41 protein-coding genes are annotated in these 44,279 nt (G+C 71.2%); 26 read left to right on the top strand and 15 right to left on the bottom strand.

Translation table 11 applies throughout. The annotated features are described in order from the left end of the window. The 4 genes from E0D90_RS02405 to E0D90_RS27585 all read left to right on the top strand — a co-directional run. A partial coding sequence (locus E0D90_RS02405; RefSeq protein ID WP_157996797.1) for an IS3 family transposase occupies positions 1-578 on the top strand: 578 nt, incomplete at its 5' end. A gap of 137 nt (positions 579-715) precedes the next feature. Beyond that, a complete protein-coding gene (locus E0D90_RS02400) occupies positions 716-1,075 on the top strand; it encodes an SPDY domain-containing protein (RefSeq protein ID WP_103528880.1) in 360 nt (119 codons plus the stop codon). A gap of 35 nt (positions 1,076-1,110) precedes the next feature. Continuing rightward, a complete protein-coding gene (locus E0D90_RS02395) occupies positions 1,111-1,338 on the top strand; it encodes a hypothetical protein (RefSeq protein WP_130796413.1) in 228 nt (75 codons plus the stop codon). A 207-nt stretch (positions 1,339-1,545) separates the two neighbouring features. Then, a complete protein-coding gene (locus E0D90_RS27585) occupies positions 1,546-1,701 on the top strand; it encodes a hypothetical protein (protein ID WP_227869938.1) in 156 nt (51 codons plus the stop codon). A 100-nt stretch (positions 1,702-1,801) separates the two neighbouring features. Here the strand turns inward: E0D90_RS27585 and E0D90_RS02385 are convergent, their stop codons facing one another. The 3 genes from E0D90_RS02385 to E0D90_RS02375 all read right to left on the bottom strand — a co-directional run bounded on the left by E0D90_RS02385 (position 1,802) and on the right by E0D90_RS02375 (position 6,125). Continuing rightward, entirely contained in the window at positions 1,802-2,005 is a 204-nt protein-coding gene (locus E0D90_RS02385; protein WP_130796412.1) for a hypothetical protein, read from the bottom strand. Between the two features lie 117 nt (positions 2,006-2,122). Beyond that, a complete protein-coding gene (locus E0D90_RS02380) occupies positions 2,123-2,533 on the bottom strand; it encodes a hypothetical protein (RefSeq protein ID WP_130796411.1) in 411 nt (136 codons plus the stop codon). Positions 2,534-2,543: 10 nt separating this feature from the next. Next, entirely contained in the window at positions 2,544-6,125 is a 3,582-nt protein-coding gene (locus tag E0D90_RS02375) for a polymorphic toxin-type HINT domain-containing protein (RefSeq protein WP_170214911.1), read from the bottom strand. Positions 6,126-6,823: 698 nt separating this feature from the next. On the opposite strand from E0D90_RS02375, the gene E0D90_RS02370 reads away from it, so the two are divergent. Beyond that, positions 6,824-7,456 (top strand): SMI1/KNR4 family protein, encoded by a 633-nt coding sequence (locus tag E0D90_RS02370; protein ID WP_103503438.1) that lies wholly within the window; start codon positions 6,824-6,826, stop codon positions 7,454-7,456. A 629-nt stretch (positions 7,457-8,085) separates the two neighbouring features. Continuing rightward, a complete protein-coding gene (locus E0D90_RS02365; protein ID WP_103529250.1) occupies positions 8,086-8,676 on the top strand; it encodes a phosphotransferase-like protein in 591 nt (196 codons plus the stop codon). Between the two features lie 165 nt (positions 8,677-8,841). Here the strand turns inward: E0D90_RS02365 and E0D90_RS02360 are convergent, their stop codons facing one another. From E0D90_RS02360 to E0D90_RS02340, 5 genes are all read right to left on the bottom strand, one after another. Beyond that, positions 8,842-9,681: a metal ABC transporter solute-binding protein, Zn/Mn family gene (locus E0D90_RS02360; RefSeq protein WP_103503440.1), complete on the bottom strand. Its 840-nt coding sequence runs from the start codon at positions 9,679-9,681 to the stop codon at positions 8,842-8,844. Continuing rightward, positions 9,639-10,463, bottom strand: coding sequence for a metal ABC transporter permease (locus E0D90_RS02355; protein WP_103503466.1), 825 nt, complete (start codon positions 10,461-10,463; stop codon positions 9,639-9,641). Before E0D90_RS02355 ends, E0D90_RS02360 begins: the two co-directional genes overlap by 43 nt. A gap of 38 nt (positions 10,464-10,501) precedes the next feature. Next, positions 10,502-11,137, bottom strand: coding sequence for a metal ABC transporter ATP-binding protein (locus tag E0D90_RS02350; protein ID WP_103503441.1), 636 nt, complete (start codon positions 11,135-11,137; stop codon positions 10,502-10,504). 180 nt (positions 11,138-11,317) lie between these two features. Further along, a complete protein-coding gene (locus E0D90_RS02345) occupies positions 11,318-11,977 on the bottom strand; it encodes a sigma-70 family RNA polymerase sigma factor (RefSeq protein ID WP_130796409.1) in 660 nt (219 codons plus the stop codon). A gap of 132 nt (positions 11,978-12,109) precedes the next feature. Next, complete coding sequence (locus E0D90_RS02340) at positions 12,110-12,814, bottom strand: hypothetical protein (RefSeq protein ID WP_438827361.1); 705 nt, start codon at positions 12,812-12,814, stop codon at positions 12,110-12,112. A 195-nt stretch (positions 12,815-13,009) separates the two neighbouring features. Here E0D90_RS02340 and E0D90_RS02335 point away from each other — a divergent pair, with 195 nt between their 5' ends. Both E0D90_RS02335 and E0D90_RS02330 read left to right on the top strand, forming a co-directional pair. Beyond that, entirely contained in the window at positions 13,010-14,212 is a 1,203-nt protein-coding gene (locus E0D90_RS02335) for an MFS transporter (protein ID WP_227869936.1), read from the top strand. Further along, a complete protein-coding gene (locus tag E0D90_RS02330) occupies positions 14,209-15,315 on the top strand; it encodes a sugar ABC transporter permease (RefSeq protein WP_103503443.1) in 1,107 nt (368 codons plus the stop codon). The genes E0D90_RS02335 and E0D90_RS02330 overlap by 4 nt, the downstream gene beginning before the upstream one ends. Here the strand turns inward: E0D90_RS02330 and E0D90_RS02325 are convergent. Beyond that, complete coding sequence (locus E0D90_RS02325; protein ID WP_227869935.1) at positions 15,302-16,504, bottom strand: acyl-CoA dehydrogenase family protein; 1,203 nt, start codon at positions 16,502-16,504, stop codon at positions 15,302-15,304. The two genes, E0D90_RS02330 and E0D90_RS02325, sit on opposite strands and share 14 nt — an antisense overlap. A 146-nt stretch (positions 16,505-16,650) precedes the next feature. On the opposite strand from E0D90_RS02325, the gene E0D90_RS02320 reads away from it, so the two are divergent. From E0D90_RS02320 to E0D90_RS02300, 5 genes are all read left to right on the top strand, one after another. After that, on the top strand, positions 16,651-18,426 hold the full coding sequence (locus E0D90_RS02320; RefSeq protein WP_130796408.1) for a CoA transferase: 1,776 nt from the start codon (positions 16,651-16,653) through the stop codon (positions 18,424-18,426). After that, a complete protein-coding gene (locus tag E0D90_RS02315; RefSeq protein WP_130796407.1) occupies positions 18,423-20,069 on the top strand; it encodes a class I adenylate-forming enzyme family protein in 1,647 nt (548 codons plus the stop codon). Before E0D90_RS02320 ends, E0D90_RS02315 begins: the two co-directional genes overlap by 4 nt. A gap of 303 nt (positions 20,070-20,372) precedes the next feature. Continuing rightward, the gene (locus E0D90_RS02310) at positions 20,373-20,582 is read left to right on the top strand and encodes a hypothetical protein (protein WP_130796406.1); all 210 of its coding nucleotides are present in this window, start codon (positions 20,373-20,375) and stop codon (positions 20,580-20,582) included. Beyond that, on the top strand, positions 20,579-22,837 hold the full coding sequence (locus tag E0D90_RS02305) for a heavy metal translocating P-type ATPase (protein ID WP_438827360.1): 2,259 nt from the start codon (positions 20,579-20,581) through the stop codon (positions 22,835-22,837). Before E0D90_RS02310 ends, E0D90_RS02305 begins: the two co-directional genes overlap by 4 nt. Further along, a complete protein-coding gene (locus E0D90_RS02300) occupies positions 22,834-23,376 on the top strand; it encodes a copper chaperone PCu(A)C (protein ID WP_130796404.1) in 543 nt (180 codons plus the stop codon). Before E0D90_RS02305 ends, E0D90_RS02300 begins: the two co-directional genes overlap by 4 nt. A gap of 104 nt (positions 23,377-23,480) precedes the next feature. On the opposite strand, the gene E0D90_RS02295 is transcribed toward E0D90_RS02300, so the two are convergent. Further along, positions 23,481-24,053 (bottom strand): sigma-70 family RNA polymerase sigma factor, encoded by a 573-nt coding sequence (locus E0D90_RS02295; protein ID WP_227869934.1) that lies wholly within the window; start codon positions 24,051-24,053, stop codon positions 23,481-23,483. Between the two features lie 249 nt (positions 24,054-24,302). Then, the gene (locus E0D90_RS02290) at positions 24,303-25,055 is read right to left on the bottom strand and encodes a hypothetical protein (RefSeq protein WP_130796402.1); all 753 of its coding nucleotides are present in this window, start codon (positions 25,053-25,055) and stop codon (positions 24,303-24,305) included. Between the two features lie 419 nt (positions 25,056-25,474). Between E0D90_RS02290 and E0D90_RS02285 the strand changes: the two genes are divergently transcribed. After that, positions 25,475-26,377, top strand: coding sequence for a sialidase family protein (locus tag E0D90_RS02285; protein ID WP_130796401.1), 903 nt, complete (start codon positions 25,475-25,477; stop codon positions 26,375-26,377). A gap of 339 nt (positions 26,378-26,716) precedes the next feature. Then, positions 26,717-27,754, top strand: a complete 1,038-nt coding sequence (locus tag E0D90_RS02280) for an alcohol dehydrogenase catalytic domain-containing protein (protein ID WP_103503469.1) — start codon at positions 26,717-26,719, stop codon at positions 27,752-27,754. A gap of 63 nt (positions 27,755-27,817) precedes the next feature. Here E0D90_RS02280 and E0D90_RS02275 read toward each other — a convergent pair whose 3' ends face one another. Beyond that, entirely contained in the window at positions 27,818-28,501 is a 684-nt protein-coding gene (locus tag E0D90_RS02275) for a helix-turn-helix domain-containing protein (RefSeq protein WP_103503452.1), read from the bottom strand. A gap of 252 nt (positions 28,502-28,753) precedes the next feature. Between E0D90_RS02275 and E0D90_RS02270 the strand changes: the two genes are divergently transcribed. Beyond that, positions 28,754-29,422, top strand: coding sequence for a CBS domain-containing protein (locus E0D90_RS02270; RefSeq protein WP_103503453.1), 669 nt, complete (start codon positions 28,754-28,756; stop codon positions 29,420-29,422). Positions 29,423-29,545: 123 nt separating this feature from the next. Here E0D90_RS02270 and E0D90_RS02265 read toward each other — a convergent pair whose 3' ends face one another. Both E0D90_RS02265 and E0D90_RS02260 read right to left on the bottom strand, forming a co-directional pair. Next, entirely contained in the window at positions 29,546-31,978 is a 2,433-nt protein-coding gene (locus E0D90_RS02265; protein WP_130796400.1) for a glycoside hydrolase family 65 protein, read from the bottom strand. Positions 31,979-31,980: 2 nt separating this feature from the next. Then, positions 31,981-32,709: an HAD family hydrolase gene (locus tag E0D90_RS02260; RefSeq protein ID WP_227869933.1), complete on the bottom strand. Its 729-nt coding sequence runs from the start codon at positions 32,707-32,709 to the stop codon at positions 31,981-31,983. Positions 32,710-33,206: 497 nt separating this feature from the next. On the opposite strand from E0D90_RS02260, the gene E0D90_RS02255 reads away from it, so the two are divergent. Both E0D90_RS02255 and E0D90_RS27580 read left to right on the top strand, forming a co-directional pair. Beyond that, complete coding sequence (locus tag E0D90_RS02255; RefSeq protein ID WP_265415931.1) at positions 33,207-34,076, top strand: universal stress protein; 870 nt, start codon at positions 33,207-33,209, stop codon at positions 34,074-34,076. A 409-nt stretch (positions 34,077-34,485) separates the two neighbouring features. Next, complete coding sequence (locus E0D90_RS27580; RefSeq protein WP_227869932.1) at positions 34,486-34,737, top strand: hypothetical protein; 252 nt, start codon at positions 34,486-34,488, stop codon at positions 34,735-34,737. A gap of 368 nt (positions 34,738-35,105) precedes the next feature. Here the strand turns inward: E0D90_RS27580 and E0D90_RS02245 are convergent, their stop codons facing one another. After that, entirely contained in the window at positions 35,106-35,723 is a 618-nt protein-coding gene (locus E0D90_RS02245) for a TetR/AcrR family transcriptional regulator (RefSeq protein ID WP_130796398.1), read from the bottom strand. Positions 35,724-35,788: 65 nt separating this feature from the next. Between E0D90_RS02245 and E0D90_RS02240 the strand changes: the two genes are divergently transcribed. From E0D90_RS02240 to E0D90_RS02205, 8 genes are all read left to right on the top strand, one after another. Further along, entirely contained in the window at positions 35,789-36,694 is a 906-nt protein-coding gene (locus E0D90_RS02240) for an oxidoreductase (RefSeq protein WP_130796397.1), read from the top strand. Positions 36,695-36,750: 56 nt separating this feature from the next. Beyond that, positions 36,751-37,641: an SDR family NAD(P)-dependent oxidoreductase gene (locus E0D90_RS02235; RefSeq protein ID WP_227869931.1), complete on the top strand. Its 891-nt coding sequence runs from the start codon at positions 36,751-36,753 to the stop codon at positions 37,639-37,641. Positions 37,642-38,003: 362 nt separating this feature from the next. Next, a complete protein-coding gene (locus E0D90_RS02230; protein ID WP_103503459.1) occupies positions 38,004-38,681 on the top strand; it encodes a HemK2/MTQ2 family protein methyltransferase in 678 nt (225 codons plus the stop codon). Then, positions 38,665-38,916, top strand: a complete 252-nt coding sequence (locus E0D90_RS02225) for a CDGSH iron-sulfur domain-containing protein (RefSeq protein WP_227869930.1) — start codon at positions 38,665-38,667, stop codon at positions 38,914-38,916. The genes E0D90_RS02230 and E0D90_RS02225 overlap by 17 nt, the downstream gene beginning before the upstream one ends. Beyond that, entirely contained in the window at positions 38,913-39,971 is a 1,059-nt protein-coding gene (locus E0D90_RS02220; RefSeq protein ID WP_130796395.1) for an iron-containing redox enzyme family protein, read from the top strand. Before E0D90_RS02225 ends, E0D90_RS02220 begins: the two co-directional genes overlap by 4 nt. Positions 39,972-40,071: 100 nt before the next feature. Beyond that, on the top strand, positions 40,072-41,346 hold the full coding sequence (locus tag E0D90_RS02215) for a preATP grasp domain-containing protein (protein ID WP_130796394.1): 1,275 nt from the start codon (positions 40,072-40,074) through the stop codon (positions 41,344-41,346). A gap of 805 nt (positions 41,347-42,151) precedes the next feature. Next, complete coding sequence (locus E0D90_RS02210; RefSeq protein WP_130796393.1) at positions 42,152-43,123, top strand: ACP S-malonyltransferase; 972 nt, start codon at positions 42,152-42,154, stop codon at positions 43,121-43,123. A gap of 1 nt (position 43,124) precedes the next feature. Continuing rightward, positions 43,125-44,240 carry an arylcarboxylate reductase gene (locus E0D90_RS02205; RefSeq protein ID WP_130796392.1) on the top strand — a complete coding sequence of 372 codons (1,116 nt, stop codon included), beginning with the start codon at positions 43,125-43,127 and terminating at the stop codon, positions 44,238-44,240. Positions 44,241-44,279: the final 39 nt, after the last annotated feature.

The raw sequence follows: 44,279 nt of genomic DNA, 5'->3' as shown, positions 1-44,279 counted from the left end.
GGGTCGATCCCGTCTGTCGGGTGCTGGAGCTGTCGCCGTCGACGTACTTCGCGCGCAGGACGCGGCCGAAGTCGGCCCGCCGGCTCCGCGACGAAGAACTGATCCCGATGGTCACAGCCGCGTGGGAGGACTCCGGCCGCACCTACGGCGTCCGCCGCGTCACCCGCGCCCTCGTCCGCGCCGGACACGCGGTGGCCCGCTGCACGGTCGAGCGGCTGATGCGCGAGCTCGGCATCGAGGGCGTCATCCGCGGACAGCGCCGCCGCACCACGGTCCCCGAGCCGACCGCCCCGCGCCCGCCAGACCTGGTCAACCGGCGCTTCACCGCCGAGGCTCGCCCCGGCACAAGGCCGTCCCGTAGCCGACTCCGCCGTGCCCACTCCGCTCGACGTACGGCAGGCCGCCGTCAACGCCGCCCTCCACGGCGCCGCCCGCAACCCGGGGACACCACCGCGCGGGTTGCCGTCGCCCGCACCCGGACCGCCGCACCCCTGCCCCGCCAGCCCAACATCGCCACCACCCAGCCGGCGGCCTCCTTGTACTCCGCCGAGCGTTCATCGGCTGGCCGGCGCCGTTGACCGACCGCCCGGCGAGAGAAGTCGCGGCAGTTCGCCTGCGGCAGAACACGATCTCGGGCAAATGACTGGAACCACGCTGCGACTCCAAGCAAACGTACGGACACATCGAGAACCGCAGGCCACCGAAGGGAACGCCCATGTCCGACGCTTCCGCCCCCGCCGCGTGCCCCACCACCACGGAGCGTGAGTGGCTCGTCATGTGCCACTGTGCGGGCCCGGTGCTCCGCCTCGTTGCCGACCAGGGGTGGAGCATCGTTGACGACTCGCTCGCCAACGTGTTCTGCACCAGCCCCGACGGCAAGGTTCGTATCGGCTTTCTGCCCGAAACCGTCGATGCCGCCGTTCACGACGTGCTGTGGCGCATCGAAGTCGACGGCGGTACCAAGGGTGGCGGTTGGAGCCAGACCTTCCACTCCGGAACCCCCGCTCTCGCGGTCGCCGGGTTCGTGGCCGCGCTCATCGCGGCCCCGTTCTCCGCATGCACCACATGCGGTTGAGGTCCCCGTCATCGCCCCGACCACCAGGAGTCCCGTTGCACCGCACCCTCACCGTGGGCCAGCTCATCCACCAACTCCAAACCCTCTCCCCAGACCTGCCGGTCCACCTCGCCATCAACCCCGACTGGCCGTACGCCCACGCCATCGGCCGTGTCATCGATAGCACCGGCCCGACCGGACCCGGCGCCTACATCGCCGAGAACGGCCAGACCGACATCCTCCCCCCGGCTGTACGGGCCGCGCTCGACTGGGACAACGGATGAGCCCTTCACCCGACCTCCGCTCCCTGACCCAGGCCCCATGCCCGCCGGAGTGCGCCGTGCCCTCCTCCGCGACGTCCGCACGCCCGCTCGCGGAATCCTCCGCACTTCCTGAGTGCCGACCGGCCCCTCGCATCGCCTCGCCCCGGGGCAGCTGCTCCTAACTGATCACCGGCGAACACCGGCACTGACGTCCCCGCCCACCTCGGGATGGTCACCACCGAGCCACAGCTCGCGACATGGCCGGGGCTCCACGGGGACTGGACGGCCACCGTTCACCCCACCCTCTACGAAACCCACTGCCCGCACTCGGCGCTGCGCCTCACCACCGCAGCGCTGGACCTCTCCCACCACCCAGCCAGCTGAGCGTCTCAGCCCGACCGGGGGGCCGCCCAATGGGCGGCCCCCCGGCAGTCGTGCTCCCGGATCTCCGCGAACGGCTCCGCGTTCTCCTGGGCCGCGTCGCTCAGGAGGCCCCGGGGGTTTCCAGATACGTTCCAGCGAGGGTGCCGTCGTAGCCGATGGCATGGGCGGCGGCTTCGAGGGTGGGGTAGTCACTGCCGCCAGTGGCAATCATGGCTTCGAAGTCGCGGCGGGCAAGTTCGGGCTCGTGCCACTGGCGAGTGCAGCGGCAGCGAATGCGGACCTGGGCGCGGTAGCAGATCACCATCCAGTCCCTGCGTGCACATGATGGGGATGCCGGTGATGGTGAGGCGCTGGGAATGGGTGGTGCAGCGGAGGAGGTCTTACGTCGTCTGCCGGGTCCATCTGCTGCTGGAGTTCAACTTCAGTAATGTGAGCTCTTGTGTTTGATCTCCAGGGTGATAGATTCACCCGAGCTGACAGTAACCCATGCCGTGGAGAACTCCAGTAGAATTCCGAAATTCTCACCCGTCGAGTCAAGAAGACTTGATGTTGAGGTGATGACGTCAATTCCAGGGTTTCCGATTTCTTCGATCTTGCGGAAAGCCCACGATTCGGCCGGCCAGCACCAAGCAGGCAGTTCTGGCCAGTTGCCTTCGTTCACCTTGAGGGTCCAGTCCGTGTCACAAGACAATACGACAGAGGATTCCGCGTCGCGTAGAAGCTCCAGAGCTTCAAACGTGGCATCCTCGGTTTCGCCTGCAACGTATGTAATGCCAAGCGCGGCTCGGATGCGATGCCCCGTCAGTAGATTCCCAGAGGTGCGCTCGGTCATTTTCAGGGCCTCACGGATTGGGGGTGGCTTGCTGGAACCATTTATTCGGACTCTCCATGGGGAACATGGTGACGAACTGGCCGTCGCTCTTGGTGACGAGAAGATCGTCTCCTTGGCGATAGAAGAAGTAGCCTTCTCCGCCACCTCTCGTGGGATTCCAAGGGCCTTGTCGGACCTCGTCAGGTGACGTTCGAACCTCAGCGATCCTGTCGCGGAACCACTTTCGAGAAGATGCGTCGCCGGGGTTCAGGTTATAGTCTTGGGCGTGCTTACCCCATTTCTTTCCGAACTGACCCTCGTTGATGGAAAGGTCGGGGCCGCAAGTGCTGTTGTGTACGAGGACGGGGATTTCGCCGACTAGCACATAGTACGTGTGGATGCCCTCGATGGTGAGGTTGTGGACGGTCGTGGCCGTGGTGTTGGTGGTGACGGCGGTGACGTCGACGAGGGTGCCGTCGTTGGCGTAGAGCTGGGTGCCTGGTTCGAGCTCGGCGGCGTCGATCCACTGCTGGATGGCCGGCAGCCAGAGTGGGTGGTTGTCGGTGGCTATGAGCTGCTGAGGGTTTCCGTTGCCGTCCAGGACGCTCACGGTGACGAGAAGCTTGTCGCCGTGGCTGGTCAACTCGGCGGTGACCGTGCGGGCACTGGTTTCGCCGGTTTCGGGGTCGGTGGCGAGCACTTCGTCGCCGACCCTGACATCCTCAATGGCCTTAGTTGTCCCATTAGCCATAAGGACGTGGGTGCCAGGGACGAAGCTGCTGCATGCTTTTGAGAGGCGGGCAACGCCCGGTACTGCGCTACCCATGAGGTCAAGTATTCGTCCAGCGGGAAAAATTCCGGCTAGCGTCCAGCCGCATGCTGAAGTAAGGCCCGGGTCGTTTGCGCAGGTAATTGCGTCGTCAATTCCAGCCGCCGCCGCTGCGATCTCTTCTGCTTTTCTCCCGCCTTTCCCTATCCAGTTGAGAGTCCTCTTTGTGCTTTCCTCGATGGCGGGGCCAAGCCAGCTCATGCAGAGTCGTGAATTTGGGCAGGATGTGTTAGTGGACGCCTGGGAGATGCCGCCGCCCGAACTGTACGAAGCTCTTGTTGCGGTGCGTTGCTGGGTGCTACTTCTCTGAATAGGTCGGGGCTTTGATGAGAAGCGGCTGATGACAGGGCGGCGGGGAGGTGCGACCTTGTGTTTCGCGGTCCGCATGGCCGATGAGGCGTGTTTGATGACCTTCTTGATGATGGTCTGAACGATGCGGTGCACCCGGTTGATCACCCCGTTGAGGAAGAGCCCTGTGGGGTCGCTGTAGGCGAGCGGGTTGTTGTTCGCGTAGGCGTAGCCGTGGATCTGCTGGGGGTCGGTCAGGTCCATGACGGGGTCGGCGGAGATGAAGCGGCCGATGGCGGCGTCGTACTCGCGGGCGCCGATGTTGTAGAGCCCCGTGGAGACGTCGTCGGTCCCTCCGACGAAGGTGCGAGTGCCCGGCCACTGTTCCTCCGGCACGTCGTCGCGGTACGCCCCGAAGGGGAGGGTGCGTCGATGAGTCGTCTCCAGGCTCTCCGCGTCGATCGCGAGATTGCCCGTGCCGTGGTGGTCCGCCATGACGAAGCTGGTGGTGCCGTCGGAATCGATGACCGCGGTGTGGCCGCCGCCCATCGGAAGGTAGCGCTCGGCGGTGGGCGTGGTGCCGCCGTTGGCGACGGTGACCTCGGTGTGGCCCAGGTAGAGAGTCGTCTCCGTGCCGGTTCGGCCGATCAGCCGCGAGCCGTCCGCGTCGTAGAGGTACTCGACTGTCGTGCCGTCCGCGTCCTCCACTGAAGCGACGCGGCCCTCGGGGTTCCACTCCAGGGTCTGGGTCTTGCCCCCGACCTGCCGGGAGACGGTGTTGCCGGACTCGTCGTAGCCGTACTCCTCCAGCGACCGGACGCCCGGCGCCTCCTGGACGACCTCGGTGAGGGTGTGCGGCTGGTCCTCGTCGTAGCTGTAGGTGCGGGTGATGTCCTGCTCGTGCAGGGTCTCCGTCGTGCGGTTCCCGGCCTCGTCGTAGGTGTAGGCGTGGTGGTAGGGGGACGGCCCACCGATGTCAGCCGCACCGCCGTCCGTCGCGCAGCCGGTGCGCGACTGCGCCCATGCCCCGGTCAGCCGGCGCAGGTGGTCGTAGGTGAAGCACTGCACGTCGGCGCCGGTGCGGGACGTGTCCGCAATGGAGAGGACGTTGCCGGCGCCGTCGTACGAGTAGGTCTCGCGCCGGTCGACCCCGGGTTGGTCGCGGCGGTCGACTCGGGTGGTCTGAAGCCGCTGGGTGCCCCACTCGTAGGTGTTGGTGGCCCACACGGTGTCCGCTGCGTCGCGGTGCATCGCGAACTGCAACGGCTTACCGGTGTGGCTGTAGGCCGTGGTCGCGGTGAGCCCTCCCTGCTCGAACGCTCTGATCGGCCGCAGTGTGCCGTTCTCGTACGTGTAGGAGACCCCGTGGGCCGGCAGGCCGCCTGCAGCTGGGTACGACACGCCGCGGACAAGGCCGGCAGGCGAGTAGTCCTGCCGCGTCTCGTAGGTACCGGCGAGCGCCCCTTCAGCTCCCGGGATGATGGTCCTGCTGCGCACGGCCCGGTATCGGGGGTCGTAGGCGACGACCTCGTTGACGTACGCCTCGCCGTCCTCCCAGCGAGTCGCTCTGCTGAGCTGCCCCTTGCCTCTCTGGGCGGTGTCGTACTCCCACTGCGCGCGCAGCCGTCCTTCGGCGTTCTCCTCGCGCAGTTCGGTCTGCCGCCCCAGGCCGTCGTAGGACCGGTGGAGGGTGATGCCGCGGGCGTTGGTGGTGGTCACCAGCTCGCCGCGGTCGGAGTACGTGCTGGTGGTGGTTCCGGTGTCCGGGTCTATCGAGGCGGTCCGCTGTCCCTGCTGGTCGTACCGGTACTCCCACGTCGCGCCCGACGGGGTGGTGACCCCGGCGATCTGGTCAGTCGGGGTGTAGGTGTAGCTCGTCGTGTCGTACTCGCTGGCGGCGTTGCGACCGTGGTGCTGGCGGAGCTCGGTCAGGCGGCCCCGCGCGTCGCTGAGCGACGTCGTGACGGTCGCGCCGTCAGGGGGGACCACCGTGACACGGTCGCCGAAGTGCGTCGTCTCCGTGGTGGCGAGGACCTTCGCGCCGTCGCTGTTCCCACCCAGGACCTGGGTCCGGATGTCGCGACCCACGCCGTCGTAGGTGTGGCGCGTCTGGGTCTCCACGCTGTCGGCGTCGTCCGGGAGGAACAGCGTGCTGCTCGGAGCCCCGGTCGTGTAGTAGGTGCCGAACGTTCGGGAGACGAGACCGCGTTCGTCGTGGAAGGTGTCGGTGAGCAGGCGGCCCCCGTCCGGCCCGGGTTCCTGTGTCTGCCGTGGGCGCAGCAGTCCGTCGTAGAGCGTGTAGCCGGTGTCCCGGAGGTTGCCGTTGTTGTTGCCGAGGCGCGTCGTGCCGACGGCGACGGGCTGGCCTTCGACGACGCGATAGGAGAACTGGAGGCTGGGGGAGAGGCTCGTCAGGCGGTCCGCGTACCAGACCCGGTCGGTGCGGCCGAGCGCGTCGTACCGGACCGTCGTCGGATGGTTGTTGGCGTCCACCACACGGGTCGGCAGTCCGCGCAAGGGGTCGAGGGTGGTCGTCTCGCGCTGCGAGGTGGCCTGCTGGCCGGACCGTGCCGGGGGCGAGTCCGTGCGGATCGTGGTCGGTACCCCGCTCGCGGGCGTGTAGGTGGAGGTCGTGGTGCGGCCGTCGTCCCGCGGCCGGCGTGACAGCGACCCACCGTCGACGGAGGTCAGGTCTGCGGTGATATCGGTGAGGGTTCGGTCAAGGGCGGCAGCTATCCTCGGGGTTGCCTTAACGGAGTTTGGCGGACACCAACGTTGACAACCCGGACCGTCAGGTGCGGCTGTCATTCCTCGGATAGGCCCGTGCCATCCCTGACGGTAGGAGTGATCTCCGGGCGGGGTGTGCTGAGGCGCAGCTGGCGCTCTGTCGTCACAACGAGCAGCTGGCGCTGCTGGTGTGGAAGCTGGCCTGTGCCGGCGAGCGCGCGTGAGTCCGCGTTGACTTCCCGCTCTCGCCGAGCGGGGTAGAGGTTGGAGATGACGGGAGTATTCGCGTGCGCTCGCGCAGGGCCCCCTCGCCTCTCGTTGGCTACGCAGCCCCGGGTGTCGCCGCTGAGTCTCTCGTGCCCCGGCGGCCGGTCATCTGCCGGCCGATAGTCGGCGCCGGCGAGGAGACACCTACGGGGAGCCTGTTCGCAGACCGCGTTGGTGTGCGGGTATCGACGCCATCAGGAATGGAGTTCAACATGTCCCAAGGTGCAAGCCGCTATCACTGCCTTGCGGATTTGCTGGCGATGCTCGGGGAGCCGCGGGGGCATGGTGAGGATGCTGCGGCGTGGGCGAGGTTGGAGTCCGGGCTGGGGTGCGAGTTGCCTGCTGACTTCAAGCGGGTGAGCGAGCTGCATGCCCCGGTCGAGATCAACGGGCACATGAGTTTGCATCACCCTGCGACGCGGAGGTGGAACCTCGCCGAGTGGATCAGCGGGATGGCCGAGGCGTTCGGGGAGGTGGAATGGGATTGGGAGTTCATGGCGGGGGACCCTCGCCCGGCTCTCGGTGCTTCTGAGCTGACTTTCGGTGCGCCAGGAGGTCTGGTCCCGGTCCTCGGCACGGACCGGGGGGAGATGGTCTTCTTCGCTCCTCAGGTCGTCGACGGGGCAGGGCAGGTGTTCTGTCTCTGGGACGACGATGAGTTCTACCGGCATGACATGTCGCTCTCCGAGTGGCTTTACCGCTATCTCCTCGGTGAGGATCTCTTCGGCCCGAACAGCGCGGCCTTCTATCCCGGACCGGTCAAGCTGAGAAGTCTGCCGATGTTCCACGAGGACACGCCCACCGTCTGGTACGGGCCGGAGCGGGGTATGTGACCGCGACGCGGGCGGAGTTGGCCGGGGTTCCCGGCTGGAGTCCGTGTCGGCAGGTGGCGTCGCGGCGGCACTGGCAGGGAGCGGAGTAGCGGCAACGGGCTGCCAGCAACCTGAACCAGCGAAGCAAGGTGGGTTCGTGACGGTGCCGACTGGTTCTGGTTCGGGCGGTGCTGGCTGTCGCCCGGTACGCAGAGAGCACCGATGGCGGGTACCGCACACCCCGTCCTGTTCGTCCGGACCGTCCCTGCGGATTGCCGAAGTGCTGCTCTCGTGGGTCCGGTCGATCTCACGCACGCCCTCCTGCGAGCACTGATCGGAGACCTTGACGGGTGTCCTGACGGAGGCCGTCGGACACCAACGTCGACAACCCGGACCGTCAGGTGCGGCTCAGCTTCCTGGGGTGATCCGGGGTGGCCACGACTGTGCTGGGCGCTTCCGCCGACTCTCGCGTCGATCGGGACACCACCGGGAAGGTCTGGGCTGCCGGTTCGCCCGGAGGTCAAGTCTTCGTGGGGCTTCCGTTGTGTGCCGACCGTTCCGAACGGTCCTGTCGAGAAACGTCAAAGTGCACCCGCACGGGGCGCACGGGGCTGGGGAACTGGTCGCTCGGCGCTACGCTTCTCGGTGCCATGCGGAAACCAGGCCGGGCGATCGTGCTCACGGGCACCTCCGGCGCGGGCAAGAGCTCGACAGCCACGGAACTCCAGAAGGTCCTCCCGGAGCCATTCCTTGCTCTGGGCCTCGACACTTTCTTCGGAACTCTCCCGCACCGCTGGACCAGTGAGGGGGAGAGCAGCGCAGAGGGGTTCTGCTACATCCGGGACAGCGACCACGAGGGCCGCACCCGTTTACGGATCGGGTACGGGCCCGTGGGCGCGCGTCTGCTGGCCGGCATGCGCCGGGCCGTCGCCTCGCTGCTGAGCGAAGGCAACAACGTCATCGTCGATGAGATGCCGATCGACAGGACGGTCGTACCGGCCTGGCGCACCGCGCTGGTGGGGCACCGTGTGTTGTGGGTGTGCGTGAGCGCTCCGGTGGCAGTACTGGAGAGCCGGGAGGCGGAACGCTTTCCAGAGAGGTTCCGCGGCCTCAGCAGGGGCCACTACGACGTCTGCGATCCGGAGGAGTTCGACCTCGTACTCGACTCCTCGGAGCTGGGGCCGCAACAGCGCGCCGAGCGCGTCGCCGCAGTTCTGGAAGCATGCCACCGCACCCGTTGACGTCACCCACCGAATACGCGCAGGTGGTCATCGGACACAGCCGTTGCCGCCCGGGTCCCTGTGCGGGCGGAAGCGGCTGGAGGACCGGCGGGATCTGAACGGGATCGTGTGGAAAGCACGGTGCGGGACGACGGCGGGCGCCACCCCGCACCGGCTCGGCGGGTGTCAGGACCCTGCCAGCGCCTGCTGGAGCTGTTCCGCCAGGTCGCGGTAGACCGTGAGCAGGTCGAGGTCATCGCCGGGATAGTTGACGACGTCCAGCTGGACGGCGCCCGAGCCCGGCAGCACCTCACCGGTGGACATGTGCGCGTTGTCCAGGACGAGATCCGGCTCCTCGGCCGACAGTTCGGCCAGCTGCGCCGGGGTCACCGCCTCCGGTCCGTACGTGCCCACCGTCGTCGCTCCCGCCAGTTTCGCCGCCCATCCGGTGTAGACCTGCGTGACCACCCGGGGGCTCTCGCCGTCCGGCCAGCTGTCCTCGATCGCGGAGTTCAGCTCGCCCAACTCGCTCTCGAAGGACTCGTTCCACTCCTGCGCCGCCGACTCGGTACCGAACAGGGCACCTAGCCGGGCGACCTCGGCGCTCACGACATCGGGGTCGTTGTCGAGATCGACCTCCACGAGTTCCGCGCCGGAGCCGGCGGCGTCCCTGATCTGCTCCGCGTAGGGCTCGAACGGTGCGTAGAGGACGAAGTCCGCCTCCGCGATCGCCGCGAGGTCGGACGGCTTGGGGTCGTAGTCCGGCGCGTGGTGCACGGACTGCGGAACGATGACCGTGACCTCGTCGATTCCGGCGGCACTGGCGAAGGCCCCCTGCCAGGTGGTGGTCGCGACGATCACCGGCTGGTCGCCGTCGCCGTCGTCGCGGTCCTCGGCAGTCTCCGCCGAGGGTGAGCCGGCGCCGTCCTCCGCCGAGGCACCGGTATCCGAGCCGCAAGCGGCGGTGAAGGTGAGCGCGACGGTCAGTGCGACGAGGGAAGTGAGGGGGAGGCGGGTGCGCGCCATGAACTGAGTCTCCGTTCGGGTATGAGATGGACGGCGAGGACGACAGCCCCCGCCGTGAGCACGAGGACGGGTCCGGGAGGCCAGTCCAGGGATAGGGCCAGCAGGAAGCCGGTCAGGTTCACCAGGACACCGATGCCGATCGCCCAGAGGACGATCGAGCGCAGCGAGTTGCCGAGCCTGCGGGCAGCCAGGGCGGGCAGCAGCGTGAGGGCGTCCACGAGCAGCGCACCGGTGAGTTTGATCGCCCCTGCTACGGCGACGGCGACCAGCACCAGCAACGCCAGGGTCAGAGCACGGACCGGGACACCCGAACACTGCGCGAGCTCCCTGTCGTACAGCAGCAGGCCGATGTCGCGCCGTCGCCACCAGAACAGGCCGGGAACCACGACGGCCAGCGCGCCGAGCACCACCAGGTCCGCGGTTCCGACCGAGAGAATGGAACCCCAGAGCAAGGCGAAGGCGCCGGAGGCGTTGACGCCGGAGACGGCCAGGACGAGAAGGGCGGCCGCGATGGCCAGGCTCATCAACAGCCCCATCGCGCCGGAGAGGCCGTCGGGTGTTCGGGCGAGGGGGGCCACCCCGGCGCCGGCCAGGGCGCAGGCGACCAGCGCGCAGAGCATCGGGTCGAGCCCGGTGAGCAGTCCGACCGCGATGCCGAGCAGCGCCACGTGCATCATCGCGAAGCGCACCGGCATGATGTCGAGGCCGACGATGATCACCCCGATCACGGGCAGCCCGACCGCCGCCAGCAGGAGGGCGAGGGCCGCCCTCTGCACGGGCATCAGCTGGAGCAGGGTGCCGAGGTCCTGGGAGGCGATGTTCACGAGACCTCCCGCACTCTGCCGGCGGCCATCTCCAGGACCCGGTCGCAGCGGCCCGCGAGGGCGCGGTCGTGCGTCACCACGATCAGCGTGACGGGTAGTTCGGTGAGGATGTCGGCGGCCTCGTCCTGCCCGTCGAAGTCCAGTGCCGCGGTGGGTTCGTCGGCGATCAGCACCTCGGCGCCGCCCGCTATGGACCCGATGGCGCGTGCGAGGTACATCCGTTGGAGCTGACCTCCGGAGAGGGTGTGCAGGGGGTGTCTCGCCAGTGAGGCGACCCCGAGGCGATCGGCGGCGTCCGCGGCCTCCTCCGCCGCGCCGCTGCTGGCGAGCAACTCGGAACCGAGGAGGGGGAATCGGCCCGCCGCCGGCTTCTGGGGTATCCAGGCGCAGGCACGGCGGCGCTCCGCCCATTCGGTGGCCGTGCCGGCGGAGCGCCCGCCCACCAGGACAGTGCCGCTGAAGTGCCGGTGGAGGCCGAGAACGGCCCGCATCAGTGTGGTCTTGCCGGAGCCGTTCGTTCCCGTCAGCGCGACCCGCTCGCCCGCGGCGATCTCCAGGTCGACCTCGGAGACGGCCGCTGTCCTTCCGTGCCAGCAGTGGACATCGCGCATCCGGACATCGAGCCCGCCCATCAAACAGCCCTCCAGCCAACTGCGTCACCGGTCCGGGGAGGGGGCGTTCCACCCTCCTCCTCAGCAGTTGGTCGGGCCGTGTGCACGGTGAGTTCCCGGTGCGCGGCGGGCAATTCACAGCGCTGTGAACGCCCACCGCCCACCGCGCACCGTGCGCTCAACACCCTCGCCTGGTACCTCCTACAGGACGGACACCCGCTCGGGTGCTCCCGCCCGCGACGGCGGCGCCGCGCGATCAGTGCCCCGGGGATCGTCCGCGGAGAGGATCCCGATCAGGTCGATCCGTGCACGCGCGACCCGCGACCGCACGGTTCCCACGGGGCAGCCGACGGTGGCCGCCGCCTCGGCATAGGGCAGTCCCATGATCTGCGTGAGGACGAACGCTTCCCGGCGTTCCACGGAGAGGGCGGACAGGAGCTCGGTGAGCGCTATCCCCTCGTCGAAGCCGGGAAGATCGTGGCGCTGCGTCTGCTCCGCCGCGCGCTGCCAGTCCTGGCGGTCCGCGATGCGGGGCCGGGCGGCCGCGCGGCGGTGGCTGTCCACCACGGTTCGGCGCGCGATGGACAGGATCCAGGTCCGGGCGGAGGCCCGCCCGGCGAAACGGTGCAGCGCGCCCAGTGCCCGGAGGAAGACCTCCTGGGTCAGGTCGTCCGCGAGCTGCGGGTCGGCGCTCAGGTAGGTGACGTAGCGGCGTACGTCATGGTGGAGGGCGCGCACCAGGCGGTCGACCCGTGCGGGGTCACCGTCGCGTGCGGCCAGGGCGAGTTGGGTGACGGCCGCGTCGGATGCGGGGGAGCGCCGGGCGGAGGTGCCGACGGCTGGTGTCTGGGCTCGGGTCATCGCCACAGGTCCTTACGGTGAGGGCCGGCACGCGCGGGGCGCGCCGGTCGTGTGCGACGGCCTGCCATGGGGGCAGCACCGGGACCCGGGTGCCCGCGGGACGCCGGGCACTCGGGGAGGATCCCGCTGTCCTCAGGGGACAGCCGTCGCCGCCGGGGGGCCTCGGCTGCTGATGACATGGACCAGAAGGACCAGGCGTGTCGGCCGGTCGTGACGGGGTGCCCGGATGCGTGGCGTAGGCCGGGGCCTGATGGACGGTGAGGCACGGAGGAGGTTCAGCGGCGTGTGCAACAGCCCGGCCAGCGCGCGCAGGAGCTGGAACGCGGCCCGTTCACCGTGCGCCAGCCAGAGACCGCTGAGGGCCGCGGCCGCGAGGTGCGCGAGCAGCATGCCCGCCGGCATCGACCACGGGTCGTGGCCACCCATTCCCGCGGCCATGTCGAGGCCCGCCGCTTCGGGCGTGTGCTGGTGCCCCGCGTCGTGCAGGGGGCAGTCGGACGGCATCGCGCTCCCGTGCTCCGCCGGTGCTCGCTCCCCGTGGTCGGGTGAGGCGTCGTCCGCAGGGACCGGCGCACGCGGTGGAGGGCTGCCGAGGGTGAACGCGCAGTGGAGGAGGGCTTGAGTGGCGAGGGCCGTCGAGGTCACCGCGAGGCGTCCGCGCTCGCGGGCGGCGAGAGTCCAGACCAGACCTGTTGTCACTACGAACGCCGAGGCCAGCACCCACCACGGGATCGCGGTGCCGGAGCTGTGAGTGTGGCCGACCGCCGCGAGCAGCACGCAGACGGCCGCGAACATCGCGGCCCGCGCGCCCCTTGAGCAGTCACCCGGACTTCTCACGGCCGTCATCCTCGCACCGTCGTTCGAGTGGCGCCGGGGAATCGCGGGTTCCGCCACGTGGGTGCCGTTGTGCCACAGCCGCATCATTGAGGGCTCGGCATTCCTCGTGGGCAGGCGCGGGGAACGATCTCGTCCGTCGGGCCGACTCACTGGAGTGTGCGGTGATTCCGTCCGAGTCGAGTGGAGCTGGATGTCATGACGGACCGATTGGCGGTCTCGGCGCCGGGGCGGGCCCCGGCGCGTGAGTGGCCGCTCGCGTCCCTGCTGACGGCGTGCATGGCGTTCTCGATGATCCAGCTGTTCCTGCTGGGCGCGCTGGCCCCACGGCTGGTCGATGAACTCGACGTCTCCCCAGTTGTGTTGGGGCTGACGACCACGGTCGGGTTCGGAACGGCCGCTCTGCTCTCCCCGCTGGGCGGCCGCATCGTGGACCGTGTCGGGCCCCGGCGATCGCTGGTGGTTCTGCTCCTGGCGGCCGGCGGTGCGCTCGCCCTCATCGGAGCGGCACCGGGCCCGGGACTGCTGCTGTGCGCCGTCGCTCTCGGAGGCGTCCCGCAGGCGCTGGCCAACCCGGCGACCAACACCGCCGTGCTCGCCGTCGTCCCGGCCGAGCGAAGAGGCGCGGTGCTGGGAACGAAGCAGTCGGGGGTTCAACTCGGGGCCCTCGTGGCGGGGCTGCCTCTGGCCGCCCTGGCCGGCGGGCTCGGGTGGAGGAGCGCCTTCTGGGCCGCCGCGGGTGGGGCACTGCTGCTGGCGTGGTGGGCGTGGCGGGGTCTGCCCCCGGAGAGCCCACGTCCGGCCACGGCGGGCGTCCGTGCGGGGTACGCGTTCCACGGCATGGTCGCCCGGCTCGCGGTCTTCTCGCTGCTGCTCGGTGCGGCGATCGCCTCGGTCAACACCTATCTCACGCTCTTCGGGGTGCGCGGCCTCTCGATGGGAGCGACGGAAGCCGGCGTGCTCGTGGCCGTACTGGGCGTGGCGGGGGTCGTCGGCCGCGTGGCGTGGTCCCGGGTGGCGCGGCCCGGACGTGGGGAGTGGCTGCCCGGCCTGCTCGCGCTGGGGGCCGTCGGCGCGGTGGCGGTGCTGATCGCCTCCCGGGCCGTACCGGCGCTGGTGTGGGTGGGCGCGGCGGGCGTCGGGCTCCTCGCGGTGTCGGCGAACGCCGTGACCATGGTCCTCGTGGTGCAGCGTGCTCTTCCGGGGCGCGCGGGTCACGACTCGGCTCTCGTCGCCGCCGGCTTCTTCGCGGGATTCGCCCTGGGACCGCCGGCGTTCGGGCTGCTGGCGCAGGCCGAGCGGTACGGCACGGCCTGGCTGCTGGTCGCGTGCGAACTCGCGGCGGCCGGGGCGGTCGCCCTTCTGTGGGCTCACCGTGACCGACGAACGGCGGGGCGGTGACGGCGCCCGGCGCCCCTCGGTGGGCCGGCCACGCGCTGGACGGCGTCCTCGCCCGTGTCGCGGCGACCGAGGCCGACGTGGGAGAGCGCTTCCCGCTGTACGCCGACCCCGCCGACGGCCGCTGGACGTCCACGCGCCGGGGCTCCTGGACCGGAGGGTTCTGGGCGGGGCTGTTGTGGCTGCGCGCCGGCAGAACCGGGGAGCCCGCCCACCAGCGGGCCGCGGCCGACCGCACGCGCCGACTCGGCCCCTGGGCGGATGCCGACACCGTGACCCGGGGGCTGATCCTCTGGTACGGGACCGCCGCGGGACGCCTGCCCGGAGCGGGCCCTGACGCGCGGGCCGCGGCTGAACTCCGCGCCCGCGCCGCCACCGCCTGCCTGGCCGCGGTGGACGCGCGCCTCGGCATCGTGCCGTGGGGTGGGGCACTGGGCGGTCCGCGGCTTCTGGCCCGGGCGGACGGCGTCCCCGGCATGGTGCCCCTCCTGGCCGCCGCGGGACCGGACGGCGCGGCCGCGGCGGCGGCTCACCTCGACGCCCACCTCGCACTGTGCCTGGGCGGTGAGGAGGTGCTTCCCGCCTGGCGCTTCGATGAGGAGACCGCACGCTGGCAGGCGTGCGCGTCGCCCGCACCGGGCTGGAGCCGCGGCCGCGCCTGGCTTCTTCTGGCGGTCGCGGACGCGCTGCTGCGGCCCGAGGTGCTACGGAACCTCGCCACGCCCTTGGACGGCACCGTGGACCGGCTGCTGGTGGGGGAGGGGCTGCTCACCGGTCCGCTGGTGCCCCCGGCCGACCATGCACGCCGCGACGGACCACGTGACACCTCGGCCGCCGCGATCACCGCCGTCGCGCTGCTGAAACTCGCTCAGGCGCCCGGCCGCCCGGAGGGCCGGTACACCGAGCGAGCCACGAGAATCCTGGCCCGCCTGGTGCACCGGCACCTCTCCGGCGGCGGTACCGGTCGTCCGTCGGGCATGTTGCTGGACGGCTGCTACGAGGCCGACCGCGGCCTGGCAGCGCGCCACGAGGTGATCTGGGGCGACTACTTCCTGGCCCTGGGCCTGGCCACGCTCGTGGGCGCCGTCGACCTCACCCGGACGTAGCATCCCCGCCGGGGTACCCGCGCAGGACGGCGCGGGCGACGGTGGTGATGTGCAACTCGTCCGGGCCGTCGAGGAGGCGGGCGGCGCGGCCGGTGCGGAAGAGCGCCGGCAGCGGTGTGTCCGGACCGAGCCCGGCCGCGCCGTGCACCTGGATCGCCGAGTCCGCGACCTGCTGGAGCATCCTGGCGGTGGCGACCTTCGCGAGCCCGACCTCGCCCCGCGCGTCCGCGCCCGAGGCGATCCGCTCCACCGCCTGGTGGACCAGAGCACGCGCGCCGCGCAGCGCGAGCAGGGCGTCGAAGACGTGTTGCTGGATCAACTGGTGGCCGGCGAGGGGACCGCGTGAACCCGCGCGGGTCGCGGCGCGCTCGCACAACAGGTCGAAGGCTCGCTGCGCCTGGCCCAGCCAGCGAAGACAGCGAAGCGTGCGCCCGATCCGCAGCCGTTCACCCGCCACGGCCAGAGCCGCGCCTCGTGCTCCGACAAGATGGTCAGCCGGCACCGACACCCCGTCGAGCTCTATCTCGTACTGGCCACCGACCCCGCAGACCGGCAGTTCGCGCACCACGCGGAACCCCGGGGCGGCGGTCGGGACAACGAGCAGGGACAGGCCCGTGCGGTCCCCGGGGCCGCCGTCGGTGCGGGCGAGGACCGTCACCAGGTCCGCGTCGGCCGCGCCGGAGGTGAACCACTTGCGTCCCGTGAGGCGCCAGCCGCCGTCCGGCCGGTGCTCCGCCCGGGTAGCGGTCAGCAGCGGGTCGGTGCCGGGCAGATCCGGTTCGGTCATCGCGTAGCAGGCACGCAGTTCCCCGGCGACCAGAGGGACCAGGCACTCGCGCCGCACCCGCGGCCCGGCGTGCCGCGCCAGCATGGTGACATCGAGCAGAGACGCCGACCCCAGCGCGGCGGGGCCGTGATCACTCGCGCCCTCCACCTCCGCCCACGTGGCGTAGGAACGGAAATCCGCGCCGCCGCCGCCGAGTTCGGCGGGGAGCGGCAGTGCCCAGAGCCCTTCGCGCCGAGCCTGCCCTCGCAGGTCGCGGAGTGCGGCGGCCGCATGCGCGCCGCCTTCGTCGAGGTCACCCTCGCGTGGCATGACCCGGGTACGGACGAACTCGTCCACCCGAGCCCGTAGCGCGACCCCTTCCTCGTCGTGAGGGTCCGCGCGCGAGGTGTCCGCGTCGTTCACCGGCCTCTCCTCTCCCGGTCTCCGGGAACCCGTGGGAACGGTTGCCCGACTGTCTGTCCGTGGAGCTGGTCGGGTTCACACGCCCACCGGTTCCCGCCACCGCCCGTCCGGTGCGGCGCGGAGCGCCGTCCCGGGAGAGGAGAGACATGGCGTCACCCGTACGAAACCAGACGGACCGGCCCCTGGACACCTTGAGCTTCGAAGCGTCCGGACCGCCGACGATCATGGGCGTCGTAGCCGACCACCTGCGGCGGCTCGGTGCCCGGACGGACACAGCGATGTCCGCGGCGTCCGCCGCGGGCCATCTCTCGCTGGAGGGAGCGGGATTCGTCCCCGTCGACGCCTCGGTGCGCTGGTCGGAGGGGCAGGGAGGCCCCGTCGACGAGGCCACCGCCCAGGCAGCCGGCGGCATCATGGCGGTGCACGGCAGGCGGCACGGTGCCCCGCGGGGAATCGCCGCCGACTTCGTCTCGACCGCCACCGCGGTGCTGACGGTCCAGGGTCTGCTGGCCGCCCTCCTCGGCCAGGCCCGCGGCGGCACCACCCGGCGGGTCACGACGCGCGCGGACCACGCGGCGCTGCTGACGGTCTCCCAGTACCTCGCCGCCGAAGGAGCGGACGACGGCGAGGCAACCGAACTGGCGCCCGGCGGGCCACCGTTCACCTCGGCGGACAACGTCCACTTCGAACTCGAGACGCTCGATCCCGGTGCGTGGGCGGCGTTCTGGCGGGAACTGGGCGCCCCCGCCGAGGCGATTCGCGCGGGCTGGCGTCCCTTCCAGTTCCGCTACGCCACCGCCTGCGCCCCCATCCCGGAGGCGCTGCACCGCACGGCCGGCCGCCGGAGCTGGCCCGCCCTGCGAGCCGCGGCGGACAGCTCCGGTGCCCAGGTGTGCAGACTGCGCACCCTGCGGGAGCGAGCCGCCGAGGACACCGGAGCGCCACCGTGGTCACTCCGGCCCGGCCCCTCCATGTCCCACCGCCCGAGCCCGGCCACCCCTCCGGCCTCCCTGCCGCTCGCCGGGCTCACGGTGCTGGAGGCCGGCAGACGCATCCAGGGCCCCCTCGCGGCGCACATGTTGGGCCTGCTGGGCGCGGACGTCATCCGCGTCGAACCACCCGGCGGGGACCCGCTGCGCGGGATGCCGCCGACCTGTTCCGGTGTCTCCGCTCGCTGGCTCGCCCTGAACCGTGGCAAGCGGGCCGTCGAGATCGACATCAAGGCGGAGTCGGGCCGGCGACAGCTGCTCGACCTGGTGAGCGACGCCGATGTGTTCCTGCACAACTGGGCGCCTGGCAAGGCCGCCGAGCTGGGCCTGGACTCCGAGGACCTCGCGCGGGTTCGACCGTCCCTCGTGTACGCCTACACCAGCGGGTGGGCGGGACGTCTGCGCACACCGCCCATGGGGACCGACTTCATGGTCCAGGCCCGTACCGGTGTCGGCGAGGCGGTCCGTCCCGAGGGAGAGGTGCCCGCACCCTCGCTGATGACGCTGCTGGACGTCCTGGGCGGAATGCTCGGCACCGAGACAGTCCTCGCCGCTCTGCTCCTACGGGAACGGACGGGACGCGGCGTACGTGCGGAATCCTCGCTCCTCGGGGCCGCGGACGTGCTGACCGCTCCGGCCCTGAGCCGGCTGGCCGAGGGGCGGGAGCCCCGGCGCCGCCCCGGGTTCCGTCGCCCTCTGCGGACGGCCGACGGCTGGGTCGCGGTCGCGGACGAACGGGCGGCCGAACCTCCGGCGGGACTCGGCGAGCTGCCGACGGGGGAGGCGCTGGCGAGCCTGACCGGCCGCGGGATACCCGCCGTCGCCGTCACCACCGCTCTCGCGCGGATCGCTGACGACCCGCGCTTCGCGGGCCTGGTCGGCAGCGACGACCACGGCGCACTCGCCCTCACCACCCCCTGGAGCCTGACATGACCGTTGTTCTCCACGATCTCCTGCCGGCCGATCTCCGCCGGGGCTGGGCCGTCGACGGCACCTGCCCCGACCTGGACCTGTACAGCCTCTTCCGGGCGCGGCTGGTGGCCGATCCGCACCGCACCGCCGTCCTCGACGCCAAGGGGGCACTCTGCTACACCGCACTCGACCGCCGAGTGCGATGTCTTGCCGCCGGCCTGCAGAGCCTCGGCGTGGGCCCCGGCGATGTGGTCGGCGTGCAACTCCCCAACAGCCGGGACGCCGTCACAGCGGACCTGGCTCTGGCCGCGCTGGGGGCGGTGGCCCTTCCGTTTCCCGTCGGCCGAGGTCCTCTGGAGAGCGAGTGCCTGCTGCGACGCTCGGAAGCGGTCGCCGTGATCGCCGCTACCCGCCACCGGGACCACCAGCACGCCGCCGACCTTCTCCGGCTGCGCCCGGCGTTGCCCCACCTCCGCCATGTGATCGCCGTGGGCGCCGACGCCCCCGACGGCGCTGTTCCCCTGCGCACCCTCTCCAGGTCCGCCCCCGGACCGTTTCTGCCGGCCCGGCCTCGCGCCGACGATCCGGCCCGCATCCTGGTCTCCTCGGGATCGGAGGCGGAGCCCAAGATGGTGGCCTACTCACACAACGCCCTGGCAGGCGGGCGCGGGAACTTCCTCGCCTCCCTGATCCCCGACGGAACACCGCCGCGCTGCCTCTTCCTCGTGCCCCTCGCGTCAGCGTTCGGCTCCAACGGCACCGCGGTCACCCTGGCCAGACACGGTGGAACGCTGGTCCTGCTGGATCACTTCACGCCCGAAGCCGCTCTGGAAGCCATCCGGAGCCATCAGCCGACCCATGTCTTCGGCGTCCCCACCATGGTGCGGATGATGCTCTCCTGCCTCGGCTCCGATCACGAGCCCCTGCCCGCACCGACGGCCGTCGTCCTGGGCGGCGCTTCGCTCGACGAGACGACCGCCGGCGACGCCGCCCGCGCCTTCGGCTGTTCCGTCGTCAACCTCTACGGATCCGCCGACGGGGTCAACTGCCACACCGGCCTGGCCACAGCGGTACCACCCAACGACGCCTCGGGTGTCGTCGCGGGCCGCCCCGACCCGAAGGTCACCGAGATACGCATCACCGACCCGGCCACGCACGAGCCGCTGGCGGCCGGTGAAGTGGGAGAGATCGTCTCCCGGGGGCCGATGTCCCCGATGTGCTACGTCGGGGCGCCCGAACTCGACGCGCGCTACCGGGCGCCCGACGGCTGGGTCCGCACCGGCGACCTCGGAACCCTCGACGAGGGCGGACTCCTCCGCGTCGTGGGTCGGCTCAAGGACATCGTGATCAGGGGAGGAGTCAACATCAGCCCGGCCGAGGTCGAACGAGGGCTCGCCTCTCATCCCGACATCCGCGACGCCGTCTGCGTGGGCGTGCCCGACGCCCTGATGGGCGAGCGCCTGGCCATCTGCGCCGTGGTCCGCGAGGGGCGAACCGTCGATCTCGACTCCGTGGGCCGGCATCTCGCCGACCTCGGGGTGGAACGCCGCAAACACCCCGAACACCTCCTGCTGCTGGAAGAAATGCCTCTGAACCCGGCCGGGAAGCCGGACCGTGCGGCCCTGCGCGCGCGTGTCGCGGGTTCGCCGGTCGACGCGAGGTAGGAAGCGGACGGGTACCGGCCGCACGGTCAGCGGCGGCCGGCACCCGTCTCGGCAGGCGCCGGGACGCCGGCGCACACAGGGTCGATGTCTCCTGTGGCCGCCGGGAGTGTCCTGCGGTGGGTCGCCCCTCCCCTCCTACCGGACTCGGTGGCCGTCACCGTGGCGCGGCTCGAATCCGCAGGAACCGGATCGGGACGCGGCCCGACCCACGTCACGTCGGGCTGATCACGCCGGGGTGAGCGCCATGACGCGCTTCGCCCCGCCGATTCCCGGCCCGCCCTGACCACGCTCCGAGAGATCCCCATGAACCTGCGAACCACCCGTCGCCAGCCCTCTGCGGCGGCGGTCCCGCGCGCCCCGGCCGCCGGCTTCACCGCGCTGCTGCTCGTCCTCTTCACTCTCGCCTTCGCCACCGGCTCCGTCGTGGGGCCGGTGGCACCCGCCCTGCACCCGGGATCGGGAGCCCCGGCCACCGGTGGCGACAGCGGCCACGGCCACGGGACCGGACGGTGACCGCCCCCGTGGCCGAAGGGCTCACGACAGACCTGTCGGTAACCGGTATGACCTGCGCCGCGTGCGTGAACCGGGTCGAGAAGCGGCTGGCGAGACTTCCCGGCGTCCGGGCGACCGTCAACCTGGCCACCGGCATCGCCCGGGTCACGCACCCGCGCGCCACCACCGCCGAGGACCTCGTCCGCCAGATCGAGAACGCCGGGTACGGCGCCGCCCCGGCGAACGATGACAGTGCCCCGCCCGACGCGCGCCCGAGCCGCGACGAGGAGATCCACCGCCTGGTGGTGACCGCGGCGCTCTCCCTGCCCGTGATCGTGCTCTCGATGGTCCCGGCCTGGCAGTTCTCCAACTGGCAGTGGCTGTGCCTGGCGCTCTCGGCTCCGGTCGTGGTCTGGGGCGCACACCCCTTCCACTCCGCTGCGCTGCGCGGGCTGCGGCATTCGACCGCCACCATGGACACCCTGGTCTCCCTCGGGGTGTCGGCCTCTTTCGGCTGGTCCCTCTACGCGCTCTTCTTCGGCGGCGCGGGGGCGCCCGACATGCGGATGCCCTTCAGCTTCCTGCCGTCCGCCTCCGACGGCATCGCGCACATCTACCTCGAAGCCGCCGTCGCCGTACCGCTGTTCGTCCTGCTGGGCCGGGTGCTGGAGAGCCGCGCCAAGGACGGGACCGGTGCCGCGCTCCGGGCACTGGCCGATCTGGTACCCGGTGAGGTCACGGTCCGGGCCGCGGACGGGACGGAACGCACCGTCCTCACCTCGGCCCTCACCGTGGGTGCGGTCTTCACGGTCCGGCCGGGCGAGAAGATCGCCAGCGACGGAGTCGTCGTCGCCGGCCGGTCCGCCGTGGACGTCTCGCTGATGACGGGGGAGAGCAAGCCCGTCGAGGTCGCTCCCGGAGCCGCGGTGCTGGGCGGCGCGGTGAACAGCGGTGGCGCGCTCCGGGTGCGGGCGACCGCGGTGGGCAACGAGACGCAGATCGCCCGGATCGCCCGGCTGGTCGCCGACGCCCAGGCGGGCAAGGCACGTGTGCAGCGGGTGGCCGACCGCGTGGCCGGCGGGTTCGTGCCCGCTGTCGTCGCCATCGCGGTCACCGTGCTCGGCTTCTGGCTCGGTGCCGGAGCCGACCCGCAGGCCGCGTTGACGGCCGCCGTCGCCGTGCTGGTGGTGGCCTGCCCCTGCGCTCTCGGACTCGCCACCCCCACCGCGCTCATGGCCGCCACCGGCCGCGGCGCGCAGCTGGGCGTGCTGGTCTCCGGGCCCAGGGCGCTCGAAGCACTGCGGCAGGTGGACACCGTCGTGCTGGACAAGACGGGAACGCTGACGACCGGCCGGATGTCCGTCGTCCGCTGCGTGGTGAGCGGTGGGCTCGACGAAGCCGAAGTCCTCGGCGTCGCGGCCGCCGCGGAGCGGGCATCGGAGCATCCGCTGGGCCGCGCGCTGGTGGCCCACGCCGTGCGTACGGGGGCGGAGGTCCCGGAGGCGGACGAGTTCGTGGCCGTACCCGGCCGCGGTGTGCGCGCCCGGGTCGGTGAGCGCCAGGTCGAAGTCCGAGCGCCGGGCGACCGCGGAACCCTGCCGGACACCCTGCGCGACGCGGCCGAGGAGGCCGAGTCCGCCGCGTTCACCGCGGTGCTGGTCGTCCTCGACGGTGAGCCGGCCGCGGTGATCTGTCTGGGCGACGTCGTGCGAAGTGGTGCCTACCAGGCGGTGGATCGCCTGCGGCGGATGGGCGTACGCCCCGTTCTCGCGACGGGCGACTCCGAGGGGCCGGCGCGTGCCGTCGCCGCCGAGCTTCGGATCGACGAGATCCACACTCGCCACAGCCCACAGGAGAAGGCGCGCCTGGTAGCTCGGCTACGCCAGGAGGGACGGCGGGTCGCGGTCGTCGGAGACGGAGTGAACGACACCGTCGCACTGGCGTCCGCGGATCTGGGAATCGCCATGGGCAGCGGTACCGACGCCGCCGTCGGGGCAGCCGACATCACCCTGATCCGGGGGGAACTCGCCGCTCTGGCCGACGCCGCCGCACTGGCGCGCCGGACGCTGTCCACCATCCGCGCCAACCTCCTCTGGGCGTTCGCCTACAACGCCCTGATGCTGCCGCTGGCGGTGACGGGCTGGCTGAACCCCATGGTCGCCGCAGCGGCGATGTCCGTCAGCTCACTGCTGGTGGTCCTGAACAGCCTGCGGCTGCGCACCTGGAGCCCCTCCCCCCGGCGTGGGCGCCGTCCCGACCCGAGGAGCGCCGGATGAGCGTCGCCGAACCCGCGCCCGAGACCGGCGCCCGCCCGTCCGCCGAGGCGGCAGCGGCCGCACCTCCGCCATGGCGGTCGGCAGCCCGAGCCGGGCTGCCGCCGCTCGCCGCCGGACTGCTGACCCTGGCGTGCCTGACCGCCTGGGCGGCGGCCGGTCAGGCCGGCAGCCCCGCCGAGGTGACGGTCGGCCAGGGGACGGTCTTCCTGCCCGTCCTCGACACCCAGCCCACCACCGGCGTCTTCTTCGACATCGGCAACACCGGTGGCTCGGACGACGAACTGCTCGCCGTCCGGACCGAGCGCGGGGAAGCCATGTTCGCGGACCGGGAACTGACCACGGGCGCGGGCAGAATGATCATGATTCCGCGGATCACCGTGGCGGCCGGGACCACATTGGAGATGAGTCCCTTCACGCCCAACGTGATGCTGTCGGTGGACCGTCCTCTGACGAACGGTGAGCGCGTCGATTTCGTGCTGACCTTCCGGCAGGCGGGTGAGGTCCCCGCGACCGCCGTGGTGGTGCCGCCGAGCAGTTGAGCGTGCGCGGGGCGGTGGGCCCGGCTGAGTGTGCGCGGAGCCGTGGGCCGGCTGAGTGTGCGCGGAGCCGTGGGCCGGCCTGAGCCGGCCCACGGCCCTCACCGTCAGAGCGAGGAGGAGACGGCCACGCGGTGGCTCTCCGGCCCCTCGGCGGCTTCCAGCATCCGCGCCAGTTCGGCACGCGCGCGGGACACCCGGGACCGGATCGTGCCCACCGGGCATCCGCACAGCGCGGCACACCGCTCGTAGGAGACGCCCCACATCTGCGTCGCGACGAACGCCTCACGGCGTTCGTCGGGGAGCGCGTTCAGCAGGTCCCGGAGCGCCACGCCCTCCTCGAACCCCGGCAGAGCGTGGGCCGGACGTCCCTCGGCCTCGCGCTCCCAGCTCTCGGAGAGCGACAGGCGTGGCCGGACGGCGGCCCGCCGGACGCTGTCCACCACGGTGCGGCGGGCGATGGACAGCAGCCATGTGCGTGCCGAGGCCCGCCCCTCGTAGCGGGGCAGGGCCAGGATGGCCCGCAGCATCGTCTCCTGCGCCAGATCCTCGACGCCGTCGGTGTCGGGCCGCAGGAACGCGATGTACCGCAGCACATCGCGTTCGACGGCGGTCACGAACCTGGCGACGTCGTCCGGCGCCCCGGTGCGCGCGGCGCGCAGGGCCAGCTCGGTGGGCACATCCTCGGTGGGCGTCGTGCCCGGTACGGCGGGCGACCCGCCGGCGTGCCGGGTCCGGAGCGGCGCCGCCGGCAGGGGTGCGCGACCTGCGGGACCCGGTTTCCGGGCAGGCGCCGGCAGGGCAAGGGTGATCATCAGATGACCTCGTCACATGAGAGGAAGGAGGCGACCGCGGTCGCCCGGGTACAGCCGGGCCGCTGCGGCCCGGTTCCACGACGCCCCGAAGGCGCCGCGTCGTGCCCGCTGTCGTCAGCCGACAGCCCAGTGACGCGGTGGGCCCCGCGAGATCAACGTGTGGAGCAGCAGGCGTGCCCGCAGGGCCGGAACCTCGGTGGCCGGCAGGCAGACCGGCCCGGGGAGACGCGGTACCGGTGCCGACCACAGCCGGATCAGGCGCATCGGCGCCGCCAGCCACACGCCGAGGAGGAACAGCAGATCGCAGGTGACCCGTTCGCCCCAGGCCAGCCACAGGCCCGACAGCACCGCCGCACCGAGGTGGGCAGCGAGCATGCCGCCGGAGTGAAGGTGCGCCGCGCCGGCCGCGGCGTGCGCTCCGGCGTCGGCGGCGTGATGCCCCACCGCGCCGTGACCGTGCCCACCGTGCCCCGGCACAGCGAGGCCCGCCGCCGTGACCACTTCGACCGCTTCGGCGTGGGAGGGCGGCTGCCCCAGCCTGCCACCGCACATCAGGGAGAGCGCGAGATCCTGCACCGGTGAGGTGACCGCTGCCCCGGGCCGGGGCGAGACGGCCGACTGGCCGAGTGAGAACGCCAGGTGCAGCCCGCCCTGTACCGCGATCGCGGCGAGCGCGACCGTCATCGGCCCGCGCCCCACTCCGGCACAGGCCCACGTGGCCACCGCCACGCCGGCGAACGCACCGAGCGCCACGAGCGGCGGCACCGCGGAGCCGGACATGTGGACGTGCCCGACCAGCGCGAGTACGACGCAGACGCCGGCGAACACCGTCGCCCTGATCGCCCGCACCACTCCGGTCACTCGCATGGTTCGCCCATGCTCTCACCGGCCCCCTGGAGGGTTACGCCGCCACCCCTGGGAAGAACCCGCCGCCGCTCCGCGACACCTTCGGCCTCCGCGCCCGACCGAGGGCCTGGCCTCGATCTCGGCCCGTCGGCACCCCGCCCCGGGACCGGCCCCGCATTGGGCCACGGCCCGCACTCGACACGCCCCTACTCGACGGTCACGGAGGCGGGCCACGAGGAAGCAAGACGCGCACCGCCGGATCATATTGGCGGGTTGGATGAGAATCATTGAGCTGAAGGCCGCTTGTGCGCGATCGGAGGATATTGCTTTGACTGGGGTGCTCGACGCCTTCGGGGATCAGGGACCCGGCAGAGGCGAAGTGGATGCTTCCGTGTTGCCATGAGAATTCAGGGACATCGAGCAAGCGGGAGAATGTGATCATGGCTACCGAAGCGAAATCTGCCACCGTGCCGGACACGACTGCTCAGAATTTCTGTGTCGCCGTCAATCAGGACGGCGTCCTGTCGGCGGCGACCTTCGATTCGAACAACTACTGGGGTGAGCTTCAGCGCCAAGATGTCGGGATAACGGGGAGCCCGGCTCTGGTGAACTACTACGGCCGCAACTACTGCGTTCATCAGGGGGCGGGCGATGGGAAACTGTGGTACGGCGAGTTCACCTGGGACGCCCCCCGCCTGAAGTGGCTGTTCGACGCCCAGCTGTCTCCCGAGGTGAGCGTTTCAGGGAGCCCGGCGGTCGCCGTGTACGAGGGCTTGGTGTACTGCGTGTACCGAGGCAGCGAGGACATGCTCTACTGCGTGTCCTTCGACGGCACGACGTGGAGCGAGCCGACGAAGGTGACGCCGGAGATCAAACTGACTGCCAACCCCTCGCTCGCCGTCTTCAGGGAAAAGATCTACTGCGCGTACCAGCAGAGCGGTGGGTCGGGGTGGATCTACTACGCGTCGTTCGACGGAAAGTCCTGGACGGGCGGCACGCTGATTGAGAACTACGGCATGTCGGCGAGTCCCGCACTGATCGAGTACCGCGGCTATCTGTGGATCCTGCACCAGGAGTACGGAGATCGCGGCTGGCTGTGGTCTGGATTCTTCGATGGTGTGAAGTGGGGGAAGGACACCCCGGTTGCTGATGTCGGCATGGCCGACAGCCCGGCGCTGACGGTCTCGTCAGGAGACCCTGAGACGCTGTACTGCCTGCATCGCGGGCGAGGTGGAAATCGAGACCTGTGGCTGAGCCGCTATAACGGCACCGAGTGGTTCAAGGACCAAGTGAAGATTCAAGGGAACCTTTCGGCCAGCCCGGGAGTGGTGCGGATCGCTTAGGGCGTGTTTGAGGCCCCGCGCCGGGCCCGCGAGGCCAGCTACGGCCATCTGCCGCGTTGTCAGGAACGCCCGAATGCAACCCGGTATGAGGGCGCCCCTCGGCCTTGCTTCTGACCGCATCTGACGCCGCGAGCTGATCCGACGCGGGGTCTCAAACACGCTCTCGTCCAGGGAATTCAGGCGCGCGGGCCGTCGTCGTGTCACTTCCACCGAAAGGTGGTCAGCGAACTTATCCCGAATCCTGAAGTCCGCCTGCCGCCGGACGTGGCAAGGGGGCCCGGCGGTGTGCGCAGAGCGCGGGCGTGTCCCGAAAAGGAACAGATCACGGAGGTGGTCATCATGAAGGCGCTTGTATTCCAGGGATCCGGCAAGCCGGCCTGGGAAACGCGGCCAGATCCGCAGCTGAGTAGTGCGACGGACGCCGTCGTGCGAATAGACACCACCACCATCTGCGGCACCGACCTGCACATCCTGGCCGGGGACGTCCCGGAGGTGGAACCGGGGAGGATACTCGGTCACGAAGCGGTCGGGGAGGTCGTGGACACCGGCGAGGCCGTCGCCGACTTCCGGCCCGGTGATCGGGTCCTGGTCTCGTGCATTTCCGGCTGCGGGCGGTGCCGCTTCTGCCGCCAGGGCGGGTACGGTCAATGCGTGGGTGGCGGCGGCTGGGTGCTGGGACACACCGTCGACGGGACCCAGGCGGAGTTCACGCGCGTTCCGAACGCGGACTTCTCTCTGCACCATGTCCCGGACGCTGCGGCGGGTGAGGATCTCGTGCTGCTGTCCGACATCTTTCCCACCGCGTACGAGGTCGGCGCGCTCAACGGGCGCGTGGGGCCGGGGGACACCGTTCTGGTGGTCGGGGCCGGTCCGGTCGGGCTGGCCGCGGTCGCCGCGGTTCGGCTCTTCTCGCCTCTGCGCGTGATCGTGACGGACCGGGACGACGCGCGGCTGCGCGTGGCACACGCTGTCGGCGCGGACGCCACGGTGCGCGCACAGGAGGACCCCGGCCGGCTCGTCGCCGATCTCACCGACGGGCTCGGAGCGGATGTCGCCGTGGAAGCGGTCGGTCTGCCGGAGACATTCGAGCTCTGTGCCACCGCACTCCGCCCGGGCGGGCGACTGGCGAACGTCGGCGTGCACGGTGGGCCTGCCACCCTGGCACTTCAAGACCTCTGGAGCCGTGATGTCACGATCACGACCGGACTGGTCGACACCTTCTCGACGCCGCTCCTGCTGTCGATGCTTACCGCCGGACGCCTGCCTACAGCCGAGCTGATCACCCATCGCTACGCTCTGGAGGAGATGGAGGAGGCCTATGCGACCTTCGGCGACGCGGCCGAGTCCGAGGCCTTGAAGGTGGTCCTCACCCGATAGTGACCTGCTGTGCGTGTCGTTCGGGCGGGCACAGGGCACAGGGCGCTCGGCGCGGCGGGCCCTTCAGCCGGTGGCGATGCGTCGGCCCGAGATGACGGTGGGAGCGAGCGCGATCCACAGATCCCGTTGCCCGCCCGCCCAGGGCTTGCTGAACGCCTCGCGGTCGAGTGCGGCGATCTCGTCGTCGTCCGTCACCACCCGCGCCGGGCCGCGGACGAGGACGGTCCACCCCGAGCTCATCGCCTCGTCCACCTGGTCCACCTCGAACGTCGCCCGGGTTCCGGCGACGGCCGAGAGGGCAGATCGGGGAGCTGTGCGGAAGACGACGTCTCCCGCGATCACGGTGTAGTTGACGGGAACGATCGACAGCCCTTCGGGGGATTCCACCGCGACGCGGCCGATGCCGTGCCCTGACAGGTGCATCCTGCACTCGTCGTCGCCCATCACGACCAGCCGGGCGCGCGGGGCGGCCCGCCCCGTGCCCGGAGGCGGTCCTGCGGCGGCACCGTGCAGGGCGGCCGCGGTGGTCTCCAGCGCGTGAGCAACACGCAGTACCACCCCGAGGCCAGGGGACGGAGAAGGGTTCTCCTCCAGGTACGAGATGTAGCCGGTCGTCGTGTGGGCGCGCTCAGCGACCTCCTCGCGGCTGAGCCCCAGCGCGAGGCGCCGCGCGGCGATGCGGCGGCCGAGGTCCCCCGGCAGCGTCCGGCCGGACACGGAGGGCATCGACTCATGGGGCTCTGACATGTCACTCGCCTTCCTGGCCCCGGCACGACAGGGCGCACGTGGGAGGAGACGCGGCGGCTCGCACTCATGGTGCGGTGCTCCGCGGGAGTGTCGCACCATGAGGTGGGCGTGTCGGGTGACCGGGCGGGCGATTTCACCCGCCGGGTCGCATTCGCCGTGGCACGCCCCTGGTCACGCCCACCGCGGTGGCGGCGGTGCGCGTGCGGAGTCAGCCTGACATCGGGCGCCTTATCGCGGGAGCATCGGAGAGCCATGAGCACGCGCAGCAATACCACCATCGATCGGGCGGACAGCCCGACCCTCGTCGGACAGGTGATGTCGTCCCCCTGCGTCACCGTATCGACCGAGGCACCGTTCAAGGCACTCGTCGCGACGATGCACCGTGAACGCGTCAGCGCGCTGCCGGTGATCGACGAGCGGCAGCGCGTGGTGGGGATCGTCTCCGAGGCGGATCTGCTGCCGACCGAGATGTACCGCGCGGGGGACCAGTCGATGTCGGAGCCGCTGGCAGGGTTGGACACCGGGGGACGAGCGGGTGGAGCGGTCGCCCGGCAGCTGATGTCGGTCCCGGTCGTGACCGCGCGCAGCACGGACACACTGCGTCAGGCAGCCCGTCTGATGGCGCTCAACCGGGTGAAGCGCCTGCCGGTGGTGGATGACGCCGGCGCGGTCAGAGGGGTGGTCAGCCGCGCCGATCTGTTGACGGTGTTCCTCCGTCCCGACGAGGAGCTGGAACGGGAGGTGCGAGCCCAGGTGCTGCGTCCCCTGGCCCGCGCCGGCGCCGGGCTGTCGGTGACGGTGACAGACGGTGTCGTGACCCTGCGAGGGTCCTTCGCCGACTCCGCTCTCGTGCCGCTCACGGCGCGCCTCGCCCGTTCGGTCGAAGGCGTCGTCGATGTGGTGTTCGAGGACGCGGTGTGAAGGCGCTCAACCGCCGAGGAGATCGGCGTCGGCGCCCACGGCCAGCCGCCACCGGCAGGGTGGCACAACCGCGTCCCGGCCGGGCCGACGGCGCGGCCGCGCCGCCCTGACGCGCCTTCCGCCTCAGGGCATGTCCCCTTCGTCTTCGGGCTGTGCCGCCGTCGGCATCTCCAGGCGCACGACCTTCCCGGGTGGGATCAGCACCTCACGCCCCGAGAGCAGCACCCGCAACGGTGCCTGTTCGGAGGGCGGCACTCCGATGATCACCGCCCTCCGGCGGAAGCGCACCTCGATGTTCCAGTGACCGCGGAACCGGATACCCAGCCGGAAGCGTGAGAGCTGGGGCAGGGGCGCGGGGTCGAGCCACAGCGCGTTCTGGCGGGTCTCCAGCCCGGTCAGGCCGCGCTGGACGAAGTCGAGGGTGCCCGCCATCGCTCCCAGGTGGATCCCCTCGGGGGTGGTGCCGCCCTGGACGTCGGCGATGTCCCCGGTCAGCGCCTCTTGTGCGTACCGCCAGGCCTGTTCGGGTCGGGCGCGCGCCAGGACCCACGCGTGCACCAGGGCGCTGAGCGTCGATCCGTGGCTGGTACGGCGGAGGTAGTAGTCGACCGTGGAGCGCCAGGTGCCCTCGTCCAGCGGCACGTCCAGTTGTTTCATGAGTCCGTGCAGTTCCCGCGGGGAGAACAGGTAGCCCAGCATCAGGACATCCGCCTGTTTGGAGGCGCGGTAGCGGTTGACGGTGTCGCCCTCCGCTTCCAGTAGCCGGTCCAGACGCCGTATGTCCCGATACCGCTGCCGGTAGCTGTCCCAGTCCAGCTCGGCGAGTTCCTCGTACCCGGCGAACTGGCTGATCACCCCGTCGTGGAAGGGCACGTGCAGCCGGTGGGCCACATCCTCCCAATGGTCGGGCTCGCCGGGGAGGAGCCCCAGGTGCCCGTACAGCTCGTCCCGGCGCGCGGCGGGCAGAGCCCGGCAGACATCGAGCGCGCGAGAGAGCACCCAGGCAGCGGTGACGTTGGTGTACGCGTTGTCGGACACGCCGGGCTCCGGGGCACGCGGGTAGCGGTCGTGGTACTCGTCCGGGCCGACCACCCCGTGGATCCGGTAGCGCTCCAGTGATCTGTCCCATTCCGCGCGGCCGGCCCAGAACCGGGCGACCTCCAGGAGCATCTCCGCTCCCTTGCCGTGCATGAAGTCCGTGTCCGCGGTGGCCTGGCCGTACTGCCAGACGTTGTACGCGACCGCCGAGCCGACATGGTGCTGGAGCCGTGAGTGGTCGGCCAGCCACCGCCCGGAGCGGGGGTTCAGATGCAGCTGTGGCGTCTCCTCCCGGCCGTCGCTGCCGCTCTGCCAGGGGTACATCGCGCCGTCCGCGCCCACAGCGCGCGCCGCACGCCGCGCGGCGGGCAGCCGTCGGTGGCGGTAGGTGAGCAGTGCGCGTGAGACATCGGGGAAGTGGAGGTTCAACCACGGGAGGACGAACAGCTCGTCCCAGAAGACATGACCCCGGTATGCCTCACCGTGCAGTCCTCGTGCGGGGACTCCGACATCCAGGTCAGCGGTGTGCGGGGAGAGGGTCTGCAGCACGTGGAAGAGATGCAGGTGCAGAATCCGGCCCGCCTCCCCCGGCACCGGCAACCGAGCTTGGCGCCACAGGTGTTCCCAGGCGTGCCGGTGGGAGGCGAGCAGCCCCGGGAAGCCCTCCGCGTTCAGGACCGCGGCTGACGCGGCGTGTCCGGCACTGCCGATCGCCGTGTCCCGTGAGGTGTGAAGTGCGATGATCTTGTCCACGTGCGCCGCCGAGCCGTCGTGAACGGGTATCCGCAGGCGCTGGGAGACGGCCCGCTCCCCGACGTCCGTCGTCCTCGCCGGCTCCGGCGCCCCCACCAGCCGGGTGCGGGCGGCCATGGCCACCCGCACGTCGGAGTTCACTGTCCGGCACCGCAGCCACACCACGTCCTCGCCGTCGGAGCCGGTCCTCCAGCCGGTGAGGTGCCGGCCCGCCAGGTCACGGTAGCGCTCCACCCCCGCGTTGCGGACCTCACCGTCGATGCCCGAATCCACCTCGATGACGCCAGTCCAGCCCACCGGGGTGAACGTGGTGCGCTGTGCGGCCAGATGGTGGTGGCGCATGTGGACCAGGCGTGTCTGCTCGACCACCAGGCGCCCGCCGTCGGCGGTGACGGCGTACTCCGAGCGCCGGGTCAACGTGGCGGCCCGTAGGTCCAGTGCCTGCCGGTGCGCTGTCAGGTGCGGGGAGTCCGGCGACAGCCAAGCGCTCCGTCCGGCGCCTTCCGGCGCGGCCCTGAAGCGCAGAGGCAGCCAGTTCGGGAGGTTCACCATGTCCTCATGTTCCGTGCGCCGCCCCGCCACCGTGGAGGCCAGCCGGTCGTAGCACCCCGCCACGTACGTCCCCGGGTAGTGGACAGTGCCGGCGGCCGACTCGGAGCCGGCGCCCCGGGTGGCGAAATAGCCGTTGCCCAAGGTGCACAGGGCCTCCCTCAGCCGCTCCGTCTCGGGGGAGTACCCCTCGTAGCTCCAACGCCAGAGCTCCACGGTCACTCCTCCTCGGACGGCGGCTCATCGAGCAGTTCACCCGGGTCACCGACCACGCGGTCGGCCCCGTGCCGGAACAGCGCCTGCGCGTTTCCGGGCCCGCCGACGCGGTCGACCCCCACCACGAGCGCGAACCCGCCGCGACGGCCCGCCTCGACGCCGGCGGTGGCGTCCTCGATCACAGCGGCCTCGCTCGCGGGCACCCCCAGGCGTCGGACCGCCTCGAGGAAGAGCGCGGGGTCGGGTTTGCCCGGCAGCCGGAGACGTGTCGCCTCGCGTCCGTCGACGACTGCGCTGAAGAGCGCCAGCACGCCCGCGGACCGCAACGCCTGTGTGGCGTGCCGGGAGGCGGAGACCGCCGCGCAGGGGACGTTCTCGCGCCGGAGCGCACGCACCAGCCGCACGGTGCCGGGCCATGGAGCGACACGGTGACCGCCGAGCCAGAGGCTGAACAGTTCCTCCTTACGGGCGGCCACCGCCGCCACCGTGCCGGTACCGGGTGGCTCGCCCGGCCGGCCGGGCGGCAGGAAGAGCCCGCAGCCCGCCAGGAAGGCTTCGGCGCCCTCCAGCCGCGACCGGCCGTCCACCCAGCGGTGATAGTCCTCGGTTGCGAACCTCCGTTCGCGGCCGGCCGCGGCGAGACAGGCGTCGAACGCGCCCTTCCAGGCCGCTTCGTGCGCCGGCGCGGAGTCCGTGACGACGCCGTCGGTGTCGAAGACCGCTGCCTGCACGCCGAGCGATCTGCGTGGACCGCGTGGTGCTGGACCGCCACGCTCACCGGCCGCCGCTGCCGCCGGGTTCGCGCCCCCTGACAAGTGGCCGACCATTTCCCTGCCTCCTCGTGGCGGGAGCAACCCGACGACACGCTCGTACCCCTCTCCACGGTGCGTGGGCACGAGCCGCTTCGCCACCGCGACGGACCGGACGGCGGCTCCGCGCGACCGATTCGTCCGGACGGTGCATGCTGATGAAGGGGCACCAGGGGAGTGCGGAGACCAGGACAGGAGCGGAGACTCGCGGGATTCCGCGCACGGGTTCCGGCGGCGACAGTCCGGGGCCGGCGGACCGGTTTCGGGCCTGCGTGCGTTGGGGCGCATCGGTTTGACTCGGTGGGGTGACGGCACACGCGCCGCGCGCCGGGGCACGCTGCGCGACGGCCGGCAGCCAACGAACCAGGACCACGTCGGAGAGGGCGGTGGAGACCGTGGAGCTTCCTGTCGTAGTGGGAGTGGACGGATCGGACGGCAGCCTTGAGGCGCTCGACTGGGCGGCCAGGGAGGCGGAACGCTCATCGCGTGAGCTCCGGGTCGTCTACGCCCCCGAGTGGGGCCGTTACGAGAGCTACGAGCCCCGGGCGGCCGCGGACGACCGTCCGGCCGAAACGGTGACCTCCGACAGCGTCATCGCCGTCGCGATGGCGCGGGTTCACCGCCTGGCACCCGAGGTGAAGGTCGCGGCCGCGTCGATGCCGGACGAGCCGGTGAGCGTTCTCCTCTCCGAAGGTGACAGCGCGTCGATGCTCGTCGTCGGGTCGCGTGGACGGGGGCCGATCACCGGCATGCTGCTGGGCTCCGTCAGCCTCGCAGTGGCGGCCCGTGCCCGCTGCCCCGTCGCGGTCGTCCGGGGCCCGGCACCACTTGATGCCGGAGCGGACGCTCCGGTCGTGCTGGCAGTCGGCGAAACGGCGGCGAGCGACGCCGCCGCACGTTTCGCCTATGAACAGGCCCAGCGCCGGGGCGTTCCGCTCCTGGCCGTGCGCGCTTGGCGGTCCCCCGCCCCGGACGTGGTCTTCGGCCACGGAGAGCTCTCCTACGACCCCGTGGAGGTCGCGAAGGCATCCCACCAACGGGCGGACATGTTCCTCGACCGGACGCTGAGAGTGATCGGCGAGGACTATCCGTCGGTGCGGGCACGGCGGGACGCCGTCGAGGGCCCCGCCCATCAGATGCTGGTCCAGGCCGCCGAGGGAGCGGCCCTGCTGGTGGTCGGTGCGCAGCGACGCAGCGGTACGGTCGTCGGGCTCCAGCTGGGCCGCGTCAATCACGCGGTCCTGCACCATTCGCCGTGCCCGGTCGTCGTCGTGCCCGACACGCGCTGACCGAGTGGCGCCACCACCAACACGCTCTCAGGCCCCGCGCCTCGCTGTGTACTCCGGCTGGGGTCGGCCGGCCCGTAGCCGTGTGTGGCGCGTGGTGGGCCGGTGGCGCTGTGGCAGACGATCACGGCTCGCCCGCTCCCCAGCCGAGTCCGAGGAGTCGCTCTCATGGATCCCACGACGGTCAACGGAATCCCGGCGCATCCGCTCGTCGTCGACGCTGTCATCGTGCTCGTCCCGTTGGCGGCTCTGCTGCTGGTGGTCTGTGCCGCCTGGCCGTCGGTCATGCGGCGCAGAGTCCCTGCCCGTTCTCGCTCTTGTGGCGCTGGTGACCGTTCCGATGGCCACTCACGCGGGCGAGTGGCTGTAGGAGCGCGTTCCTGAGACCGCGGCCTTGGAGCGCCACACGGAGATGGGTGACAACCTCCTGCCCTGGGCGGTCGCACTCCTCGTGGCGTCGGTGCTGCTGTGGTTGTTCTACCAGCGCCCGTGGGAGCGGGGCTCCGCGGAGCAGCAGCCGGACGGGCGCGGGGCAGTGGCCCACCCCGCGGTCTTGATGAGGGTCGTCGCGGTGGTCCTGGCGCTTGTCGTGGGCACCGGTGCGGTCGTGGAGACCGATCGCATCGGTGATTCGGGTGCGCAGTCTGTGTGGGAGGGAGTCTGACGCGCGGCGGCGCGATGCCCGGACGTTCCTCGGTCTCCCCCTGGGACCGCGAATGTTCCCTCGTCCTGGACCGGGTGCCGCCGTGCCCCGGGGCACTCGCAGTCGTCACGACGGTGCTGATCGCCTTCGCGCGTGCTCCCCACGCCGGTACCTGCGCGAAAGCACGTGTGACAAGGCGGTGGACTGGTCCTGGCGACCGTGTGCGGTTGGCGGCTCGGCGCTGTCCCCGCCGCGGGGCGAGTTGAGCCGCTGTCGCCGAAGCTGGAGGGCGATGCCACCGCTGGCGCCCGGCTGGACGCCGCCCCGCCCACCCGCGGCAGCGCGCACCGGCCGGGGGAGCGGAGGCAGGGCGCGGCCTCGCGGTTCGGTCAGCGCGGCTCCGTCGGGCGGGCGCCTCGCAGGAACTGCGTCACCGCGGTGTCCACGAGGCCTTCGAGCCGTCCCGGCTCGATCATGCCGCTGTTGACCATGGACGTGATCCCCAGGACGGTGGCGTAGATGACGAGTCCGATGCCCTCCGGGTCACCCTCCTCCAACTCGCCCCGTGCCTGGCCCTCTTCGATCAGATCGCTGATCTGCCCGAACGCGGCTGCGGCGGCCTCGGCGACCGCGGTCGCCCCGGGACGGTGCTTGCTGGCGTTCATCAGCCCGGTCAGCGCGACATTCTCGGTGGCGAACCGGACGTAGGCCGACGCGAACGCGTACAGGCGAGCGGGCAGGTCTTCCTCGTCGTCGATCTCGTCCACCGCGGCTCGCAACCTCGCGCCAAGGCGGACGAAGCCCGACTCGGCGAGGGCGTCGAGCAGCGCGCGGCGGTCCGCGAAGTGCCGGCGGGGCGCCGCGTGACTCACGCCGATCTCCCGTGCCAGGTCCCGCAGGGAGAGCTGCTCGGCCCCGTGCGCCCTCAGACTGCGCTCCGCCGCGTGGAGGAGCTCCACGCGGAGATTCCCGTGGTGGTAGGGCCGCTGCTCCGTGGTGTCAGGCATGGGGTCAGCCTACTCAGCACAATGTTTTCATTGACAACAATGTTGTCAATGTCTACTCTCGGGTCATGTCCAGATTCTCCCCCGCCGAAATTGCCGACCTGAGTGGCCGCACCGCCGTCGTCACCGGCGCGAACAGTGGTATCGGCCTCGTCACCGCCCGTGTTCTCGCCGAGCGTGGTGCGCAGGTGGTCCTTGCCGTACGCGATCCTGAGAAGGGGGAAGCGGCGGCGGCGACCATGACGGGCGCGGTCCAGGTCCGCATCCTCGATCTCGCCGACCTCTCCTCTGTCCGGGCGTTCGTCCGCGACCTCCCCGGCCCCGTCGATCTGCTGGTCAACAACGCCGGAATCTCCCTGGGGCCGCTCTCCCGGACCGCGGACGGATTCGAGTCGCAGCTCGGGACCAACCACCTGGGCCACTTCGCCCTGACGAACCTGCTCCTTCCGCGCATCAGGGAGCGGGTCGTGACGGTGGCCTCGCTCGGGCATCGGATCGGCTCCCTGGACTTCTCCGACCTCCAATGGGAGCGCAGGCCGTACCGGCCGAACGCCGCCTATGCGCAGTCCAAGCTGGCCAACCTCCTGTTCGCCTCCGAGCTCCAGCGCAGACTCACCCGCGCGGGATCACACGTCATCTCGACGGCCGGGCATCCCGGCATCTCCTCGACGGACCTGATGCGAGCAGAGAAGAAGCCCTCCCTCGGTTTCCGCGTCGAGAAGTTCCTCGTCGGGCTCGTCGCCCACAGCGCGGAGGAGGGCGCCCTGCCCACCCTCTACGCCGCCACCGCGGACCTTCCCGGCGACAGCTACGTCGGCCCCGGCCGACTGTGGGGCATGCGCGGTGCGCCGGCGCCGGCCGGACGGGCCGCCCGAGCACGTGACGGCTCGGCGGCGCGGCGGCTGTGGGAGGTGTCGGAGGAACTGACCGGCACGCGCTTTCCCCTCGACGCTCCCGCGCCCCCTGCCCCGTGAAAGGACCGGCCACTGTGATTCGTCCAAGAAGAGACGCGAGCAAAGACCAACGGAAGATGGGCGAACTCGTCGTCGTCTCCGGTGCCTCGTCGGGTATCGGAGCCGCGACGGCACAGGCCCTCGCCGCAATGGGCTACCACGTCCTCGCCGGGGTACGCACCGACAGCGAGGCGGACGCCGTCCGGGCCGACGGCATCGAACCGGTCGCCCTGGACATCACCGTCCCGGAACACATCGAGGCCCTGGCCCGGCGGATCGCCGACGACCCTGAACGGCGCGTCCTGCGTGTCCTGGTCAACAACGCCGGGATCGAGATCAACGCCCCCGTCGAGGTGCTCCCTCTCACCTCGTGGCGCGAGCAGTTCGAGGTGAACCTCTTCGGGCACATCGCGGTCATCCAGAGTCTCCTGCCCTTCCTGCGGCGGAGCCGGGGAAGAATCGTCAACATCAGCTCCGTCGGCGGGGTGGCCGCGCTGCCCGTCTTCGGGGCGTACGCGGGAACCAAGTTCGCCCTGGAAGCGGCCAGCGACTCCCTGCGACGGGAGGTCTCGGCGCACGGCGTGCAGGTCGTCGTGGTCCAGCCCGGCGGCGTCCGGACGGAGATGGCCGCCCGCAGCGGTGACATCTCCCTCGAACTAGCCGCCGGGATGAAAGCGGAGCATCAGCGTCTCTACGGCGGCCTCATCAACGCGACGGTGTCGTCGAACGCAGCCTTCCTGAAACGCGCCGTATCGGCGGAGAAGGCGGGGGCCAAGATCGCCAAGGTGGCGACAACGCCCCGCCCGCGCGTCCGATACACCCTCGGCGGGGATGCCGCCTTCATCATCCCCCTCGCCCGTTTCCTGCCTGCCCGGCTACTGGACGGCATCCTCGCGATGAGCCACCGGGGCCGGAACCCGAACCCCGGGCCCACGCCCACGCCCCAGTCCACGGGGAGTCCTTCATGACCACGCTCGCCGACCGCATCGGACTGATCGAACTCATGGGCCGCTACGCCGACATCGCGGGCCTGAAAGGAGTTCACCCCCTCCCCGCACTCGGCTGCGGGACCGGGTGACCCCGACTTCTCCTCGGTCATCGGACTGCCGTCGCGGAGCCCGCGTCACAGCTGCTCGACGGCTTGAGCCTTGTCTGTGGCCGGTCTGCGTCACCCCGTGCCGAGTCGTCCCGGCGGCCCCCGGTGCGGAGACCGAGGCCGGCAGAAGCCCCGGACAGACCTGGTGACGGCCGGAGTGGCGGTCCGGCGGGGAGCGGCACATCCTGGACGAGCGGCGGGCCGCCGTCGCCACCGCGAGGGTGAGAGGGAGCCATGGCGATACCACTCCGGAGCAGGCAACGGCGCATGCTGACGGTGCCGGGCGTCTACGCTCCCCAGCACGACACGCACCTGCTCATGCGGGTGGTGGGCCGGGAGAACATCGCCGCCGGGCCCCGTGTGCTGGAGCTGGGGACGGGCAGCGGAGCCCTGGCGGTGCACGCCGCGCGGCTGGGCGCCCGTGTCACGGCCGTGGACATCTCCCACCGGGCGGTGCTGTGCGCCAGGCTGAACGCCGCTTTCCACGGCAGCCGCGTCACCGTCCGGTATCGCGATCTGTCCACCGCCGACCCCGGCGGGTACGACATGGTGATCAGCAACCCGCCCTATGTGCCGGCCCCCGGCGCCCTGCCGCCCTCGCGCGGGAAGGGCCGCGCCTGGGACGGCGGCCCGGACGGCCGGGCAGTCGTCGATCGGGTCTGTGCGACCGCCGCGACCGTGCTCGGGCCCGGTGGAACGCTGCTCATGGTGCACTCGGCGCTGTGTGGGGTCCCCGCCACGATCGACGGTCTCGCGGGGCTGGGACTCGACGCGCAGGTGATCGAGCGCCAGCTCGTTCCCGTGGGGCCGGTGCTTCGTTCCCGGCTGCCGTGGCTCCGGGAGCAGGGGCTGGTGGACGACGAGCGGCTCGACAAGGAAGAACTGGTGGTCGTCCGTGCGCGACGAAACTGACCCCCGCCGCATCCGCCTCGACCGCAACGGGCCGCTGCTGGTGGAGGGCCCCGTCACTGTCGTCGGGGACGACGGTGTCGCCGTGACCTCCGAGCGCTTCCTGGTGGCGGTCTGCACCTGCCGTCGCAGTCGCGCCTATCCGTGGTGCGACACCAGCCACCGCCGCCGCGCGGCCTCCCGCACCGACACCTCGCCCGACGCGTCCGCTGACGTGAACCCGGACGAGACGTCATGACCACGGCGCCCTACACCGAAGCACGCGACACCAGCCCCGTGCTGCCGGCCGCGCGCGGCGCTCTCTCCCACGCCGTCCGGTCCGCCCTGCGGAACCGCCACGCCCCCCTCGTGGCTCCGCGGCTCGTGGCGGAGGCCGAGCCGTACGGCGACGACCTCCAGCTCGCGCTCTACCTGCTGTACGAACTGCACTACCAGGGGTTCGACGGTGTCGGTGACGACCGGGAGTGGGATCCGGAGCTGTTGCGGCTGCGCGGAGCTCTGGAACTCCGCTTCCTCGACGCGCTGCGGGCGGATGTGCCGCGGAAGGCGAGCGCCGGAGAGGCTCTGGACGCCGTCCTGGTCGAGCCGGCTGTCGGCGACGACACCGGCGTGAGCACTCACCTGCAGAACGAAGGCAGTCTGTGGCAGCTCCGGGAGTACGCGGCGCTCCGTTCCCTCTACCACCTGAAGGAGGCCGATCCGCACGCCTGGGTGATCCCCCGGCTCCATGGCCGGGCGAAAGCGGCCATGGTGGCAGTGGAGTACGACGAGTTCGGCGCCGGGCGGGCCGAGGACGTGCACGCCAGGCTCTTCGCGGACCTGATGGACGACCTCGGCCTGGACCACACCTACGGCCTGTACCTCGACGCGGCTCCGGCGCAGCTGCTGTGCACCGTCAACGTGATGTCGCTCTTCGGTCTGCACCGCGCGTTGCGCGGCGCTCTCGTCGGGCACTTCGCCGCGGTGGAGGTGACGTCCTCGCCCGGGTCGCGTCGACTCGCGAAGGCGATGCGGCGTGCCGATGCCGGGCCGGCCGCCGCACGCTTCTACGACGAGCACGTCGAGGCCGACGCCGTGCACGAACAGGTCGTCCGGCACGAGGTGATCGCCCCACTCCTCGCGGCCGAGCCGCGCCTCGACGCCGATGTGGCGTTCGGTATCCAGGCCACCGGTCTGCTGGAAGACCGGCTCGGCGTGCTGCTGCTGGAGGCGTGGCGGCACGGGCGTTCCGCTCTGCGCGTCCCGCTGGCGGCGTCCGCGCGACACCCGGTCAGCCCGGTGGAACTCCCGTGAGAGACGCCAGGGGGTGGGTCATACGCCCGTCCGCGCGCCGTCCCACCCCGCTGGGTGGGGACCACGAGGCGGCGGCCGGTCGGCGCGGCAGGCCGTTCCCGTGATCACCGAGCACGAGGGCCCGGGCGCCCTGGTCATCCTCGCCAACTTCGTCTCCCCGCTGGCGGTGGACCTGGGTGAGGAGTCAGTCCTGCGCCAATGGGCGGAGCAGGCACCACGCAAGCTGTGGCTCACCCGGCCCGGTGACGTGCTGGTCAGCCCGGTGCCCCTCAGCCCTCCCTTCCGGCGTTACGTCTTCCACCGGCTGGGCATACCGGAACACTCCGTGACCGTCGTCACCGTGCCCGACACCCCGCACCTGCCGATGGCTCAGGCGCTGGCCGCGCACGGCATGTTGCGCCCGCTGCGAGCCCTGGCCGGTGAGCGTCCGGCAGCACGTCTGCTCCCGACCGCGCTGGACGAGGCGTCGGTGGCGCTGGCCGCCGACCTGCGCATCCCCGTCGTCCCCTACGAAACGAACGCGCCGGACCCCGGCACACTGCGGGTGGTCGCCGAGATGAACACGAAGTCGGGTTTCCGCGCCGTCGCACGCGCGCTCGGTCTGCGCGTGCCCGACGGCCGGGCGTGCACGGGCGCGGAGCTGGGCGAGGTGACCGGCGCGTCGCTGGGCGCGCACGGCCGGGTCGTCGTCAAGCCCGACCGGTCCGCCGGTGGCCACGGCCTGGTGTTCGTCGGTCCCGGAGACCAGCCTGGGCAGTCACCGCCGCCGCCGGACAGCCGGTGGGTGGTCGAGGAGCACGTGGACCACAGGTGGGCCGTGAGCGGTCAGGGGCACGCCACCGCCACTCGGGTGGAGGTGAGCTACGACGGCGAGATGCGCGTGTGTGCCGGCTCCTTCGCCGGCTACCGCTCGCCCCTGGAGGCCCCGCCCGAGCGGGCGCGCGCCGAACTGGCCGACTGGACCCGGGCGCTGGGCGCCCACCTGGCCGCCGAAGGCTACCGCGGGCCCTACAGCCTGGACCTGGTGTGCACACGGGACGGAACCCTGTACGCCCTGGAGTGCAACGTGCGGCGCACCGCGACGACCACGGTCCACGCCATGGTGAGGCGGCTGACCGGGCCGGGCCCTCGCAGACCCAGGTGGTCCACCGGAACGGTCACCGCCGCCTCGCCGCTGTCCTTCGACGAGGCGGTGCGGCACCTGACGGAAGCGGGACTGGACTTCCAGCCCGGTGACGCCGAGGGCGTCCTGTTCTTCACCGACCGCCCGGCCGACGGCCGGCGGTGGCGGTACGCGGCCCTCGCTCCCAGTCACTTCCGGCTCACCGAAGTCGAAGCGCGGTTGTCCACGGTCCTCGGGCACGGGCCCCGCTGAGCCGCGTACCAACCGTCCTCCGGGAGAGCCGACTTCGTGTGGTGCGGGAGCGCGGCAACCGTCTCACTGTGGTGATCGACCCAGGTCAGCGGGGAGCCGGGCGTGCCCGGCGGCCACCACCGCTCCCCGGGCTTCGTCTCGTCGCAGGCGATTTCGAGCTGCCTCCGGACGCCCTTCCGCAATACCCCGGGCCGCGAACGCGCCAACTCCGGAGGCGGGTCCGGTGGCCGGAAGCGGTCTCGGGCGTGCGCTCTGTACGAGGTTTCCTTCGAACGGTCGGCCGCGGCTTCGCGCCACGCCTGGCGCGCCGGGCGCGGAGAACTGCCGCAGGGGGTCGCGTCGTTCCGCGCTCGCGGCATACAGGTATGCGATTCGCAAAAAGGCGTGTTCCCGGCCCTGGCCGACGGCCCGCGAGGGTGATGTGGAAGATGGCGTTCCGGGCAGGGTAAGCGCGTGCCGTGGCGGGCGGAATGTTTCATTCCCAGGGCGTGCGCGGCGTACGAGACACACGAAGCGTTCGATTGCTGGCGTGTTCAGGTCTTTCGCGTGAGGCGGAGCCGCTCCGCGTGAGTAATGGCCGAATCGGGAAGACGCCGTTCTTCCGGTGTGATCCCGCTGTTAGTCTCACCGAGGCTCACTCCCGTACCTCTCGATCTCCTGATGGCGTCATCTGCCCGGCCCGGCCTCGACGGGTTCATTCCTCGATGTTCACGAGCCGAGTTCCGCGTGCTGTCGTGTTGGTTGTCTTGAAGTTCTTTCATCGAAGCGTGGGAAGAAGACTTCCTGAAGCGTGACAGGAGTAAGCATGCCCCTGGGGTACTTGTTCGGCGGTGGCGTCGGGGCCGAACCGCACGGGATCGAACTGTATGAAGCGTCACCGCTCGTACGGCGGCTCTACGAAGAGATATCCGGCTGGACCGGCCTGACCGCCGAAGGGATCCTGCGTGGCGAACTGCCCGCAGGACGGGAACGACGGCAGAGCGCGGGCACGATACGCGAAGCGGCGCTCGCCGTCGCCGTGCACGATCTTCTGGCGGAGGCGGGCCTGCGCCCGGACGTGGTCGGCGGGCTGAGCCTGGGCTCGATGACGGCCAGCACTCTGGCCGGCGCCCTGGACCGCCGCTCGCTGTTCACCATGCTGGCCCGGACCGCCGACGCCCCAGGCCCTGGGCCCGCTGACGCCGACGAGGGCATGGCCCTCGCCTTCGTGCAAGCCGAGGACGCGCAGTCGCCGCCGCCCTGGCAGGGGCTCGCGGACGTCCACCTCGCCGGGGACTTCGGCCCCGTTGTGGACGGCTCCCGCCGCATCCTCATGCTCGCCGGTCACCGCGCGGCGATCGAGGGCCTGGCCGCCGTGTCCCCTCCCGGCGCGATCGTGCCGCTGCCCGGCCGTGACATCGCCGTTCACTCCCCGCTGCGCCAGCCCTTCCGCGACTTCATCGCGCCCCATGTGGCAAGCATTCCGTTCACCGCCCCCCGCATTCCCCTGCTTTCCTGTCTCGAGCGCGGAGAGCTGAAAACCGCGGACGAAGTACGGGACATGTTCGAGCGGAACCCCACCGATCCGATCAGCCTCGTCGACGTCTACGAAGGAATGCGGAGTCACGACGTGCGGCTCGGCCTCGTCATGGGCCCCGCGATTCCCGAAGGAATCCTCGCCTTCCCGTTCCCCGTTGTCCATGTGGAGCGACCCGAGCACATCGAACTCGCCGTCAGTACCGCCTACGATCTCGGAATCGAGTTCGCCCAGACCGACTCCGGAACACGGGACGGCTGAGATGTGGAGATCCGGGCACGCGGCGGAGCCGGAAGAGCCGGAGGAGAACGGTGCGACCGATCCCGACGTACTCGTCGAGAAGTGGCTCGGCGTCGACATCGACGAATGGACCCGCCGCGTCGTGCGGCGCACCTTCGACCCCGAAGAAGGAAGTCCCTATTGGCTGAGACGCCGCGAGCGGCTCGACTTCGACCCCCACGACATCACACGTCACGAGGAACTCACGGCTTTCGGCCCGTTCCCGCTCGCCGACCTCCGCGACGTGGATCCGGCGGACCTCGTGCCCCGCGCCCTGCGGCGTCCGCTCACCGGCCGGGTGTGGGACACCGGCGGCACCACCGGCACGCCCTGCCGCGTCTACTACACCCCTGCCATGCTCCGCCACCGGGCTGTCTGGCGCCGCTGGTCGTTCGTCCGTGAGGGGTTCGCGCCCGGGCGCGGCTGGCTCCAGGCGACACCCACCGGGCCGCATCTCATCGGGCACGGTGCCTGGGAGGTCGCCGACCTGTACGCCGGCCTGGTGTACGCCATCGACATGGATCCCCGCTGGGTCAAGCGGCTCATCCGCGAAGGGCGCCCGGCCGATGTCGAGCGCTACACCGGCCACCTCCTGGAACAGATCGACGACACCCTCGACCAGGGCGACATCGACTACCTCAACACCACCCCCGCACTCTTCGCGGCGCTGTGCAGACGCTCACCGGAGCGCGTCTCGGCCCTCGCCGGAGCGCGCCTGAGCGGCACTCAGATCAACACCGCGATGCACCGCGACTTCCGCGCGGCCCTCGACGGCGGGATCTGCGGCATCAGCTACGGCAACACCTTCGGCAACGCCGCCTGCCTCGGCGTACCGGAGAGCGGCGGCCCGATCCCGTACATGCCGAACTATCCGCAGGTGACCATGGCCGTGGTCCGCAAGGATGACTGGCGCTCGGTCGTCGCGCCCGGCGCGAACGGCCAGGTCCGCCTCACCGTCCTGCACGACGACCTCTTCCTGCCCAACATCCTCGAACGCGACCAGGCGGCACGCCACCTCGACGCCGAGTGGCCGTGCGACGGCGTCGCCGATGTCCGTCCGCTGCAGATCGCCAACTCCGCCCCCGAGGGCCTGTACTGACCGGCCCACCGCGCACTGCGGGGACCGTCCTGGCGTCCC

This window comes from Streptomyces otsuchiensis (assembly GCF_004305975.1).
Classification (GTDB): Bacteria; Actinomycetota; Actinomycetes; order Streptomycetales; family Streptomycetaceae; genus Streptomyces; species Streptomyces otsuchiensis.
The sequence above is the reverse complement of the archived record's forward strand: the minus strand, read 5'-3'. Positions and strand labels throughout refer to the sequence as shown.

What these genes read in the sequence shown, in the direction of transcription:
- E0D90_RS02400 (WP_103528880.1), top strand. Translation starts at nt 716, where the DNA reads ATGTCCGACGCTTCCGCCCCCGCCGCGTGCCCCACCACCACGGAGCGT.
- E0D90_RS27585 (WP_227869938.1), top strand. Translation starts at nt 1,546, where the DNA reads ATGGTCACCACCGAGCCACAGCTCGCGACATGGCCGGGGCTCCACGGG.
- E0D90_RS02385 (WP_130796412.1), bottom strand. Translation starts at nt 2,005, where the DNA reads ATGGTGATCTGCTACCGCGCCCAGGTCCGCATTCGCTGCCGCTGCACT.
- E0D90_RS02380 (WP_130796411.1), bottom strand. Translation starts at nt 2,533, where the DNA reads ATGACCGAGCGCACCTCTGGGAATCTACTGACGGGGCATCGCATCCGA.
- E0D90_RS02370 (WP_103503438.1), top strand. Translation starts at nt 6,824, where the DNA reads ATGGAGTTCAACATGTCCCAAGGTGCAAGCCGCTATCACTGCCTTGCG.
- E0D90_RS02365 (WP_103529250.1), top strand. Translation starts at nt 8,086, where the DNA reads ATGCGGAAACCAGGCCGGGCGATCGTGCTCACGGGCACCTCCGGCGCG.
- E0D90_RS02360 (WP_103503440.1), bottom strand. Translation starts at nt 9,681, where the DNA reads ATGGCGCGCACCCGCCTCCCCCTCACTTCCCTCGTCGCACTGACCGTC.
- E0D90_RS02355 (WP_103503466.1), bottom strand. Translation starts at nt 10,463, where the DNA reads ATGCCCGTGCAGAGGGCGGCCCTCGCCCTCCTGCTGGCGGCGGTCGGG.
- E0D90_RS02350 (WP_103503441.1), bottom strand. Translation starts at nt 11,137, where the DNA reads ATGGGCGGGCTCGATGTCCGGATGCGCGATGTCCACTGCTGGCACGGA.
- E0D90_RS02345 (WP_130796409.1), bottom strand. Translation starts at nt 11,977, where the DNA reads ATGACCCGAGCCCAGACACCAGCCGTCGGCACCTCCGCCCGGCGCTCC.
- E0D90_RS02335 (WP_227869936.1), top strand. Translation starts at nt 13,010, where the DNA reads ATGACGGACCGATTGGCGGTCTCGGCGCCGGGGCGGGCCCCGGCGCGT.
- E0D90_RS02320 (WP_130796408.1), top strand. Translation starts at nt 16,651, where the DNA reads ATGGCGTCACCCGTACGAAACCAGACGGACCGGCCCCTGGACACCTTG.
- E0D90_RS02315 (WP_130796407.1), top strand. Translation starts at nt 18,423, where the DNA reads ATGACCGTTGTTCTCCACGATCTCCTGCCGGCCGATCTCCGCCGGGGC.
- E0D90_RS02310 (WP_130796406.1), top strand. Translation starts at nt 20,373, where the DNA reads ATGAACCTGCGAACCACCCGTCGCCAGCCCTCTGCGGCGGCGGTCCCG.
- E0D90_RS02300 (WP_130796404.1), top strand. Translation starts at nt 22,834, where the DNA reads ATGAGCGTCGCCGAACCCGCGCCCGAGACCGGCGCCCGCCCGTCCGCC.
- E0D90_RS02290 (WP_130796402.1), bottom strand. Translation starts at nt 25,055, where the DNA reads ATGCGAGTGACCGGAGTGGTGCGGGCGATCAGGGCGACGGTGTTCGCC.
- E0D90_RS02285 (WP_130796401.1), top strand. Translation starts at nt 25,475, where the DNA reads ATGGCTACCGAAGCGAAATCTGCCACCGTGCCGGACACGACTGCTCAG.
- E0D90_RS02280 (WP_103503469.1), top strand. Translation starts at nt 26,717, where the DNA reads ATGAAGGCGCTTGTATTCCAGGGATCCGGCAAGCCGGCCTGGGAAACG.
- E0D90_RS02275 (WP_103503452.1), bottom strand. Translation starts at nt 28,501, where the DNA reads ATGTCAGAGCCCCATGAGTCGATGCCCTCCGTGTCCGGCCGGACGCTG.
- E0D90_RS02270 (WP_103503453.1), top strand. Translation starts at nt 28,754, where the DNA reads ATGAGCACGCGCAGCAATACCACCATCGATCGGGCGGACAGCCCGACC.
- E0D90_RS27580 (WP_227869932.1), top strand. Translation starts at nt 34,486, where the DNA reads ATGGGTGACAACCTCCTGCCCTGGGCGGTCGCACTCCTCGTGGCGTCG.
- E0D90_RS02245 (WP_130796398.1), bottom strand. Translation starts at nt 35,723, where the DNA reads ATGCCTGACACCACGGAGCAGCGGCCCTACCACCACGGGAATCTCCGC.
- E0D90_RS02240 (WP_130796397.1), top strand. Translation starts at nt 35,789, where the DNA reads ATGTCCAGATTCTCCCCCGCCGAAATTGCCGACCTGAGTGGCCGCACC.
- E0D90_RS02235 (WP_227869931.1), top strand. Translation starts at nt 36,751, where the DNA reads ATGGGCGAACTCGTCGTCGTCTCCGGTGCCTCGTCGGGTATCGGAGCC.
- E0D90_RS02230 (WP_103503459.1), top strand. Translation starts at nt 38,004, where the DNA reads ATGGCGATACCACTCCGGAGCAGGCAACGGCGCATGCTGACGGTGCCG.
- E0D90_RS02220 (WP_130796395.1), top strand. Translation starts at nt 38,913, where the DNA reads ATGACCACGGCGCCCTACACCGAAGCACGCGACACCAGCCCCGTGCTG.
- E0D90_RS02210 (WP_130796393.1), top strand. Translation starts at nt 42,152, where the DNA reads ATGCCCCTGGGGTACTTGTTCGGCGGTGGCGTCGGGGCCGAACCGCAC.
- E0D90_RS02205 (WP_130796392.1), top strand. Translation starts at nt 43,125, where the DNA reads ATGTGGAGATCCGGGCACGCGGCGGAGCCGGAAGAGCCGGAGGAGAAC.